Origin of the sequence: Kluyvera genomosp. 2, assembly GCF_036759865.1 — a bacterium.
GTDB lineage: Bacteria > Pseudomonadota > Gammaproteobacteria > Enterobacterales > Enterobacteriaceae > Kluyvera > Kluyvera ascorbata_B.
Window position 1 is genome coordinate 113,341 of record NZ_JAPKIA010000011.1, and the last position, 57,671, is coordinate 171,011.

Genomic DNA, 57,671 nt, shown 5'->3' on the forward strand with positions numbered 1-57,671 from the left:
GGGGGTTCTAATGACCTCTACCCCGTTAATAAACTCATGTAACATTAATTCCTTTGTATGCTGGGTAGCAATAACAGCAACTGTTTTCCCTCGTTTAACAAGTTCTTCAGCCAGATCCCGTGCAACATTAGTTAACCCGCTAACATAAGGATAATAATAAGTCAGGACAAAAGTTACATCATATTTTTTATTAACCATATGAACCTCAATTCTGCGCAACAAGTATCACACCAAAAACAATTACAAAAATACCGACCCACCTTAAAACAGAAACATGCTCATGAAGTAAAAATACAGCTAATAAAGCAGATATGACGTAGGTAAGTGATAATGCAGGTTGTAATAATGTTAATGGCATGGTTCTCAACAACCATATCCATATCGCCGCAGGAATAGCATAGAGAATAATGCCAAGCATCAGCAAGGGATTTATCAGTATATTATAAATTAAATTAAAAACATTCCCAGTTAAGTCCTGAGGCATTTTAATAGCACCCCATTTCATAAATAACGAACCGAGAGAGCCCATAATAACACCCACTGCAACTAAAGCCCAATTAAATAGAGGATACATTTATTTTCCCTTGAAATATTATTGACATTTGGATGCATGGATGGATTTAATTCCGTACGACAAATACCGATCGTCAGAAGACATGTTTAGGTCTTTCGGTGATTTAACTTCCCCATCAGCAGTAATATATACCTCAGGGAACTCAGATGAGATTGGAACCGTGATATTTAGGGTTTCGCCATCATGGTAATTATAAGTTTTTTCATGGCTACCTACCCTGATATGGATAATATGATTTGTTCCCATACCTTCGAATCTTCGTACGACATCAAAACTTGCTGTCCGAGAGCAACTAGTATCGAATTTGATACTGGCATTTTTGCCGATCCATGCCCCCCATCCTTCCTGATTAGAAAAGCCATTAAGTTGGAAATTTTCATAATAATCTGGTGATATCCGTTTTATCGCGTAAGTATTATTTTTAAAGATAACATCGTCATGAGTTCCTAATGATTCAGTCAGAACTAATTTCAGCTTTGCTTTCGATTTATATTTCTCGTAAACATCTTTTAAATTATAAATATACCCCCCAGCCTGTAACGAGGGTGCAAAGATGACAGGTCGACCATTTAAAAAATAACTAATCCAACGACTTTTCATAAAACCGAAATCGCCTAGATTGTCTTCCACCAAAAGAATATCATCTCTTGTGTTATTTAATGAGGAACCAAGTGAGACAATATCACGCGAAAGATGTTTTACGCTCGATATACGAATTGACTCAGTGAGCGTTTTACTAAATCCATAACCCATGCCGAATACTAAGATAATAACAGCTGATAGATCCACCCATCTGCATTTATCTTCATTCTTTCTTTTATGTTTACCTAACGAACAATATACAAAGCTTGAAAGAAGAACCATTAGAGGAAGTGAAATAAATTCAACAGCCTTAACTGCACCGTATGGGTAATTTTTTAAGTACATAGCACCATAAATTAATAGAGATGACAGAAGTACAGGTAATATTGTTTTCTTCTGATTACTATCAACTCTGAATATTCCATACAGAATAGAAAGAGAGAATAACACCAATAATATTTTTTGGTACCAATGATCATCACTAGAAATATATAGAGTTGAGATAAAAAACATCCCATTATATACATTCAGCAAATCAAAAAGACCGGGATATTGATTATTACCTTCATTAACGGCACTTGAGGTAGTGATGAATGTATTAATGGCATCATAAGTACCAAATGGAGCCAAACAAACAACCAGTAGTGCAATCAATAAATTAAATTTAATTATATAAATAAAATTCTTATGTATAAACAAATGAATACCCAAGAATATAATTATTGATGGGATTGCAACAGATAGTAATTCAGGGTACGTAGAAAGAAGAGTTGCGAATAACAACCCAGTAATAAAGCAATCGACCCCATAACGCCCTGAATTAATTGATTTAGTATAGAAATAATATCCTAAACCAAAAAATACCATTCCCCATAGGGTAGCATAGTTACCATTAGCCCAGACGTATAGCATCGATGGCGATATCGATACAACCGCGCCGACCAATAACAATAAATAATAATGCTTTTCTTTTGTATTAACAAATGCACATGCTGCACTTACTAAAAGTAATGCCGCAAGCGCGAAAACCAGAGGATAGCTCTGATATACCTCAAATCGAGTTAGTGTTGAAAAGAACACAAGCACGAGTTCACTACCAATTCTTGGAAGTGAATCAAAAGTCACTGCCGTGGTAGCTGCGAGATAATCGAATATGGAAGAAGAAACCCGAGCATTTACTGAATAATCTTGAAGCCTAAGGGCTCGAAAAATATACCATAAATCATCATGATTCCCTGTCCCCTCGAGTGGAACCAAATCCTTTATGATATAAAGACCATATACTCTAGGCAAAATAACGAAAAGAGATAACACGACGGCAAATATTAGAACTGGCTTTTTATTGTTATTAGCAAAATAGGAATTTATCGCTAAAAATAATAACACACAGCCAACAATGTAACTCGCAACGCTGCCGTTTAAAAATTGAACCAATACATGCATCGCACACACAGATAATGCCAGCATGACAGTAACTCGAACCGGAGTTTCAACGAATCCATTATCAATGGATATGTTACTAAAAACAAAACTTGAACGATAAAGAATGAAAATGACAATTAAAAAAAGAACAGAACTGATAATTTCCATTAACAAACCCATATGAAGAATAAAATATTAGCAACTTTCTAAAACCAATAATATTTGTTATATTTTGAGAAAAACAACACGTTAAGGCTATTTATTTTCACTATCTATAAGTAATGAACGATATAAATCATTATATCTTTCTGCCATTCGTTCCGCTGTAAATAAGGCTTCGAAACGAGCTCGAGCATTCTTACCATACTTTGTTGCTAACTGTTTATCCTCCCAAAGTGTCAACATTGCATCATGTAAAGCCGTACTATCTGAAGGCGGTATTACAATACCTGTTTGATTATTCTGATTAATATAACTTGTACCTGTGCCTATCTCACAGGAGATTAATGGTTTCCCGTACATTGCTCCTTCAAGTAAAGTTATACCGAAAGCTTCAGAGCGCAAATGTGATGGAAAAACCACACTAAAACAAAGTTGCAATAATGCCGCTTTATCTTTGTCTGGTAGTGCACCAACAAAGTGAACGTTCGGCAGTGATAATCCTTCCGCCTGGGCTTTCAATTCTTTTTCGATCACACCAGAACCCACTATCACGATCGGTAATGATGTATTATGCGCGGCATTAAGTAGTGTATGTAGTCCTTTATAATAACGGAACGCACCTATAAATAGGAAGAAATCTTTGCCAACCTTATTTTCCCAGAATTGAAGCCTATCATTATCTTCTCTAAGATAGGGGCGCTCATCTAAACCATATGGTATAACCTGAACCTTGTCTTTGTATTTCTGAAGCACATAGCTAGTTTCTGCATAATTTGGCGACGCTGCGACAATACAGTCCACTGAATCCAAAAAATGCTCCATAAGAGGAGTATACAAACGTAAAATAGACTTCTGTTTAACTATATCAGAATGATAACTCAAAATCGTAGGTTTTTTTACGCCACAAATAAAGTGAAGCATATCCATAAATGGAAAAGGAAAATGATAATGAATAATATCAGCCTTCTCAACCAAAGATTTAAATGTTTTGATACAGGAAAGTGAAAATGGCGTTGAGGCTATCTCAAAATCCGTTTTACTGTAAAAAACATGTTGATTGCCAATAGTATCGTCCTTACTATTACCGCGCCTACTAAGTGATAAAACCGTTGATTCTATATTGAATGATATACTCGACTCGCTCAGTTGATAAATAACTTGCTCAATACCACCAAATGTATCTGGGTAATATGTTTTATAAAAATGTAGTACTTTCAACATTACTTTTATCTAACCTGTTTGTATGCTGCAATCGTCTCCGCCGCGCATCTTTCCCATGAGAACTTACCTGCATGTATTTTCCCGAGTTCTACGGCATGCAACTGCCAGACATCGTCATCAAGACTTTTTATAATTAAACTTGTTAATATTTCAACATCCATAGCATCACACATTAATGCGCCCGGCCCTGCAACTTCCGGAAGTGAAGAACTATCTGAACAGACTACCGGTGTGCCAGAGGCCATTGCCTCTAAGACAGGTAGTCCAAAACCCTCATACAGCGATGGAAACAAGAAACTTACAGCTCCGGCATAAAGAGCAGGCAAATCTGAAGAAGCGGTAAAGCCAAGATACCTAAGCCAACCTTCTCGCTCGCCTTTTTCGAAACGAAAATGAAGATTTTCACTTCTCCAACCTTTGAAGCCACTGATCACTAACGGAGTCTGTTGCCTGCGCTTGAGTGGTATTCGCTCATACGCATCAAGCAAAGTAGAAATATTTTTTCTTGGTTCGATCGAACCCATAAATAAAGTATACTGCTTGAACTTCAGGTTAAATTTATTAAGTATGGGCTCAATAGTTTCTTTTTTATATGGCCTAAATTGATCGCTGCAAGCCAACTTTGCTGTAAAGACTTTTTTTTCAGATAAATTAAAAAAATTAATCAGCTCATTTCTTGTAAAATCAGAATCTGAAATTATTACTTCCGCACGTTTTATTGTTTGCAACAATTCTTTTTGCATATAGCGAACACGTTCAGGCGGGTGGCAATGAGGCAAAGTAAAAACAGATAAATCGTGAAAGGTAACCACACAATTATCTACCCTGGGAGGAAGGTAGAAATTCGGCCCATGATAAATAGCATCTTTATGCTTTCTTAAAACATTCGTCTTTAACCACGGTGCCGAAACCCGATATATTTCAGAAGCCAAGCGATTTTTTTTTAGATATTGCTTAATGCCATCTGTGCTGAGACTTGACTCACGCGCAACAGGGAGTTGCGTTGTTAATTTATGCGCACGTAAAAAGCAAAGTTCGGATATATCTTGGCTGCGGGAAAGGCATTTAGCCAACTCGAAAGCATAACGACCAATTCCGGTCAACGGATATTTAATTGCATCGGTTCCAAATATAACTTTCATTAATCACTTTCCAGCATCCAGCGCAAGGTATCTTCAAGCGGAGGGACATTCCAGTCAGGAATAAATGACTGAAGTTTTGTTGTGTCACCACACAGAGTTTTAACTTCATTATGACGAACAAAAGCTTGATTAACACGAATATCTATATGCTGACCAGTAATCTTCTCACATAGCTCGATCACTTTTCGTAAAGAGTAAGTGCGGCCAGAACAAATATTAATAATTTCACCATAAGGTCTAGCTGCTAATAGTCTCACATAGGCCTGGCTAAGAGCTCGAACATCAGTAAAATCTCGCCAAACGTCAATATTTCCCAACTCTATAGTTGGTGATTTATTTTTAAAATGCTTAACAATTTTTGGCAACAGAAAATTATCAGCCTGCCCTACTCCGGTATAATTAAATGGCCGAGTAATAAATATAGGTAAACGGTCCATCCATAAACGAGACATATACTCCATGCCGAGTTTACTTACTGCATAGTCATTTGCAGGGTTTGCCGGTGTGTTCTCATTCAACCGCCCCCCAAGGCTATTACCATAAATATTGGCACTACTAGAGAGGAGAATACCATCTAATTCAGAATGACTAGTACACAATGCTTGCAGCAGATTTCGCGTGCCTAATAAATTTATATTATAAAATCCATCTGCATCTCCATGCCCAACATAGGCTATTGCCGCCAGGTGAATAACTACATTTGGTTTTATTTGTTTAATAACATTTGTTAGCCCAGAAATATCAGTTAAATCAACCTGGAAATAATCTGGCTGGTTAGAAGGCGTAGAGCCAAGACCGAATACCCGATATCCGGCAGCGGATAATTCCGCTGCCACATAGCGGCCGGTAAATCCATTGAGTCCTGTGACCAGGGCATGTTTTCCGGCGGTAAACATCAGTACGTCGATCCTTGCTGGTTACGGCGTAAGTCAGCATCAACCATCATTTGACATAATTGTTCCAGTGAAGTTTGAGGTTCCCAACCAAGAATTTCTTTCGCTTTAGCGGGATTGCCAATCAACAAATCGACTTCAGCAGGTCGGAAAAATTTAGGATTTACGCGGACTAAGGTCTTTCCTGTAGCAACATCAATCCCAATCTCCTGTTCATCCTTACCTTCAAATCGTAAAGTGTAACCAGCAGCTTTAAAAGCCATACTAACGAAGTCACGGACCGTTTCCGTGCGATTAGTAGCCAGTACAAAAGTATCTGGTTTTTCAGCCTGAAGAATACGCCACATCCCTTCCACATATTCTTTTGCGTATCCCCAATCACGTTTGGCATCCATATTGCCCAGCTCAAGAACATCCAACATTCCAAGTTTAATTTTGGCTACCGAATCAGTGATCTTACGAGTAACAAATTCCTGGCCTCGTAATGGGGATTCATGATTAAAGAGAATACCGCTAGATGCAAAAATATCGTAACTTTCTCGATAGTTTACTGTCATCCAGTGCGCATATAATTTTGCCACCCCGTAAGGGCTTCGTGGATAAAACGGAGTATCTTCTTTCTGAGGCACTGCTTGGACTAAGCCAAACATCTCTGAAGTCGACGCCTGATAGTAGCGAGCCTTAGGATTAACAATACGAATAGCCTCCAGTAGATTAACTGGGCCAATTCCTGTGATTTCTGCAGTGGTGATCGGCTGATCAAAGGAAACACCTACGAAACTCTGTGCGGCTAGGTTATATACTTCAGAAGCGGCAGTAGTTTGAAGTAGACGAATGCTTGCTGAAAGATCAGTTAAGTCATATTCAACGAGGGATAAATTAGGGTCATTTTTGATACCTAACTCCTCAATTCGCCAAAAATTAACAGAACTCGTACGACGATAAGTTCCATATACTTTATAACCTTTGCTTAATAGTAACTCAGCCAGGTACGCCCCATCTTGTCCAGTGATACCAGTAATAATTGCAGACTTCATTATATTGACCTTTAATTAAAACAAATTAGACTTTAGCAAGCAGAGATTATATCAACCTTTATGTTGCTTTTCCAGATTAGCGACATAATACCATGAATGAATCATGTCGATACACGAGAGTGCTAGCATTGTTAGCTTAGCTTATTAATGGCAATTTACTCAGAAGTTGCTCGACACTCTGACGCCAAGTCAACCATTTAACATCAATTGATTTAGGATGCTTATCACATTGGTACAGTGAATACCATTCAATAATCGCCTGACTAATATCATTAGGATTTTCACCCTTGAAATAATATGCATGCGAACCGACTACTTCTCTAAAAACAGGAATGTCCCTGATGATAAGAGGTATATTCTTTTGAGCAGCTTCGATCAATGGAAGGCCAAAACCTTCACCTTTTGATGCAAAAATCAACGCGCATGATTTAGTATAAATTAATTCAAGATATTCATCACTTATATCTTGAAGCCAGAATAAATGTTTGTTGTACTCAGAACTGGTATTAATTTTTGATACTAGATCCTCAACATTCCACCCTTGTTTGCCGATGATACATAATTGGAATTGATGGCCATCAGCCCAAAGTTTATTGAATGCTGCAAGCGTCTGTTCATGCCCTTTTCTTGGCTCTAATGTACCTACCATTAGGAACGTAGGTAATTCTTCCATTTTTTTTATAAACATGGTTGCAGAATCTGGGAGACCACTTGATGGCATGCTACCATCAATGTCTGCACCTAAGTGGAAGCTAGAAACTTTAATAAATGGGTTAATATATTTTTGCTGGTTTTGGAGCCAATTTCGAGTTTCATTGGCAACACTTTCGGATATGCAGATAAGTTGATCACCATGAGCAGCAATACCTTCCAACCATGAGGGGAATGCAAGCCTTATACTTTCAGCACACCATTCAGGATGAAGAATAGGTAAAATATCGTAAACAATAAAATTGACATTCACACCTACTTTTCTTATTTCATCAATTTCAGGAAGAATAGCAGGGAACAAATGGGCAGTAAGATCGGCAACTAGCAGAATATCATCTTTCGTAAATAATACTGCTTTATCCTCAGTTTCATTAACACCGAAGCTTCTGGCTTTATATTTATTCGCATAGCGGTAACATTCACCTATAGTGTAGTACACAGGATGAATGTTGTAACCTTCAATTTGCATTGCCATTAGTTGACTAAGGATACTGCGTGAAACGCGTTGAATTCCTGTTTTAGCATCATGGTGAACCAATACAGATATATCAACCAACAATTTACGTTTGTGCATCCTATAGTTATTTCGCACAAGCGACCATGCAAATTTCAAATAATCCTGTTTGGATACACCAGATGATATTTCAAGTGAATTAATAAAATCATCAAAGATAAAACCTTTGCTTGACGAAGTTTTATTATTAACAAGTTTTGCCATCGTATCAATAGCACGCGTTGCCGATAAATCCCAAGAAAATTTAATAACTTGAGTTTCAGCATTTGCTTTAAGTTGTTCATAGAAATTGCTATCAGTCAGAGCCTTAGCAATCTTATTTGACATATCCTCAGGATTTGTAGGATCAAACATTGCCTGATCCCACCCCATTACCTCAGGCAAACTTGTTGTATTTGAGCTCAATGTTGCTGCACCACACTTCATTGCCTCTAATGGTGGCAAGCCGAATCCTTCATGAAGAGATGGGAAAACAAAAAGAGTACATAGATTATATATTGCAATAAGTTCATCATCACTTAGGTAACCGGTAAAAATTAATGATGATTCGACTACTCCGTTATCCTTTGCTAAATCGATGATCTGTTGCTTCTCAGCAGAATTTACGTTATAAGCCAAAACAAGTTGGTAATTATTTCGCAAAGTCTCCGGTAATTTACTGTAAGCAATTACCATCGTCTCGATATTCTTTCTAGGTTCCATCATAGCGAGAGCAAGAATAAATTTCTTCGGCAATTGAAGTTTGTTTATCAAACCTGAGAAATATTCATCTGTCGAAGCTATTTTTCTGAATGAATCGCTGGCAGCAGACGATATATTTGTTACTTTCTCAGCTGGAATTCCAGTATGAATAATTGCTTCTTGTCGAGACGACTCAGATATGGCAAGTAGCCCATCTGAACCCGCTAGCTCCGCTAATTTATTCATATAAAACTGTTCAAAAACTGGATCGCACAAATATCGTTCTTTGTTAAGAAGTGGAATTAGATCGTAACAAATTACAAATGTCTTCCAGTCAGTACTTTTAGATATATTTACTGTAAAATTATCTGTAAAACCTTCAAAGAAACTACTTACCAGAACAATATCTGGGGAAATATTCTCGATTGCCAGCTCACGACACTGCTGAGTTAATTTTGAACGATAGAGATTATTTTTATCACGATTTGCGGTCGGGCTAACTCCTGAAAAAATATAACACTCATGCTCAGGAAGAATGTCACATAGCTTAGACTTGACTTCGTTGATATTATTAATTGGATATAGTCCATTAATAAGAACACTGATGCGGTGCTCTCCTCTATTAAGGATTATCGCACGAGTAAGTTCTAATGTATAACGACCGATACCCCGGCTTTTACTTTCTGACTGTAATCCCTGGACATCAATTAGAATATGCAAAATAGTATCCTCAATTATTTTTTTTAATCATTTTATGAATTTTTGCAACTTCCTCAGGTACCAACTCAGAACTGTTTAATTGAGCATTAATTTTGCTATCTAACCAAACGTCTGAATCTTCGGTATTTATTAAAACTGGAAACATTCGACGATATATTTTGAAAGCTAAGTTGTACGTCCCAGTTTTATACAGTATTTTACGGGTGAAATTTTTTAAATTGTGGTTAGCCTGAAATACTTTAGCAACTTTAAGTAACAATCGCTTAACCAAATGTTTAATTCTTTTTTTTAACCCGTGCTGTCTTAATAATTTTAATTGTGTACTAATATAACGGAATGGTTTTATTATTTTCAGCTTAGAGATATTAATAAGTGCAGAATTTAGGCGTTGTAAAGATGAATATTGCTCTTTAACGTTTAGTAATTCTTGTCGCAATGCTGCAATTTGCCTAAAACTCTCCTCAGAAGTTGCTGATAAGTGGTCGACTCGTTCACTATTAATGAGACCTAAATTTTGCATATCGATGGCAAGTTGTTCCTGGGCTACAACCCATAATTCTGCACCCGTTATGCTTGCTGAAAAGTTTGGTAAAGTATGCCTTATTTCAAATAATTCAGCTACCAAAGCAAAATTCCAGTCTTCCACTGGTTTACGCCATAATTCCCCCAACCAATTTTGATATAACGGAGGAAGCGTGAATGGGTTTATATAGCCTTTACGCCAAATAACCTTTTTATCAGTGTGATTCTGAATGATTTCATTAATAAAAACAAAGAAAGAAAGAATGGGATCATATGCCCAGCCACAATCTTTTTTCTTTTCTGAAATAGAACCATAATCAATCAATCGATAACAATCATTACTACTATCATAAATAATATTCCAAGTACGGATATCATCATGATATAGGCCTTCATTTTCTAATATAACAAGCTCCGCTAATATATCTTTTAAAACTTTCTCAATATTAACATTATGTTTTTCAGCCAAAAGTTCACATAATAGTGAACCCTGAATACGCTCCATAGCCAACCAGCCATCATGCCTATTTATTTTACTTTCTATAAGCTGCGGAGCCTTAAACGCGGCAGGTGGTTTGCTAAGAAATTCCGCTTCATGCATAATCTCAGTTCGATTTCTTTTACTTTGGAAGGTTTCAACACCTCCTCTAGTTGGGAAAGTACATTTTTTACAGACAAATGAATCACCAAAATAGTAACGTCTGGTACCCTCATGTGGCACACTATCACTCATATTATGTGGTGCTTTGCGCCATGAATTAAATGTTCCTACAAAGTTATCCAGAACTACTCGCTTGTTACTGATGACGTACATTGGCCTGTTTATCATTGAAAGATGAGTTTCAAATTCGCCAATTAAACGATAAAAGGAACAGTAATCAATAAGGTCAGCCGGATTTTCAGGTAATGAGTTTCCCCAGTAAAGCGGCTCTTCACGTAAAGCCAGCTCCATAATAATAATTTCTGTGCAATCGCCCAAATGTTTGAGCCATTGCTTCACCTGTTCAAGTCCATGTTCATGAACAATATGATGGAAAACACTTAAACCTATTACGAGATCGTAGTCATTTACATTCGATGTTTTAATAATATCTTCAATGCGTCCAACTTCAAAAGTACATTTATACGTTGGATTTTCTGCAGCCAAAGCTTGGCAGACCTTAATATTAGCGGGCAAGAAATCCACACCACGGACGGTTGCCCCTAACGCGGCAAGACTTAAACTAAAAAAGCCTTGAGCACAGCCTAAGTCGAGAACTCGCAATGGTCTCCCGAGCACTTTTTCTAGTTTGCAGTATTGTTCAGTAATTAAACCTAAACGAACGTTGCAGTCTCGTGAAGATGCATCTGCCCATTTATTATGACCATAAATAGTCTGGTAAATTTCTGGCAGTTGTGAAACTAGATACTCTAAATCGGTATTCATAACCTAATTACATCTCCGGCTTAATTACAACAAGAAAAAGAAGATTTTAGGTCGACAACACCCCAGAACTCCATCTTCTTGTTGATATGCAAAATAATCGAATCATAACGACGGTCTAGAGGAACCATTTCCCCCCGGGGATCTCCGGCAGAAACCCCAAATGACAGCATATAATCTCCGCTGTTTAAATTGAGAGGGAAACTGAACTTAAATATTTTTACGTCACCGCGTTGTACTGAGCAGCTTTCACGACCTGATGATGCAAGAAATGAATTCGTTCCATATAGAAATAATCCATCAAGTGTCTTAATCAAAATACCCGGTACAACATTATCAAATGACTCATCAAAAATAACTTTTATAATGAAATCAGTATGCTGATTACTTTCAATACTAGTGGGGTAATATTTATTGTTTACTCGGATTATATAGTCGATAATTCTAGCCCCGCCCTGACCCCAGCGGTATTCCTCCGGGCGATATCCGATGCGCGTATGGTATAGATCCGCTACCCCAGCAGGATCAAATTCATTAAAATCTGATTCAGTCTTTTGTGATTCAGCCTTTTGCGATTCAGCCTTTTGTGATTCAATCCTCGGTGATTCAGATAAATCAAGATTTGAATCATCAGACTTTCCAAATAATTCATCCATATAGCGATTTGTCACGTCTCGAGATGAACCATCTAGTTCAATATGCCCGTTTTTCAGGAAGATACCCCTATCACAGTGTCGAACAATATCACTTGCACTGTGAGAAACAAGCAGAAGCGTGGTACCTGCCTTTTTGAACTCAGCTATCCTCGCAAAACATTTAGCCTGAAATCGAGAATCACCTACCGATAATGCTTCATCAACGATTAAAATATCAGGTCTGGATGCAGTAGCAACTGCAAACGCAAGACGCATTTGCATGCCGCTGGAATACACACGTACAGGCTGGTCGATGTAATGTCCAATATCAGCAAATGCCTCAATCTCGGGCATAAGTTGCGTAACTTGGTATCGAGTCAATCCCATCATAAGGCCAGACATATACACATTTTGACGGCCAGTAAAATCCGGGTGAAAACCCATGCCAAGTTCTAATAATGCCGCAACGCGCCCAACGGTAGTTATTGATCCTTCAGTCGGTTGCGTAGTCCCTGTCAACAGTTTTAAAAGCGTGCTTTTTCCCGCGCCATTGACCCCAACAATCCCCACTGACTCACCGGGATTAATCGTGAACGAAATATCTTTAAGAACCCACTTTTTTGAGTGTAGTACCCGATTCCCCGGGCCTAGCTTCTCAACTAATCGCTTCCATTTGGAATTATAGTATTTATATGCTTTCCCGACATTACTTACAATTATACTCATGTCAAATCTCGTCAACAATATCAGCCGAATGTTTTCTAAAAATCTTCCATGCAAATATAAAAATTAACGCAGAGACAACTCCAACAGGAAGTATTTTTAGCCAATCAGGTTGTTGCTGAAAAAGAAGAATTTGTTGATAGGCTTCGATTAGAACAGCCATTGGGTTCAGGATTAATAATTTCCTTGCCCAATCTGGTATGATATTACTTACATAAACAATAGGAGTAAACCAAAACCAGAATTGTGTTAGTATAATAATAAACTGCCCAATATCACGAACAAAGACATTCATCACCCCCAATAACATGCCTAAACCTACAGTGAAAATCATCTGTATAAATAGGACAGGGATGATTGATAGTATCACCCAGCCGGGAAAACTACCTGTAGCAACCAAGAAAATAAGAAATAAAGAGAATATAATTAGAAAATTTAGAAATGCAGATGCTGAAACAATAATAGGCAAACATATTTTTGGAAAATTTATTTTCTTTAAAATATTCGAATTATTGATGAATACATTAACTAAATTTGTTAAAGTTTCGGAAAAAAGTCCCCATGTCAAAACTCCTGAGCAAAGGTATATGCTATATGCATACTGCCCTCCTCCTCCTGAAAATTTTGCCCTCATCAATTCTGAAAATATAAGTGTATATACCGATATCATTGCAATTGGTTGTAAAACTAACCATGCAGCACCTAAAAAACTGGTTTGATAGCGAGATTGAAAATCCCTTTTTATGCTATCAATAATAAAGCCGCGATATCGATAGATTGCGGAAAACATTGATGTCACAGATCACTCGCTCAATAATGTTAGTATTTCATTAGTTTTGGTTTGCATCAATTGTGCATCCGCTTTCGATTCTACATTAAGCCTAACCACTGGCTCTGTGTTTGACGTTCGGACATTAAAACGCCAATCATTGTATTCAATGCTTACGCCATCAGTAGTATCAACAACGATGGAATTTGGTTCATATTTCTGTCGGATAAGATCAATAACACGATCTGCGTTTTCGAGTTTGCGATTGATCTCACCAGATGCAGGAAATGCCTGCATGCGTGAAGATACTAAATCTGACAAAGACTGATTCATGACACACAACATTTCAGCAACTAGTAACCATGGAATCATGCCACTGTCGCAATACGCAAAATCGCGGAAGTAATGATGAGCACTCATTTCACCTCCATAAATTGCATCCTCTTTGCGCATGCGTTCTTTAATAAATGCGTGACCAGTTTTCGACATTACAGGAATACCACCAGCCTTCTTAACAATATCAATTGTATTCCATGTTAGACGTGGGTCATGAATTATCTTAGCCCCGGGTTCTTTTTTTAAGAAAGCTTCTCCTAATAAACCAACAATATAGTAACCTTCAATAAATTGGCCTTCACCGTCAAACAGGAAGCAACGATCGAAATCACCATCAAATGCAATACCAAAATCAGCATTATTATCTTTCACTGCATCAGAGGTATCCTGTCGACATTCAGGTAAGAGAGGGTTAGGTATTCCATTAGGGAAAGTACCATCGGGCTGATGGTGGACCTTAATAAAGGTTACGGGAATCCTGGCATCATTGAAGCGTTTTTCAATTGCATCAATAACATGACCTGCTGCTCCGTTTCCGGAATTGACCACTAGTTTCATTGGGCGAGTGAAATTTGCAAAATCAATGTAACCCATTAAGTGATCAACATATGCATCCAGAATTGAGATGTGCTTATAGCTGCCACGCTGATGAGGTATCACTTCAGAGAAATTATTAGCCTCAGCGAGACGCTGTACATCGCGCAGGCCAGTATCTCCACTGATTGGTTTTGCGTTTTCACGAACAAGTTTCATTCCATTGTAATCCATTGGATTATGGCTTGCAGTGACCTCAATACCACCATCGATGCCCAGATGGAAGGTTGCAAAATATATCTCCTCAGTACCACTTAAGCCGATATCAATTACATCCGTACCCGCATCCATCAGGCCGTTCGCCAGTGCGGTTTTAAGACTTTCGCTGGTTAAACGCACATCGCCACCAACAACAATAGTTTTTGGCTTTAAAAATTCACCGTATGCACGACCAATACGATATGCAATATCTTCATTTAATTCTTCACCTAATTTTCCACGGATGTCATAGGCTTTAAAACAAGTTAATGTAGACATAAACCTCAATTACCTTAAAATATTAGCAACGACCATATTGGTCTTTAATACGAATAATGTCATCATCGCCCAAATAAGAACCAGACTGAATTTCGAGTAATTCTAATGGTATTTTGCCTGGATTCTCGAGACGATGGTGTGCCCCAATAGGAATAAAGGTGGACTGGTTTTCAGTTAACAAGAATTTTTGGTCTTTAATTGTAACTTCACCGGTCCCGGATAATACGACCCAGTGTTCGGTACGATGGTGGTGCATTTGCATCGAAAAAGCCGCACCGGGTTTGACCGTAATTCGGTTTACATTAAAACGCTCGGTCTGAACAACGACATCGCACCGTCCCCATGGGCGATAAATTTCACGGTGGCGTTTATATTCACTACGGCAATTCGCTTTTAAATACTCAACAACTTTTTTAACATCCTGAACCTGATTTTTATCTACAACTAACACTGCATCTTTTGTATTTATGATAACCAGATTATCTACACCTACAGCTGCAACGAGTTTTTCATCAGTATTGATGTAGCAGTTATTCGCATTATGAAGATATGTGTCACCTGTAAGTACATTTCCCTTACTATCCTTAGGACTCACTTCCCAAAGTGCGGACCAGGAACCAACATCACTCCATTCAGCATCCAAACCGACAACAACTGCATCGGTCGTTTTTTCCATTACGGCGTAATCGATCGAATCATCAGGGCACGCAATAAAAAGCTCTTTATCAATTTTGATAAACTCATCGCCATCCTTTCCTTTCTTAATTGCCGCTTTGCAAGCATTAAGAATGTCAGGGCGGAACTTCTCTAGTTCTTCGAGATAGCGTTTGGCGCGGAACATAAACATACCACTGTTCCAATAATATTCCCCTGAGGCAACGTATTCTTCAGCGGTTTCTTTATTGGGTTTTTCAACAAAACGACTAACCTGGTACGCTACATCATTATTAATGACTTCTTGCTGGCCACGCTGGATGTATCCATAACCGGTTTCAGCGCCAGTCGGTACAATACCAAACGTCACTAGTTGTCCACGATTAGCGAATGTTAATGCTGATTCAACCGCCTGATGAAACGCTGCTTTATTATTAATGATGTGATCGGCAGCTAAAACCAGGAGTATTGGATCCTCATTTGTCGTAATTGCATTCAACGCGGCTAATGCGATTGCCGGTGCTGTATTTCTACCCACAGGTTCTAAGATGATATTCTGCGATAACTTATTGAGTTGTCGTAACTGCTCTGCCACCAGAAAACGGTGTTCTTCGTTACAGATAACCACAGGTTCCAGGGCATCAACATCGTCCAGGCGGAGTACCGTTTCCTGAAGCATTGATTGTTTTCCGTACAAGCGCAGAAACTGCTTCGGGTACAGCTCTCGTGACATCGGCCACAAACGACTACCGGTACCACCGGCCATAATCACTGGAAGTAACATTTTAATTCCTTAATATTTCACAGCTATCTGAACTGCAGCTCACGAGAAATGGGCACGCTACCGCCCCTGGCTCAACAGCTACCAGAACACTAGAATTTTTGAAATGTATTGTAACTCTGACGATTTTATCACTAAGCTAAAATACGTCGTTGATTGTCATCTGATTTTGTATGAAATGTCGTCAACTTACGTCATTAAATGACAAACTAACATGATTTGCTTGTTACTAATTAAAAACGGCAGTTACATCCCTTGCTAATTAGAATCTGGCTACGAATGTCCACCACCGTTATTTTTATTCGCAGCTAATTTTACCTTCGAGGCATCTTATTTCACGAGTAAAGCCTCAATCGACTTCCTGAACTTCGCCCCTTCCTTCAAATTCCGCAGCCCATACTGCACAAACGCCTGCATATACCCCATCTTCTTGCCGCAGTCGTAGCTCTCGCCCGTCATCAGCATGGCATCAACAGACTGTTTCTTCGCCAGCTCGGCGATAGCGTCCGTCAGTTGAATACGGCCCCACGCCCCCGGAACGGTCTTCGCCAGCTCCGGCCAGATATCGGCAGACAGCACATAGCGGCCCACGGCCATCAGATCGGAGTCCAGCTCCTGCGGCTGATCGGGTTTTTCAATAAAATCAACGATACGGCTAACTTTACCCTCTGACTCCAGCGGATCTTTCGTTTTGATCACAGAATACTCAGAGAGATCGCCCGGCATGCGTTTTGCCAGCACCTGGCTACGCCCGGTCTCGTTAAAACGCGCGACCATCGCGGCGAGGTTATAGCGAAGCGGATCTGCGCTCGCGCTATCCAGCACGATATCCGGCAGCACAACCACAAACGGATTGTCCCCGACAATCGGGTGCGCACAAAGGATAGAGTGGCCCAGGCCCAGCGGCTGTGCCTGACGAACGTTCATAATAGTCACGCCAGGAGGACAGATAGACTGAACTTCAGCCAGCAGCTGGCGCTTAACGCGCTGCTCGAGCAGGGCTTCCAGTTCATACGAGGTGTCGAAGTGGTTTTCCACCGAGTTTTTCGATGCATGTGTGACCAGAACGATTTCTTTGATCCCTGCAGCAACCACTTCGTCGACGATGTACTGTATCATCGGTTTATCGACAATCGGCAGCATCTCTTTAGGGATGGCCTTCGTGGCGGGTAGCATATTCATACCCAATCCCGCTACCGGAATGACTGCTTTCAAATTAACCATTATCTTGTCCACCTATATTCGGTTGATGAATTATAGCGATTAAACATGTTTAATCCACTCTGTTTTGTCATAGTACTGATTTGGGTAGGGAAGATCCCTGGATGTAATCTGAGAATTCAGTGGATTAAGGCGTTCAACGGCGCGGCAGTGCGAAATTCAGCCGCTCGGTGTTGACAACATGCTGGTCGATAAGGTCTATATCCGCCGACGGCTGCCCCTTCTCGTTAACGGCATTGATGTGGGCCAGTGACAGCAGCGTATCCTGCTTCGCCATAAATTTCCCTCGCACATCCTGACGTAAGTCAAAGTTGAGCCTCAGCGCCGGCCCGCGCTTTGAGTCCTGCATCACATTGATATTACGCAGGAAAATATGCTGAGGTTTGTTGTGAATCTCCAGCGACGCGCGTTTCATGGTCAGATTGGTGAGAGAGACGAACGAGGGGTTATTGCCTGAAGAGATTTGTATGCCCCGCAGGTTGTTAGCCAGCAGACTGTTGTCCAGCTGTATATTATTCAAGCGGAAGTTTTGTGGTATCGACAAATAGTTACCTTTGATAACACCATAGCCAATTAGCATTCCCGCGCTATTAACCATATCAACACCATCAATAACGAAATTATCACATCCATAGATCGCCACCGTGGCGTTATCTATTCCCGCCTGCTTACTGAAGTCTGGCGTAATATTGCTGGCCTTCACGTTGCGAATAATAAAATGCTTACCGTTTTCGACGTGTATCAGCTGGCGACAGTGGCTGCCGGTGATGTTGGCGACGACAAAGTTCTTCACCGCCTGCTCTTCCGGATAGCCGTTGTCGTAGGTGCTGCCAGCAAGACCAATGCCAATACCCCAGTTCACCTTGCCGTTGGTACAGTCGATATGGTCAATCACGTGATCGGAAATGAGGATATTGCGGTCGTTGATCGCCACATTCCACTCAATGGCATCGCCCTGTAAGTAGCTAAAGCGGCAATGGGTGATGTTCACATCCAGCCACTGGTTATGGTAGCCCTGGCGCAGGATGCCGTAATTAGCCCGCGTGATGGTCAGGCGGGTGAGCGTCAGGTTGCGCAGCATGTTTTTCTCTTTGCCGCCAATAAAAATCTGCGCTACCGGCCCATAGCCGCTCATCGTAAGCCCGGCAACGGTGCAATCGCCGCCGCGGATATCCAGCGTGATGTTATAAAGACTCGCCTCGCCGCTGCCGATCACCTGGCAGCCTTTTTGCAGGATAAAGCGCCCTCGCCCATTGCCCTTCAGCGCGCCGGCAATGGCCAGCGTCTTCCCCGGCGGCAAAGTTATCGCCGTATTAATGTTATCGCAGACAACCTCTGAAGGAACGCTGACGATATCGGCGGCGCTGAAAGCCGCGTTAAACGCGCGGATCCAGTCACCGTCATGCACAAAGTCGCGAATATCCGCCGTAGTGCGCTTCTCAGCCGCCCGGGCGCTCTTCCCCGAGAGCACCGGCAGCGCTGCGGCAAGCGTTGCGCCTGCGGTCAAAAAATAACGTCGGGTTAAGGTATGCATCGCCCCTCCTCAACAAAGCGTATGCAGCAGGCTGGCAAGCTGCCGGTTGATAACCTGCTGGTTAAATTCAGTTTCCACTTTAGCCCGCGCGCGCGTCAGCACCGGCTGAAGGCTATGGGTATCCATATGCCCTAACGCCTGCAGTTTATCGGCCAGCGCCTGCGCATCATTCTCCGCCACCAGCCAGCCGGAATTGCCGGAATCAATCAGCTCCGGGATACCGCTGTGTTCAGTCGACAACACCGGGATGCCCACCGCCATTGCCTCCATCAGCGCCACCGGAATACCCTCCATGTCGCCGTCAGCACCGGTCACCGAAGGCAGCAGAAAGACATCCGCGGCATCCAGCATCGCTTTAACCTCATGGCTTGGCTTGAACCCGGGCATCTCAACCCGGTCTTCCAGCTGGTACTGCTCGATTAAAGTGCGCAGACGCCGCTCCCACGGCCCGATGCCCAGAATGCAGTAGCGAAAATTCACGCCGCGCGCTTTAAGCTGGCGGCAGGCTTCAATCGCCACGTGCAGCCCCTTTTTCTCGGTTAAGCGGGCGACAGAGATAATCTGCAGGCGCTCATCCGGTGCTTTCAGCGGCCTTAGCGAAAAGCGATCCATATTGACGCCCATCCGCGAAACGCTGATTTTCTCCTCCGGGCAGCCCATCGCCCGCAGGCGCTCCGCCCACAGCTGGCTGATGGGCAGCATCATGTCGCCGCGGCGAAACAGCTGCTGATACTCGCCGGCGTAATGGTTTAAAACCTCACGGCTCGAAATATCAATGCCGTGAAACACGGTAGCGATCTTGCCGCGAATGACGCCCAGTTCACGTAGCTTCGCCGCCGTGACGCCCGCAGGACCAAAATGTGCGATAAACACATCAGCGATATACGGCTGCGGCGTGCGGCTACATATAGAAGAAAGAATCAGATTGCGCGCTTCCTGCCCATACCGACGCACATTTAACGCCCGCCATACGGCAGGGCGATGCAGCCCTCGCAGAGTGCCGCACGCCCGGTAACACAGTTTCTCGCGCGCCGTCGGCGGCTCATCCTGTAGCCAGCGGACTTTGTCCGCCAGCCGATACTGGGTGTAGGCAGCATGCGTATTATTCAGGTCGCCTTTTTGCAAGGCGACGATCTCCACCTCATAGCCCATCTCAATAAAAGCCACGATCTGGTTTAAGACAAACGTCTCTGACGAGAGGGGGAATTTCAGCAGGAAGAAGCTGACTTTCATCGGCCCTCCCGGATACGGTTGAGCACGGACTCAATCATCGCAAAGCCTTTCTGCCGCTCGCCTTCCACCGCCGCAGTAACTTTCTCGCCCAGCGCCGGAAGCTGGTTCAGCATGTCAGCCACCACGCCCTGCATGGATCCATCCAGCAGATGACGAATATCAATAGCCATCTCCGGCATGCCTAGCTGCTGCATAATCCCGGCGGATTTGTGCTCGTAGTTAATCGCAATCGCCGGCGTGCCAAAGTTCATCGAAATAATCGCCGAATGCAGACGGGTACCGATGGTCAGTTCGCAGGAAGCCAGGATCTTGCCGATTTCCACATCGTTCAGTTCATCCATCGCAATATGGAAGTGCTCACGGTTGTTCACGTACTGCGCCATACGCAATGCAACCATGCGATCATCGCGGTTGTAGCGGTCGATACTGGTACAGGTCGAGAGCGCCAGCACCTGATAGCCATCGGCGATTATCCGGTTTACCACCTCGGCGAACGCTTTCTCATAGGCCTGTTGGGTGGTGCCCAGACGCTTATCAAATGGCTCAAGTTCGCGCAGGGTAATCGCCACGGTTTTACGCTGAGCGGTCAGGTTCAGCCAGTGCTGCACCGCATAGTCTGGCGTAAAGCTGTCATTGCGATGTTCCACCAGCCAGGCGGTGTCTACGCCCTGCTCCACTTTGCGGGTATCAATCTGTGCTTTAGCCATCAGCTCCCGGCTTACCGTCTCACGCAGGATCAGCGCATTGGTGCGGCCAAAAACATAGTTCGCCAGTTGGTTAAAGTCCGGATTCTGGAAAGGGCCGACGCTGTGGCCAATCATATAGATGGGTTTGTTTGCCATAAACGCGCACAGCGGGTACTCAAAGTGGGTCAGCCCGTAGAGGTCGACATAGTTCGACCCGCCCACCTGGATAATGGCGTCATAGTTGTCAAGGAAACGCACAAACTCATGGAACTCCGGGGCAATCTCAAAATTGCGCAGCTTACCTTCACCTGTCACCTTCGCCAGCAGGATCTTGTGCTGGAAACGACGGCGCAGCACCTTCTTCACCCGTCCGCTCATGCCCCCCACCGCCTGCTGCTTCTGGCTCAGCTGATACAGCGGGTCAGCGATAATCTCACGCCCTTGCAGCCAGGAGGAACTGATCGGGAAACGGCTCATCACGTCCATCTCCACGTCCGGTTGCTGGCGAAGTATGGCGTCAAGCAGGCCACGCATAATGGCGCTATCGCCACGGTTGCCGCAGGTGTGGTTTCCCAAAATAAGTAATTTCATCATGGCCTCATCAAAAGGGGTTCAAGCAAATCAATCAGGAACGCGTAATAACGTTTTCAGTTTTCCGCTCCGACAGAGCGGTCTTTTAAGTTCAAGCAACAAGCTGTCACGCGACAGCATGATGACCAGCACGAAGCTCGCCACGCCCGCCAGCACCTGTAAGGCCAGCAGCGCCGAAAGCGAAACGCTGCCCTCAAGCCCCCGGCCCACCGCATAGCTGGTTATCAGCGTTGGCAAAGAGAGGCGGAACGGTAGCCACAGGCTCAGCAGGTAATCCCGGTATCCCGGCCCCAGCACCGGTTTAATCATCACGAAGTAGCTGAGGATGGTATTGATGATTTGTACCAGCAGGAAGCCGAGCGTCACCCCCATGGCGCCGCCAAGCTGGCCGCCGATAATCACCGCGGGAATAAACAGGAAGGTTTTGAAGATGTTGAATTTAAAGCTGATGTCTACCCGCGCTTTTGCCATCAACAGCGAACCAATAGGATTCCCCACCGAGCGCAGCAGCCCCACTATGCACAGCAGTTGAAGGATGGGCACGATGTGCGCCCATTTCTCACCAAACACCAGCGGCACAAAGTTATTGCTGACCACCATCAGCCCCAGCAGCGCCGGGAAGTTGATAATCCCCACCACCGACAGCAGCTTGTAGAAGTTCACCCGCAGCTTATCGGTATCGTCCTGAATCTTGGCAAATGCCGGGAACAGCACGCGGGTGATGATCGGATTGAGCTTCATCGGCGGCACCACCGCCACGTTGTACGCCAGGTTATAGCCCCCCGCGACGCTGGCGCCGAGAATACGCGCCAGGGTCAACGTCGAAAGGTTAGTGTTGACGTAGTTGATGATGCTGTCAGCCGTCAGCCACGCGCCAAAACGCAGGTTCGGCATCACCGAGGCCAGCGAAAAATGCAGGCCCGGGCGGTAGATTTTGCGGCCAAAATAGCCAAACAGCAGTGTACGTACGGCGCTGTTCACCAGGTAACCCAGGATCGCCGTCATCGCCAGCGGCCAGAAACAGGCGCTAACGACCGTAAAGGTAAAGCCAGACAGCACCGCCGCCGTCTCAATGGAGCCAATTTTGTTGAACTCCAGCTCTTTTTGCATCAACGCGCGGAACTGCTGCCCGTGGGGGATCACCACAAACGCCAGCGACAGCGTCTTAATCAACGGTGCCAGGTCCGGGTTATGCAGCAGGCGGGCGATGGTATCGCTTAACAGAAATACCGCCACAAACACAACAATCCCCAGCCCCACGTTCAGCCAGTAGAGCGTCGTCAACTCAAGCTGACTGATTTCCTTGCGCTGAATAATCGAGTTGGCAATGCCAAAATCCGACAGCGTGTCCGCCAGTGCGATAATCACCAGCGACACGGTCAGCAGGCCAAACTGGTGGCCATCGAACAAGCGTGCCAGCACGGTCATCTGCGCCAGCCCCAGGCCAATAATCACCACCGTCGCCATCGCCGACCACTTCGCGCCGTTGAGGGTTTTCTGTCTCAGGCTCATGTCACGTCCTCAATAGGCAGCTTTGTTGACAAAGCCTTTAAACACCGTCAGGAAAACAATCCTGATATCGAGCCACAGGCTCCACTCGCGGATGTATTCAAGGTCGAACTCCACCCGTTTTTCCATTTTTTCCAGGGTATCGGTTTCCCCGCGCCAGCCGTTGATCTGCGCCCAACCGGTAATGCCGGGCTTCACTTTGTGGCGCAGCATGTAGCCTTCAATCAGCTGACGGTACTGCTCGTTATGCGCCACCGCGTGTGGGCGTGGGCCAACGATGGACATACCGCCGGTGAGTACGTTGATAAACTGCGGCAGTTCATCCAGCGAAGTACGGCGCAGGAAGTTGCCTACGCGGGTCACGCGCGGGTCGTTTTGCGTCGCCTGCTTAACCACCTTGTCGTTCTCCATCACCCGCATGGAGCGAAACTTCCACACTTTGATGGGCTTACCGTCCATGCCGTAGCGAGTCTGGCGGAAGATAATCGGCCCCGGCGAGCTCAGCTTCACCGCCAGCGCAATGCAGGCCAGCGCGGGCGAAATCAGCAGCAGAATGCACAGCGCCAGGACAATATCCTCCAGCCGCTTGATGAGGCGGTTCACGCCGGACAGCGGCGTGTCATACAGCGGTACCAGCGGAATACCGTTCACCACCTCAACCCGTGAATGCAGAATGTTGAAGGTAAAGACGTCGGGGATCAGCAGCACTGAGCAGGTGGTATCGGCCAGATCGCGCACCAGATGCTTAATCTGGCACTCTTCCTGCATCGCCATCGAGATATAAACGTTGTGGATTTTGCCGCTACGCGCGTCGTCGCGCAGCTGCGCCAGGTTGCCCATCCAGTCGGCATTTACGCCGCCCGGCTTCGCATCGTAATAGCTGCCAATCACCTCGTAGCCCAGCCACGGCTGATTGCGGAAGCTCTCCAGCAGCGCCTGCCCTTCCGGCAGATCGCCCGCCACCGCGACATAGCGGGTGTTATAGCCACGGTGGCGTAGCACCCCCGCGCCGTAGCGAATAAACACCCGGCTGGCCAGCATGCCAATAGTGCTCAGCAGGTACCACGCCAGCCACATGCCGAAGTTGGTATTAAAATCATCGTTAAAGGCCAGCAGCCCGGCGGCAAACACCAGACTCAGCGTCCAGTTTTGCAGCAGCAGCAGCAGTTCGGTCGTCATGCGCACGCCGCGCCACGAACGGTAGAAATCGGTAATGCCGCCAATCATCTGGAAAACGACCAGCGTCACCAGCGCCATCAGCAGATGCAGGTACAAAAACGGCAGCGCGACGGCTTTGCACACCAGCCACAGGCCACCCAGCATGATGGTGATGTCAGAAAAACGCTGCACCATGGAGATTAACGATGCATTCGTTTTAGCTCGTTCGCGCTTTTTTAGAGTCGTCATCGTTGGTCCTATTCGTCATTTTCCCCTCACCCTGCTCCTCTCCCCAAAAGGGAGAAGGAATAGTCGGCTTTCTCCTTCGCCCCATTGGGGAGAGGGTCGGAGTGAGGGGCAATAATTACTGATTAAGCAGCGCCAGAATGTCCTGCGTTCGCGCCTGCATCAGCGGCGTATTCCCGCGGGACTCCACGTTCAGGCGCACCACCGGCTCGGTGTTGGAGGAGCGCAGGTTGAAGCGCCAGTCGGCAAACGCCAGGCTGATACCGTCGGTGCGGTCAATTTCCAGCGCGCTGCCGGCAAAATGCGCTTCGACGCGGGCGATGGCTTCCGACGGTGCCACCAGTTGGCTGTTGATTTCACCGCTGGCCGGAAACGCCGCCATGCGATCGCGTACCAGCTCGCCGAGGGTTTTGCCCTTCAGGCACAGCAGCTCGCTCACCAGCAGCCATGGGATCATGCCGCTGTCGCAGTAGGCAAAGTCGCGGAAGTAGTGATGGGCGCTCATCTCACCGCCGTACACTGCGTCGTCCTGTCGCATGCGTTCTTTAATAAAGGCGTGGCCGGTCTTCGACATGACCGGCGTACCGCCCGCCGCCGTGACCACATCCACGGTGTTCCACGACAGTCGCGGGTCGTGAATGATCCGTGCGCCGGGGTGCTTCTCCAGAAACGCTTCCGCCAGCAGGCCAACAATGTAATAGCCCTCAATAAACTGCCCTTTTTCGTCAAACAGGAAGCAGCGGTCGAAATCACCGTCAAAAGCGATGCCCATATCGGCGCCGTACTTAATCACCGCCTCGCGGGTATCGGCGCGGCATTCCGGCAGCAGTGGATTAGGAATGCCGTGCGGGAAGGTGCCATCCGGCGTGTTGTGTACTTTTATCAGGCTTACCGGCACGTTGAGTGCAGCGAAGCGCGCCTCCAGCGCATCAATCACCGGGCCCGCCGCACCGTTGCCGGAATTCACCACCAGCTTGAGCGGGGTGAGATTCTTAACGTCGATATAGCCCAGCAGGTGATCAATGTAGGCATCCCGCAGATCGATTTTGCGATAGCTGCCACGCGCGGCAGGGTTCACTGGCGGAAAGTCGTTGGCCTCCGCCAGGCGCTGCACGTTGCGCAGGCCGGTATCTCCGCTGATCGGGCGCGCGCCCTCGCGCACCAGCTTCATCCCGTTGTAATCCATAGGGTTATGGCTGGCGGTGACTTCAATGCCGCCGTCAATGCCAAGGTGGAAGGTGGCAAAGTAAATCTCTTCGGTGCCGGACAGGCCAATATCCAGCACGTCGACGCCCGCATCACGCAGGCCGTTAGCCAGCGCCAGCTTCAGCGCTTCGCTGGTCAGGCGCACGTCACCGCCCAGCACGATCGTTTGCGGTTTCAGGTATTCACCGTAGGCGCGACCAATGCGCCAGGCGATGTCTTCATTCAGCTCTTCGCCAAGCTTGCCGCGGATGTCGTAGGCTTTAAAACAGGTTAATTTTTTCATGTTGTACCTTTTGTAGGTAATAGAGCACCTGTCCAACCGTATAAATGGACATAAACTTAATTAACTATTCTGGAGAAGATGAAAAACTATTTAATCAAATTTAATTACAGATAATCACTCGTGGAAAATCTTACAATATCATCTTCTTCAAGATATGTTCCTGAACGAACTTCAATCATTTCAAGGGGTACTTTACCCGGATTAAGAAGACAATGAGCCGTTCCCTGTGGGATATAAATAGATTGGTTCTCACATAATAAATGGGTACTACTATTAATAGTTACCTCTGCTGTACCCGCCACAATAATCCAATGCTCTGCACGATGATGATGCATCCGCATTTCAAAGCCACTTCCAGGTTTAACTGTGATTCGTTTAACCTGGTAGCGATTTCCATCATCTATCGAGTCATATTTGCCCCAAGGGCGATAAACCTCACGGTGAATATGATGCTCATTTCTGCCTTCAGCTTTGATTCTTTCAACGATCTTTTTTACATCCTGAACTTCGCTTTTGTTGGCAATCAATACGGCATCTTTCGTTTGTACAACAATGAGATCTTTCACCCCTACGGTCGTTACCAAACCAGACTCAGCATATACATAGCTATTTTCGGTGTTATGGCTGATCACATCGCCGTGCTGGACATTGCCCTCAGAGTCATGATGGCTAATTGCCCAAAGGGACGACCATGAGCCGACATCGCTCCATCCCACGTTCATAGGCAACACCACAGCATCACTCGTTTTTTCCATAACGGCATAATCGATTGATTCATCAGGGCACATCTCAAAAGCCATTTTATCCACGCGGATAAAGTCATTATCAATTTCGGCGTTAGCCACGGCCTCCTGGCATGCCTGTAAAATATCCGGTCGATATTTTTCCAACTCCTCCAGATAACGCCTGGCCTGGAATAAAAACATACCGCTATTCCAATAGTAATTTCCACTTGACAGGTATCTTTCTGCCGTTTTCTGATCGGGTTTTTCAACAAAAGCCGCAACATCAAACGCTACAGAATCCACGTTTATTTCTGTACTATTAACATCGCCACGAAGAATATATCCATATCCTGTTTCAGGGGCATCTGGAACTATGCCAAAGGTAACTAATTTACCATTTTCAGCCAATGGAATTGCAGAGTTCACTGCGTCCTGAAATGCTTTTCGTTCCTCCACAACATGGTCTGCTGCAAGAACAAGCAGCAATGGGTTATGGTCAGGTTCGTTTTTACACGCTATCAATGCGGCTAAAGCAATAGCTGGAGCAGTATTACGAGCTGCTGGCTCAAGAATCACATTTCCGGTTAATTGGCCTACATTCTGTAATTGCTCCGCAGCAATAAAACGGTGTTTTTCATTACAAATAACAAACGGTGGTACGCAGTCTAATCCATGCAGTCGACCGATCGTCGATTGAAGCATAGACCCCTCGCCATTAATGCTTAAAAATTGCTTGGGATATAGCGTTCTGGATAATGGCCATAATCGACTCCCGGAACCACCAGCAATGATAATTGGATAAAGTTTATTCTGATTCATAATCATTCCTGCATATCCGAAATAAATTTATTAAGAATGCTTTCCTTATCGAAGGCATTCTCTGCATAGGCTTGAGCGACAGTATTATTTACAGGGTATTTCAATGCCAATTCGATACCGTGGATCAACGCGTCAACGGATTCTGGTTCTACGCACACCGCAATACCGGGATGTTTTTGACAAAGGAGTCCAAGTTCAGTGTCTGATTCTGCAGTAATCACAGAATTACCGCCAACAGCTAAAATATTGGTCAATTTCGAAGGTAACACGGCATCAGCAGCACCTCGCCGCTGAATAATCAAATGGCAATCCGCCATTTTAAGTAATGCGGGTAAAAATTCATAAGGTTGTAGCGGATAGAATTTAACATTTGTCAATTCACGATCAGCAACCATTTTTTCAATTTTATTTTTACCGCCTCCTTCACCAACAATAACAAATACCCACGGTGTATCCAGCTTACGCGCAGCAGCCTCAACGATAATTTCCATACCCTGTTTTTCGCCGATATTTCCAGAATAAAGAATTATCTTTTTATTTTTTGGAAGATTAAGCTGTTGCCTCATTGATTCAATATCGGTTGAACAAACCTGACGGAAGCGCGAAACCTCAGTCCAATTAGGAAAGAAAATGATTTTGTCTTGCGGCACACCTTTATCTTGTGCCTTTCTCATCATGGCATGAGAGATAGTTGAAATATAATCGACGCCAAGTAAACCAGTACGTTCAAACGCGCTGGCAAGACGTGCCATATTTCCTGTCTTTCTCTTTCCTGAAAATCGCAGTCCGATCATCGCGTCAACCTCATAATCCTGAATATGTAATAAGGTTTTCGCGCCCGTTAGCTTAGCCAGAAGACGCATCCCCGGAGTACAAAACAACGTTGGTATGACGCCGATAATCAAGTCAGGTTTCCAGCCTCGTTGTGCCAGTAATGGGAAGATGCTGCTTACTGCAAAACTGCTGAGATGTAACATCCGCTTCAGCATTGTTAGCTTTTTCGGGACATAAATCGGGCATCTCCAGACAATAGAATCGCCTTCCTCGCGACGATACTGCCATGAAGAATACGCCTGATGTACACGCCACTCTGGATAATAAGGCGGGGCTGTAATAACACGTACATCATGCCCTTTATTTACCATCCATTCGACCATCTCCCCGGTATACTTGCCGATCCCAGTAAGTTCCGGTGAATAATTGATGCCATACACAAGAATCTTCATAGTCCAAATACCTGATGCTGAAGATTTTTATCAAAATAGGCCCGCGTATTCTCATGAACGTTCTCATCGGTAAGCAACTCTGCGGCAGTCATCCACCGCCATGAATCATGCTGACCCGACGGAAAGTACCTCTGTCCGGTATTAATTTTAAGACGAAAGCCAAGCACAATATAATGAGTAGTAAACTCAGAAGAAGAAAAATTATCATTATAAAAATGCTGCCATACCCCAAAAAAATTTCCATCTAAAATAGAAAATCTTTGATTTAATTCCTCTTCGGCAAGACGAGTGAAGGCAAAACTTAGATCTTCATCTTTTAACACTCTACCGCCAGGAACAAACCAATACCCTTGAGCAGGTCTATTTTTTCTTCGGCCAACAAGAAATTCTCCTTGTTCATTTTCAAGAATAAAATCAATTGAAATAAGAGGGGTTTTTCTGACAACCTGTGAAAACTCTTCTGGATTAAGAAACATTACTCCCCCCTGAATTGATGCTGATTATCAAGGAACCATCGGTAGGTTAAGATGAGCCCCTGTTCAAGAGCAATCTCATGATGCCAACCCAATTTTCTAAGACGGCTAACATCAAGTAGTTTACGTGGCGTGCCATCAGGCTTAGAAGGATCAAATTTAATTTCACCTTGAAATCCTACTACTTTCGCAATGGTGTCCGCGAGTTCGCGGATCGTACAATCTTCGCCAGTGCCAACATTTACATGTGACAACATCGGATTTGTTTGTTCCTGCCAAACTTCATCATCAAGTTCCATAACGTGAATACTTGCTGCCGCCATATCGTCAACATGCAAAAATTCACGCATTGGTTTTCCACTTCCCCAAACCACCACGGTCTTATCGTTACGGTACACCGCGTCATGAAAACGACGTAATAGTGCAGGAATCACATGAGAATTATGTAAGTGGAAGTTATCATTTTGCCCATACAGATTTGTTGGCATCACCGAGCGATAATCTCGACCATATTGGCGATTGTATGATTCACATAATTTTATCCCGGCAATTTTAGCAATTGCATAAGGCTCATTTGTGGGTTCTAACGTTCCTTGTAGAAGTTCGCTCTCCTTGATCGGCTGCTCCGCAAATTTAGGATAAATACATGAAGAACCAAGAAAAAGAAGTTTCTGAACATTAAAACTATGCGCCGCATGGATAATATTATTTTCCATCATCATATTTTCATAGATGAAATCTGACGGATAAGTATTATTAGCCATAATCCCACCCACCTTTGCCGCTGCAAGGTATATTTCATCCAACTGTTCGCTCGCGAAAAACTCATTCACAGCGCGGGTATCCAATAGATTAAGTTGCTCACGACTGCGTACAACAAGCTCTATATCTTCACGTTCAGAAAGTTGTCGATAAATAGCAGATCCCACCATGCCGCGATGACCAGCGATATAAACACGTTTCTTATTCATAATCAGCTCCCTACCGCAATCGCAACGTCATAACCATGTGACTTTAAGAGTGAGTATTTCTTCGCCGCCTCAAGATCCTTAGCCACCATTTCAGACACCATTTCCTGCACGGTCGTTTCCGGCTTCCAGCCCAGCTTCTCATGCGCTTTGGTTGGGTCGCCGAGCAGGGTTTCCACTTCCGCCGGACGGAAGTAGCGTGGATCGACCGCCACCATCACATCACCCGGCTTCACGCCCGGCGCATCATGGCCAGTCACGGAAACCACGATGCCTTTCTCTTCAACGCCCTTCCCTTCGAAGCGCAGTTTGATGCCCAGCTGAGCCGCCGCCATTTCGACAAACTGACGTACCGAATACTGCACGCCGGTGGCAATCACGAAATCTTCCGGATGGTCCTGCTGCAGCATCATCCACTGCATTTTGACGTAGTCTTTCGCGTGGCCCCAGTCACGCAGGGAATCCATGTTGCCGAGGTACAGACACTTCTCCAGACCCTGAGCAATGTTGGCAATCGCGCGGGTGATTTTGCGGGTGACGAAGGTTTCGCCGCGGCGCGAAGATTCATGGTTAAACAGAATGCCGTTACAGGCGTACATGCCGTAGGATTCACGGTAGTTGACGGTGATCCAGTAGGCATACAGTTTGGCCACGGCATACGGCGAGCGCGGATAAAACGGCGTGGTCTCTTTCTGCGGAATTTCCTGCACCAGGCCATACAGCTCAGAGGTTGACGCCTGATAGAAACGGGTTTTCTTCTCCAGCCCCAGGAAGCGAATCGCCTCCAGCAGGCGCAGCGTTCCCATGGCATCCACATCGGCAGTATATTCCGGAGACTCGAACGACACGGCGACGTGGCTCATCGCCCCGAGGTTATAGACTTCATCCGGCTGTACTTCTTGCAAAATACGCGTCAGGTTGGAGCTGTCGGTTAAATCGCCGTAGTGCAGATGGAACTTCGGATTACTGCTGTGCGGATCCTGATAGATGTGATCGACACGTTCGGTATTAAAGGAGGAAGCACGGCGCTTGATCCCGTGAACTTCATAGCCTTTCTCCAGCAGCAGTTCCGCCAGATAAGAACCGTCTTGCCCCGTTACGCCGGTAATAAGTGCAACTTTTGACATGCTATTTTCCTCAATTTGTCCCGTTTAGGGATTCACTTTCTCTACGCGCTCACGCGTAACCACTGCGGGATTGCCACGGCAAATCGTATTTGCCGGTAGCGATTTAAATACACTGCTGCGGGCACCGACGATCGTGCCATGGCCAATCGTTATACCGGGTGCGACAAAAACATCCGTTGCCAGCCAGCATTTTTCACCGACCACAATTGGCGCAGCGTTAATATCAAAATGCGCGCTTTGATAATCATGACTGCCGGTGCATAAATAACATTTTTGCGATACGACCGAATTCGCCCCAAGGGTAATGTTCCCAAGGGTATATAACACCGCGTCATCCCCCACCCAGGCGTAATCACCAATGGTTAATTTCCACGGATAGGTAATTTTCACCGACGGGCGAATCACTACGTTTTTTCCTATTTTCGCGCCAAACAGGCGTAATAAAAATGCACGCCAGCGATACAGAATCTGTGGCGACCACGCAAATAATGTTGCCTGCACCGCCCACCAGATTTGAACTTTAATGCCCCCGGCACCGCGAAAACCTTTCGGTACTGAAAATCCTGATAATTCCTGCATCCTGACCCCTTATGCTTTGTGATATAAGGCTTTGGTTTTACCGGTCGTGCGCAGGCGTAATAAATATGATAATTCCGTCAACAGCGTCGGCATTCGCAATATATCGCGCTGTACCTTTTTGGCATCCTGGCACAGTTGCATATTATTCGTGGTGGAAACACCGCCCATGGAAAATTCGGACACCAGCCCTTTAATACGCTTAAAGGTATAGCCTGATTTATACATCCGGGCAGCCAGCGCATAGTCAGAAGAAACGCGGTACTGCACATCGTACGGATAATGTTGTAAGCCACGCAGCGGGAAGAAAATCGCCTGATGGCTCGCCGGTAGGCTGTGATAAATGTACCAGCCGCGCTTTGCGCTGCGCCGGATACGATGACCGTCGCCGAAGTCCAGCATCGCGTCGCCGAGGTACATCGCATCATCGTTTTTAGCGCGCAGCTGGCGGACAAACTGCGAAACGTCAGGATGGAAACTGTCGCCGGAGTTCAGGAACAGAACAAACTTGCCCTGCGCCATGCGGATGCCTTTATTCATCGCATCGTACAGCCCTTTATCCGGCTCGCTGACGTAGCGTAATCGGTACTGGCCATTGCGTTTCTCAAGAAATTCCGCCGTCCCGTCCTGTGAGCCGCCGTCGACGACAATCCACTCAAAGGTGAGGCTCGGATCGTTCGCCAGATGCGCCAGCGAACGCCAGGTTTTGACCACTCCGTCTACGTTACGAAACGCCACGGTTACCACGCTCAACAACATGTTTCACCTCATCGACTGTCGGCAATATTCAGCGCTTTACGCAGAATAAAAGGACAAACAATTAAAAATGCATATTCCGGGCTAAATATCGAACCGGTAAAAAACAACGATATCGGCGTAAAAAGATACAGCTGCACAGAAAAATTACGATTATTCCCAAATGCGTTAATGAACATTTTAAAGACGTAATATAGATAACCGGCAGTTAATACCACAGCAAACCAGGAAAAATAAATCATTAACAGATACAAACCATTGTCTATGGTTTTACCGACATCCGCACCGTTAAATATTCCGAATGATGCCACATATTCGTAAAGTGAACCAAAACGCACAACCCCATCAACGCTGGTTAATGAATAGCCGACCATCACCAGCGGACCTATAATACGATAATATGACGATGAGCCTTCCGTACCCAAATCGCCAATACGTTCCGCAAGATACGGGAACGCAAATACCAGGCCGATAAAAAACGCCCCTAATGAGATAATCGCCAGCGGTAACTTTTTCTTAATCGCCTCTTTGTTCAGATACTGAAAAGCCCACTCAAGCAGGTAAAACAGAATAAATGTCATTACCCCTGAAAAGGACCCGGAAAGAATTATCCCTGCCAGAATCATAGCATCAGACTTTGGCGTTTTGATACCAAACTGTTTGATGCAGAGCCAAATTGAGATTAATGCCAGAGCGAAGAATGCGGGTTCAAAATATAGCGCAGTGGTTCGCTTTCCGCCGAATTTGATAAAATTCAGAACATAGCTATTGCTGTAAATAAGATATTTGGAAATTGTCGCAATCAGGCTGCTGCCGCCGGTTAAAATAATCTGCGCCATCTCCAGCGCCGCCAGCATCACCACCAGGGTAATCACCACGTAAAAGAAGCGCAGAATTTTGCGGTGGTTATGCGGTGAAATGGTTTTAAAGCGAATGCTCCAGACCATACCGATGATAATCACGATATAGACAAACAGCATCGTCGACGTGACGTACTTACCGGGATCCAGCGATTGGCCAAAGGCGTAGTTGAACAGCGTGAGCGCGACGCCGATACCAAGGGCAATCATCAGCTTTTTGAGATTGATGCGCTCAACAAACAGCAGCAGCAGCGCCGGCAGAAAGGTCACGATGGTAATCGGGAAACTTTCCCCGAGCTGCGCCAGCTTGACGTTGACCAGCAAGTAAATAAGCGGCAGCAGCAGATAGCTACAGACTCTGATAGAACGAGACATATTCCTCCAGCATCTGTTGTCCGCTATAGGCCTTGCGGCTGCGCGCGCTAAAGTTTTCCAGTGACGTGCCAAAGATGGATTCGGCGATCTCCGCTTTCGGCTGCTGCACCAGCGTCAGTACGTCGGTCTCATCCACCGTTCGGCCACCGGATTTCGCCAGCACCTCTTTTGCCGCCTCGCTGTGGGTGGCAATCACCGGCACGCCGATGGACAGTGCTTCGCACAGAATCAGCGGGTAGTTATCCACCCGCGAACTGAACAGCAGTGCGTCCAGTGGATTCAGTTCACTCATTAGCTGACGCTTATCGGTCAGAAAGCCGTGGTTCACCACGTTACTGCCGGAAAACGGCGAGAATTTGCCGAAGGTATGCACCTCGACCTTGTCGCCAAGGGCGATGATGTCACGCACCAGCTGCTGGTTCGTTTTACCGTCATAACGCAGATCGTGGGCCACCACGGCGATTTTAGGACGCGATGAATGGCGTTTTACCGGCGTCAGCTCGGCCAGAACGGCCTCAGTGGCAACATCGATACCGTTATTAATAATCTGGCAGCGCCCGATACCGTAGAGGCCGTTAAATGCATCGGCAACGTGCTGGCTGGGTGAAATAAAGCGGCAGCCGAGCGCCAGCATCTGGCGGAATAGCCGGCGTTTTTCCTCTACCTGCTGATGCGCACGGTCGACCTTCACCGGCGGATAGTTGCCGAGCGTCGGGCACTTCTGACAGCCGGTTTTCCAGCCATCACAACCATCGGTAAACGCGCAGCGCCCCGTAACGCTCCAGTGATCGTGCAACGTCCAGATAAGCGTGACATCGCGTTTATGCGCCCTCAACCGGGTGCAGAAGTTCACCACCTCCGCCAGATTCAGCCAGTAGCTGTGCATCACGTGAAAATGCAGCACCACCGGCCCTTCGATTTCGCTCACCTGGCGATACAGATTGTTCAGGTTGCCGAACAGATCGCGGTTAAACAAACGGAACAGCGCCAGGTTCGCCATCGACGTTAGTCGCCCGGTCTGCTTGACCACCTGCGGATAACAATCGTGGCTCACGCTCTTTTTGCCGCCCTTGCCGTAACCGTAGATAAATTTCGACGCCAGCCCCTGGCGCAGCGCGCGCTGATGCAAATCCAGCGCTACGCCCGCCGCACCGCCTTCGGCCAGGCGGACGTTAAATTGCATAATTTTCATTTGATGACCTTGACTCGCGCTTTTTCGCCGGTAACCAGCGCGTGGTCGGGAATGTCGTCCAGCACGACGCTCCCCGCGCCAATAGTGACGTGATTGCCAACGGTGATGCCACCAATGATGACCACGTTGGCCCCCAGCTCGACGCCGTTGCCGAGCGTCGGACAGGCCAGGCTTCCCGGACCTCGATTGCCGAGGGTGACGCCATGGCGGATGGTGAAATCGTCGCCGGCCACGACGTTTTTATTGATAACCACCGCGTAGCCATGGTGGATGGTGAAACGTCGGCCGATGGTCGCTGCCGCCTGAATTTCGTAACCAAACACACATTCGGTTATCAGCCGATACAGCACCAGCACCGGCGCGGCCCACAGGTTGTTGAGGATGTTTTTTTTGCGCCACACCGAGCAAAAGTGGGCGATGCGATAGGCGATAACCATGCCGCACGGGCGCAGGCTCCAGCCGTTTGCGCGTAAATCTTCCAGTAGCATTATTTACTCCGCAGTCCGTCAACCCAGCGCTTTCCGTTACGTACCGACAGCAGCGTCAAAAACGTTTTCCATGTCATGCGTTTATTACGAATCTGATACAGCGTAAACAGCTGATATTTCTTGCTGGCGCGGTCAAACCTGGCTTTGTGTTTGCGGTAGAAACGGAAGTAGCCCGAGAACTTCTTCGGCGATGAGGTAATCTGCATTTCGCCGTGATTAATGTGCAAAATCTGCGTTGCCGCTTCAATTTTCCACGGCTCGCCGTAGGCCATGACCATGCGCAGAAAGATGTCATAGTCCTGCGCCGCCTTGAGTTCGGTATCAAAAAGGCTCTCTTTAAAACGCCAGGCCCAGCTAAACACCTGATTACCGACGATGTTGCGCTTGTAGAACAGATGACGGGAGAACGGCGACTTGGGGTACAGCGGCAGGCTGGCAGGCTGCGAGTAAACTTCGCCTTCGCAGACGTAGTCATTGGCATATAAAAACGCGTGATTCATCAGCTGATGCTTATGCTCAAGGAACAGCGACAGTCGGTTCGGCGTCCACTCATCGTCGTCATCGATGCCGGTAATAAACTGCCCTTTGGCCTGCAAAATTGCCTGATTGCGCACCGCGCAGGCGCCGCTGTTAATAGCGTTACGCGTATACTGCACGCGGCTATCGTTTAGCCCGTCAACGTATTGCTGGAGCTGCTCATACTGGCTGGAACAATCATCGACGATAATCATTTCCCAATGGGGGTAGTCCTGGCGGAGAACAGATTTGATGGCGCGAATCGCCAGCTGCTGTCGGTTCCAGGTCGGCATATAGATAGAGATCAACGGGTTGTCTATTGTCATGGTATATCCCTGAATAGGCAGTTGAGCGGTTATTCCCCTCACCCTGGCCCTCCCTCCACAGGGGTAAGGGTCGGGATGAGAGGGAAAAGACTATTTCGAATCCGACTGATACTCATACTCGTAGTAGCCGTAATCCTGATAACCGGTGGCACGGCGGAAGATCGAGTTAAGAATCACCCCTTTGACGACAATGCCGTTTTGCTCAAAGCGGCTCAGGCTGGTCTCCACCTCTTTCAGCGTGTTTACCGCGTAGCGCGTCACCATCAGCGTGGTGCCCGCATGGCGGCCCACGATAGCGGCATCGGTTACGGCAAGAATCGGTGGGGTATCAATCAGCACCAGGTCGTAGTTCGCACTCGCCCATTTCAGCAGTTCGCTAAAACGCTCGGCCATCAGCAGTTCAGACGGATTCGGCGGGATCTGTCCACGCGGCACGAGGTCAAGATTTGTGACCGCGGTTTTCTTCACGCAGTGCTCAATCGCCGTTTTGCCCACCAGCACCTCTGAAAGGCCGTTATCATTAGCGGTGCCAAGCAGCTCGTGGGCGTACCCTTTACGCATATCGCAGTCGATCATCAGTACCCGTTTATGGGTCTGGCTAATGACCGCCGCCAGGTTGGCGCAGACGAAGGTTTTACCGATAGACGGGCTGACCCCGGTCATCATCAGCACGTTGTTAGACGCCTGCATCATGGCGAAATGCAGGCTGGTACGCAGGCTGCGGATGGCCTCAATCGCCAGATCGGTCGGGTTGCCCACCGCCAGCAGTTGGCTTTGTTTGTAGCGCTTCACGCCGTTCACGCTTTTGACGCTATCGCGCGATTTCTGCCATTCCGACAGCGGGATGCTCGCATAGACGTTGATACCGCGCTCTTCCAGCGCCTGCGGGCTTTCAATCCCTCGGTTAAACAACGAGCGCAGCAGTACGCCGACAATCGACAACATCAGGCCGAGAATAATACTGCCCAGAACGATCAGCGCTTTCTTCGGCTTCACAACCCCCGGCTGAGCGATCGCCGGATCGACGATGCGCACATCGCCGACGGTGCTGGCGCGGGTAATTTTCAACTCCTGCTGTTTATTCAGCAGCTGCATATAAACCTGTTGACCAGACTCGACGTCGCGGGTCAGGCGTACGATTTCCTGCTGGGTTTTCGGCATTGCCGTCACCCGTTTGCTCAGCTTCGCCTTTTCTTCTTCCAGCGCACGGCGCTTTTCCAGCAAAGTACGGTAGGCCGGGTGAATACGGGTATAAAGCTTGGAGATTTCCGCTTCGCGGAAGGTCAGTTCGTTCAGTTGGGCATCGATGTTAACCATCGAGTCCAGCACCGACTTCGCCTCCAGCGGCAGGTCAACGGAGTCTTTCTGCTGACGGTAGGCGTTGAGCTTGTTCTCCGCGACATCCAGCTGACTGCGCACCTGCGGCAGCTGGACTTCAAGGAACTCGAGACTTTTGGCCGCTTCTTCCGATTTACGTGCCACGTTTTGCGCGACATAGTTATGGGCGATGGTGTTGAGGATGTCGCGGATCCGATCCTTATCCTCCCCCACCATCGTCAGCGTCAACACGCCGGAATCTTTGCCATCTTCCGTCACGCTCAGGCTGTTTTGCAGCGTGTTAATCATCCCCAGCGTGGAGTACTTAGTGACGGTAAAACGCGCGCCCTCACGGGCGGTAATCCCGGCGACTACCAGCGATACGCCATCTTTATTTAACGCTTCCCCCACTTTGCCCTCTGCGCTAAAGCCGTCATCATTGCTCAAGCGGTAGGCGGTGGGGCTCAGGACTTCCAGCGTAAACGTGCTGTCGGCCATCGCGACCGGACGATTGAAGGTCGTGACTTTCACCGTCTCATTCTGGCGTCCCATCAACCGCTCCCACCCGGCCCCGATGACAGGCAAGGTGTTCTTGCTGACCGCGATGTCCAGATCCAGATCGTCAACGGTTTTGCCCAGCACCAGGCGGGAGGTAATCATCTGGATTTCCGCCTCAGAGGCCGGGGGTTTGCTGGTCAGCGCGTTGCTGATATCCTGCACCAGCGCGCTGCCCTGATTTTGTTCAATACGCACCAGCGCATCGGCGCTGTAAATCGGCGTCGCGAACAGGGTGTAGATAATCGCCGCCACGGCAAACGCCGCGGTAACGCCAATAACCCACCACTTTCCCTCAACAACGGTGCCCACCAGGCGGCCAATATCAATTTCATCACCGCCCGAAGCCGGCGGACTTATCTGTTTTACTTTATCTGTCATGGTTATCCCTGCTGAGCTTTCAGTGCCTGCGCCCACTGGCTGGCAGACCTGTCGAGTAACTGGTACACCGCTTCAAACGCCTCCAGGCTTTTGCGATACGGATCGGGAATTTCGCGTTCGTTATCCCAATGCCCAAACAGCATCACTTTGCCGCGCATCTCGGGCGCCATTTCATGCAGGGTGGCAACGTGACGTTTCTCCATCGCCAGAATCAGATCGTAATCCCGACACATGCGCCCGGAGAGCTGCCGCGCACGGTGCCCCTCAAGTGAAACCGCATGTCCGGCCGCAACGCTGGCGGCACGCTCATCCGCCGCTTTGCCCACCAGCGCCCCCAGCCCCGCCGACTCGATGGTCATCGTCGGCAGATGACGGCGCAACAAGCGTTCCGCCGTCGGGGAACGGCAGATGTTCCCCACGCACACCACAAGAATTTTGTTAAACATGATGGTTACCAGGTATGAATGTCTTTCGCCGTGTCGGTCATGTAGCGAACGCCACTGATGGTCGGCAACAGTTGGTTGATCAGACGGTTCCAGCGGGCAACCGGTGCGGTCGTGACGTAAACCACGTCGTAAGGCTGCAGCACAAAGTTGGTCGCCATCACCAGCGAGGTCGCATCGGACATATCAAGCTGATAAATATTGGCCATTTTGCCGCCGTTACCCGCTTTGGTTGGACGAATCACGAAGATGCCGCTGGCGTCGGAGGTGGTCAGGTCGATCCCCTCGGCCTGGCCAAGCGCTTCGGTGAGCGTCATGCCGCTGAAGTCCATTTTGAGCGTGCTCTGTTTTTTCACTTCGCCCATCACGAAGACTTTCAGATCATCGTTGCGCGGGACGAACAGAATATCGCCCGGGTAAAGCAGCCGGTTCTGGCTCAGATCGCCGTTTTGCATCAGCGCCTGTACCGAGATGCGCTGCTCTTTGCCGTCATGCGTCAACACCACGTTGCGCCAGTCCGCCAGCTCGCTCAGTCCGCCCGCGGCGTTAAGCGCATCCAGTACGGTCAGCGGTACGTTGGTGATCGCCTGCTGTCCGGACTTGTTCACCTGCCCGGAGACATACACCTTTTGCGAGCGGAAGGCGGCAACGTTCACATCCACCTGAGGATCGGTAATGTAGGCGGCGAGACGTTGGGTGATGGTCTGACGAATTTCCGCTAGCGTGCGGCCTTTAACCTGCACCTTGCCAATGTAGGGATAGAAAATAGTGCCATCCGGCTGTACCCAGTTGCCGGTGTCGCTGGAACTACGATACTGCCCCGCCGGCGTCGTCAGCTCGGGGTGATCCCAGACGGTGACGTTCAGCACGTCGCCGGAGCCTACGCGGTACTGGTAATTGCTTAACTCCTGATCCAGCGACATGTTCGGCTGCGCGACGTTGGGACGCGGGCGTAATTGTTCAATCAGGCGCGGGGTCAGCGGATAAACATTCACCATCCGGCCAATGTCATAATCAGCATCCTGCTGCTTAATCACATCTTTTCCGTAGGTAGACATATTGCTGCCGGGAAGGATGGTGCAGCCACTCATCAAGGTTACCGACACCAATAATGGCATCAATTTTAGTTTGGATTTCATCATTGATTATTTATCACTTTGGCAGAAAATTATCCTGTGCGAATTAAATTAATCCGTACTCTTTGATTACCTTTAAATCCACGACGCCGATATTCCCCATGAAATATAATTGGCATATATCCTAAAAAGACAGGGATTCATCCGCAGGCTATTGACAGAATAATTCAGGCTTTGCGTCACGCCTTCAGGCACGCTACCGCCCTTGGCTTCCAGCTACCAATTCACATAAAATTCATATTGTTATAGAAAACACGGTCATTGCGAAATGAACAGGAAATATTCCTGGATATATAATTACAGGAATTATCTCATCCGCATGACTATTTTATACCGTACGTAAATGGTTATTCCATTCAGCGTCGAAAGAATTGTTGCAGCTAAGTGAATAGCAGGCAAGGTTACCGCTGCTTAAAAAATATTTTTAAGAATAATATTAAGACCTAATAACGTTGAAGTTTTAGGATTTTCTTTATATTGACAATATAGGCTATTTATCTTTTTCGTTATTTATTTTAATTCAATTCAGCCGATTATTTTCGTCATATCCATAAGGTTTATCGTGATAAATCACCGGCAGACGTTGCATTTTGCCGCGGCTTTATCCATGATCAAATCGTCTTGTAACATAAGGTTTTAGCCAACGTATGGAATGGATTGCCGATCCCTCTATTTGGGCGGGACTCGTGACGCTGGTCGTCATTGAGCTGGTTCTCGGAATTGATAATCTGGTGTTTATCGCCATCCTGGCGGAAAAACTGCCGCCTGCCCAGCGCGACCGGGCGCGCGTCACCGGGCTGATGCTGGCGATGGTCATGCGCCTTCTGCTTCTGGCCTCTATTTCGTGGCTGGTCACCCTCACCAAGCCGCTGTTTAGCCTCCGCGACTTCACCTTCAGCGCTCGCGATCTGATTATGCTGGTCGGCGGCTTCTTCCTGCTGTTTAAGGCTACGGTGGAGCTCAACGAGCGTCTGGAAGGCAAAGACAGCGATAGTCCAACGCAGCGGCGCGGAGCACGTTTCTGGCCGGTCGTTTTGCAAATTGTGGTGCTGGATGCGGTCTTCTCGCTCGATTCGGTGATCACCGCCGTCGGGATGGTTGACCATCTGGCGGTCATGATGGCTGCGGTCATTATCGCCATCAGCCTGATGCTGCTGGCCAGCAAGGCGCTGACCCGCTTTGTGAACAGCCACCCCACTATCGTTATTTTGTGCCTGAGCTTCCTCCTGATGATCGGCTTTAGCCTGGTCGCGGAAGGCTTCGGCGTCATCATTCCGAAAGGCTACCTGTACGCTGCGATTGGTTTCTCGGTGATGATCGAGTTTCTCAACCAGTTGGCAATCTTCAACCGACGCCGCTTCCTGAGCGCCAATCAGTCGCTGCGTAGCCGCACCACCGATGCGGTGCTGCGTTTATTAAGCGGCAAAAAAGAGGATGCTGAACTGGATGCTGGCACCGCATCGCTGCTGGTCGATCAGGATGACCAGCAGGTCTTTGACCCGCAGGAACGACGGATGATTGAGCGCGTGCTCAATCTCAATCAGCGCACCGTCAGCAGTATTATGACCTCACGCCATGATATTGAGCATATCGACCTTAGCGCCCCGGAAAGCGACATTCGCGCCCTGCTGGAAAAAAACCAGCATACGCGTCTGGTGGTCACCGGCGGCGAAGATGAAGAAGACCTGCTCGGCGTGGTGCACGTTATCGATCTGCTGCAGCAGTCGCTGCGCGGCGAACCGCTGGATCTGCGCGTATTAATCCGCCAGCCGCTGGTCTTCCCGGAAGCGCTGCCGCTGCTGTCGGCGCTGGAGCAGTTCCGCAACGCGCGGACCCACTTCGCCTTTGTGGTGGATGAGTTCGGTTCCGTTGAAGGGGTGGTCACCTTAAGCGACGTGACGGAAACCATTGCTGGCAATCTGCCTAACGAGGCGGAGGAGATTGACGCCCGCCACGATATTCAGAAAAATGCCGACGGCAGCTGGACGGCCAACGGCCACATGCCGCTGGAAGACCTGGTGCAGTATGTGCCGTTGCCGCTGGATGAAAAGCGCGAGTATCACACCATTGCCGGGCTGCTCATGGAGCATCTGCAGCGCATTCCTAAAGCCGGCGAAGAGGTACAGATTGGCCGGTGGACGCTGAAAACCTTACAGGTTGAGAGCCACAGGGTGCAAAAAGTCCAGATTATCCCGCAGCCGCAGGAAGAGTGGGATTACGAAGAGTAAAGTGCGTTTCCGGCGTCGCGCGGTTGAACGCTGCGACGCCGGGTTAACGGCAGCGGGTTAAGGCTGATTTAACAGCTGTTTGACGTCCTTACCGGACTGCGTATTTTTATTACGCTCCGCCCAATCATTTAAGCGGCGTTTCGCTTCGTTTTGCAGCTGGCGACGCAGAATTTGATCAACCTGCAGGCTGTAATTTAGCGCCTCCCACTTACCGTAAACGCGCAGTGGGATGGCCGTCGATTTCAGAATATCGATGAGTCGGCCCTGACCCTGCCAGCCGTCAACAACCTGAATACCAAACTGCATGTCACCTTCTTCTTTCACCAGATTGAGCGTCCCTTTACCGGTTAACTGAATCAGCGACGATTTGCCCTGCAGGTTATTGAGCGTCAGCACGCCGTTATCGAGATCGATGTCGGTGCTCATTTCATCCAGACGCGTAGCGTTGTCATCGTTCTCCTGCGCGCGCACGTCGGTGCTGCGCTCAACGGCCTGCTGCACCAGCTGCTGGAAGTTCAGCCCCTCGGTGCGGGTATTTTTCATCTCAAGGTTCGCCTGCCCCTGCCAGTCGCGGCGGAAGTGGTTGGCATCAATCACCGAACCGGAGAAGTCCCCTGCCAGCGACATTTTACCGGTCATGTTAATGGCGTAATTAAAGGCCTTTAACAGGCTGCCGATTTCAATATTATCGAGCTTCGGCTGGAACGTCGCCTGCGGCGTACCGTCGCGGGCGTCCAGCGTGCCCGGCAGCGAAATCTGCCCGCCGGCCAGCGAACCTTCAAGCTGGGAAACACGCAGCAGACCGCGCTGGTTATCCGCCTGGATAGCCACATCGCTGAACGGCAGACCGCGCCAGATAACCTGTTTGGCCACCATGGACAGCGTACCGCTGAACCCGGTTAAACCGCTGTAAGGCGGTACATTGACGCCGTTGGCAATCACCGGACGCGGCAGCTTCGGCGCCGACTGCGCCTGCTGCGCGCCGCCGCCACTGCCGCTGAAGATATCGGCCCGCACCAGCAGATTATCGAGATTAAGCTTGTCAGACTGCAGTTTCAGCGACCAAACCGGCGCGTCGCCGAGCACCACGCTGCCCTCGCCTGCCAGCGAGCTGTCGTTGGCCGTCATATTCAGCGCGCTGAAGCTCAGCATCTTGCTGGCTTCCTGCCAGCTGGCATTAACGCTGCCGCTGCCGCTGATACCCTGCGACGGGAGATCGGCGCCCTGCAGCTGCCAGCTGATTTGCGACAGTTGGGCCTCAAGACTTTGCGGATAGTTGCCGGCCTGAACCTGAGCGGAGAAATTAAGGGATAAATCACGCTGGTCGCGATTAATGCGACCGGAGAAATCGACGCTCGCCTGGTGATGGGCATCTTGCTCCATTTGCAGGCGGATATCGCGCACGGTGATCTGCTCGTCATCCTCATGCTGGAACACCAGCACGCTATCAACAACCTGCAGCCCGGCAACATCAAACGACCAGCCGCGCTCGCCCGGCTCCTGCGGCAGCGTGGTGCCTTGCGGTGCCACCGGTGCGTTTTGGTCGCGAATAGCTTCGGTTTGCGGCGTTAGCTGCACCACCGCACCTTTCAACATCACCTGCTTCACCTGCAGCTGATGTGAAAGCAACGGCAGCAGCGCCACGTCAAGACGCATGTTATCAGCGCGCACCAGCGGCGCGCTGGCGCCGGGCGCGGTAAGGGCCATCCGGCCGGCCAGAATGCTCAGCCGCGGCCAGACGTGCCAGCGCAGGCCGCCCTCAAGCTGCAGCTGGTATCCGCTGCGCTCGGCCACCTGCTTCACCATATAGCTGCGGAAGTCGTTAGGATTGACCAGCAGCACCAGCGATGACAGGCCGGCAACCAGTACCACCAGCAGAATCATCAGCGTCGTTAATATTCTTCTCATGGCACCCTCACCCGCGTTGCGCTGGTTCAGTCTTTATCAATACGACTGGCAACCGCACCCTGCTGATCGCGATATTTAGCGTCTTCACGACGGTTATACGGGCGATCCGCCGGACCCGACAGCGGTTCGAAGCTCAGCGCGCCAATCAGCATTCCCGGACGCAGCGCCAGCGGCAGCTTGCCGGAGTTGTAGAATTCAAGCACGATGCAGCCCGACCAGCCGGGATCGATGCGGTGCGCGGTGACGTGCACCATCAGCCCCAGACGCGCCAGCGAGGAACGGCCGTCAAGCCAGCCCACCAGATCCGCCGGCAGCGTCACCGACTCCAGCGTGACCGCCAGCGCCAGTTCACCCGGATGCAGGTAGAAGGCATCGCCTTCGGCCAGCACAATCTCTTCGCTCATTACGCGATCCAGCGCCGCGCTAACTTCCGCCTTCGGCCCGCTTAAATCAATATAGGCGGCGGTATGGCCGCTGAAGGTGCGAAACTTGTTGCCTAACCGCACGTCAACGGTGGCACCATTGATACGCTCAATCGGCGGACGCGGGTTAATCGCCAGTCGGCCTTCATCCAGCCAGGCTTCTATATCTCGGTCACACAGACGCATATCACTCTCCTTTTGTACGACTGCCCTCTTCCATCACGGTTAAGGGCTCTTATTGCACGTTACACAATTCGTGTGAGTTATTCAAAAAACTGGCTAATTTTCGCTTTCAGAATGTCGATAGCAATACGGTTTTTGCCGCCGCGCGGAACGATGATATCGGCATACTGCTTCGACGGTTCGATAAACTGCAGGAACATCGGGCGTACCGTTTTCTGATATTGCGCCATCACCGAGTCCATCGAGCGACCACGCTCGTTAACATCGCGCTTGATGCGGCGCATCAGGCAGATATCCAGCGGCGTATCAACGAAAATGGAGAAGTTCATCTCTTCGCGCAGACGCGCGTCGGTCAGCAGCAGGATCCCCTCAAGGATGATCACTTTTTTCGGTTCGATGTGGATCGTTTCCTGCGTGCGGGTGTGGTCAACGTAGCTGTAAACCGGCAGTTCAATAGGGTTACCGCGTTTCAGCGTTTGCAGATGCTGAAACAGCAGACTGTGGTCCATCGCGTTCGGGTGGTCGTAGTTGGTTTTAACCCGCTCTTCCATGGACAGATGACTTTGGTCTTTGTAATAGCTGTCTTCAGGAATGACACCAATGTGCTCATCGCCCACCTGCTCGCGCAGTTCGCGATACAGCGTACTAGCAATAAGACTTTTACCTGAAGCCGATGCGCCGGCAATGCCTACAATGACGCACTGATGAGACTTATCAGTCATAAATTTTGCGACCCGATTAACCTGGATGATAGGAAGGACGGCACGAATAGACAATATTATTCAAGAGGAAACGATCTGAATAGACACGTGTATCAGCGCCAAACGCGGCAATTATAGGGATTTCGTCGCAACGATACCAGTCGAATGCATCGATCGGTGATGACAAAAGATGAAACGTCCGCGCGTCGGTTTCTGCTGCGCAAGACATTGATGAAATTAATATTACGGATGTAACTAATTGACGATTATTGTCAATTAGTGTCACAGATCTGATAAATAGCGCTAAAGTTGTTGCATAATCGGCACTCATCTCGGCATGGCCGGAGAGCGGTTGCCTCCGGAAAACAGTGGTAATGAAGAAAGAAACCAGCTTTATCCCTCTCCTCCCCGCCTCGCGGCAACGCACGTTGCAGATACTGTTTGGTCTGACTGTCGTGACGTTTTTATTCACCCTGTTTTCACTGTCGTTAATGCGCGTACCCAACGAGCTCTCGCCGGTCTGGTTCCCAACGGCCATCATGACGGCGGCGTTCTACCGTTTTAACAGCACGCTGTGGCCCTGTATTGGCATCGCTGGCGTACTGGGGATCATCGCCGCTACCGCCGTTGATGGCCCTGCACAGGTCGGGCTGTTTTATCCGCTGGCAAATCTGATGGAGGCGCTGGTGGGTGCGCTACTGCTGCGCCGCTGGCTGGTGGATGATAATCCGCTGAAAAATTTAGCCGACTGGACGCAAATGGCGATTGCCGCGGCGCTGATTCCCCCGTTCCTGGGCGGCATCCTGGTCGCCAGTTGGACGCCCGGCGACAACGCTTTCCAGACCCTGGTAGTGTGGATGCTGTCGGACGCCGCCGGTGCGCTGGCGCTGGTGCCGCTGGGGCTACTGATCCGCCCGGATTATTTCCAGCGCTATCGCAACCGCACGCTGCTGGCATCAACCCTACTGACCGCCATCCTCACGCTGGCACTAAGCGTGATTGCCATGCTGTACATGCCCTGGCCGTTCACCTTCATTATGGTGCTGATGATGTGGAGCGCAGTGCGGCTACCGCGCATTGAAGCCTTCCTGATTTTTCTGCTGACCATTATGACGGTATTGACGCTCTCTGCGCAGCACCCGCTGGTGCAGGAGATCATCGTAAACACCCTTAACAGCTACCGGTTAAGCAATATGCTGGGGCTGCCGTTCCTGATGGTGCTGCTGCCTACCGGCGTGATGAGTATCGCCATGTACGCGGTGTACAGCGAGCGACGCCGTATTACGGAAAGCGAAACCCGTTTTCGCAACGCGATGGAATACTCGGCGGTCGGTATGGCGGTGGTCGACGCCTATGGTCAGTGGCTACAGGTGAATAAAGCGCTGGGCGTCTTTCTGGGTTACACCCCGAACGAGCTGCATCACATGACCTTCCAGCAGGTCACCTGGCCGGAAGATTTACCGCAGGACCTGGTACAGTTAGACCGTCTGGTGCGCGGTGAAATTGAGAGCTATTCGCTGGAAAAACGCTACCGCACGCGTCAGGGTGAAGCGGTCTGGGCGCTGCTGGCGGTCTCGCTGGTACGCAACAACGACGGTACGCCGCTGTACTTTATCCAGCAGATTGAAGACATCAACGACTTGAAAAAAAGCCGCGAGGCCAACAAGCGCCTGATGGCAGAGATTACCCACACCAACGAAGCGCTGTTCCAGGAAAAAGAGCGACTGCACATTACGCTGGATTCCATTCGTGAAGCAGTGATCAGTACCGACAGCCAGCAGAACATCACCTTTATGAACCCGGTCGCCGAGAAAATCAGCGGCTGGTCGCAGGCGGAAGCCCAGGGAAAATCGCTGCGCGAGGTGCTGAATATTACCTTTGGCGATAAGGGGCCGTCGCTGGAAAATCTGTACAGCGACGAAAACCTCGATAGCGATATCGAACTGAATAAAGTGCTGCATAACCGCTACGGAGGCAGCTTCGATATTCACCACAGCATGACGCCGCTCAGCACCCAGGAAGGCGAGCATATTGGTTTTGTGCTGGTTATCCAGGACGTAACCGAGTCACGCCGCCTGCTGCGTCAGCTGAGCTATAACGCCAGTCACGATGCGCTGACCGGCCTGCCCAACCGTTCAAGCTTCGAAAGCCAGCTTAAAGCGCTGCTGACGGCGCTACCGGGCGGCCACCAATCGCACGCGTTGATCATGCTGGATCTCGACTTCTTCAAGGCGGTCAACGACAGCGCTGGCCACGCCGCCGGTGATGCCCTGCTGCATGAAATCGCCGGGCTGATGCGCTCACAGCTGCGGCCGAGCGATATTCTGGCACGCCTCGGCGGCGATGAGTTCGGCTTTATTTTGCGCCACTGCTCTACCGAGCAGGCGCTGAATGCAACCGAGCGCATTGTTGAAGCCATCAAACATTACGAGTTTACCTGGGCCGGCCGTCGGCACCGCATCGGCGCCAGTGCCGGACTGACGTTGATCCATGAGCACAACGCTCAGTTGGCCGACGTGCTTGTGCAGGCCGATTCCGCCTGCTATGCCTCGAAGCATAACGGCCGCGGCATCGTGACGGTGTACAGCCCGCCGCGTCAGGTCGGCGACCAGCCGTCTGCATACCAGATATGCAATAACGCGTAGGAGCGCCACGGCTGCCAGCGCTCGGCGTAGCGGCGAATCTGCGCGGGCGTCATACCGGGAAAGCGTTGTTTAATCAGATAATCGTCCGGCAGGAAAATATCCTGCGCCTGCCAACCGCGCAGCGCAAAGTAGTTTGCAGTCCAGCGGCCGATTCCCGGGTACTGCTGGAGCGCACGAAGCGCCTGCTCGACATCATCCGGCAGGGTCAGCGGCAGTTCGCCGCTGGCCGCCGCGCGGGCAAAATGGATTAGCGCTTCAGCGCGCTTGAGCGGCATTCCCAGCGCCTTCAGCGCCAGTGGGTCACCCGCCACCAGCCGCTCCGGTGTAGGAAATAAAGCAAAGCCGTCCGTCTGCGCCAGCGGTTCGCCGTACAGCGCCACCACTTTTGCCGCCAGCCGCGCGGCCATTTTCACGCTCACCAGTTGGCCAAGAATCGCCCTCACGCCCTGCTCGAAGGCATCAAATGCGCCGGGCAAGCGCAGCCCCGGCCTCCCTGCCGCCAGCGCCCCCAGCGCGCGCTGCACCTGCTGCGGATCGCAGTGCAAATCCAGCAGCCTCGTGACGCCTGCTAAGGCCTCGTCCGCCACCGGCAGCAGCCCGGCGGACAGCGTCACCCGAAGCCGTTGCTGCACGTCGTCCGGCGTCATGGTGATAAGCCCACAATGTGGCCCGCAGCGCCAGCTGCGGGTATAGCTGTGCGCATGAAAATGCTCGATTCCCGCAACGGCACGCGCCTGTAAAAAACCAAACATCCATCGCCAGTCGTACGGCGCTCGCCAGGGCAGTTCAAACATCGAGTCTCCTTATCTTAAGACAACGGGCGTAGCGTGACAGCATAGCCGCTAATCAACGCGAAAACCTTGCTTTCATATTCCAGTTGCCGCCAGCCCCACATTCCGCTAAAGTCGCCCCCCTTTCTTCACTGGCATGGGGATGATTGACGTGTTTATTGGTTTTGACTACGGGACGGCGAACTGCTCTATCGCCGTGATGCAGGACGGCGCGCCGCGCATGCTGATGATGGAGAACGGCAGCACCCTGCTGCCGTCGATGCTGTCAGCGCCGACCCGCGAAGCGGTCAGCGAATGGCTGTATCGCCATCATCAGGTACCGGCCACGGGCGATGAAACCCAGGCCCTGCTGCGCCGCGCGATGAACTACAACCGCGATGAAGATATCGACGTCCTGAGCAACAGCGTGCAGTTTGGCCTGGCATCGCTCAAACAGTATATCGATGACCCGGAAGAGGTGTACTTCGTGAAGTCACCGAAATCCTTCCTCGGCGCCAGCGGCCTGAAGCCGCAGCAGGTTGCCGTTTTCGAAGATTTAGTGTGTTCGATGATGCTGCATATTCGCCAGCAGGCGCAGTCGCAGCTGCAGGATACCATCGAGCAGGCGGTGATTGGCCGCCCGATTAACTTCCAGGGGCTGGGCGGCGATGAAGCCAACGCGCAGGCGGTAGGTATTCTGCAGCGTGCGGCGAAACGCGCCGGTTTCCGCGACGTGGTTTTCCAGTATGAGCCGGTAGCTGCCGGGCTGGATTTTGAAGCCAGCCTCAGCGAGGAAAAACGGGTGCTGGTGGTGGATATCGGCGGCGGGACAACCGACTGCTCGGTGCTGCTGATGGGGCCGCAGTGGCGCGCCCGTCACGACCGCGAGCAGAGCCTGCTCGGCCACAGCGGCTGCCGCGTTGGCGGTAACGATCTGGATATCGCGCTGGCGTTCAAAAGCCTGATGCCGCTGCTCGGCATGGGCGGCGAAACGGAAAAAGGCATCGCCCTGCCGATCCTGCCGTGGTGGAACGCGGTCGCGATTAACGACGTGCCGGCGCAAACCGACTTCTACAGCGCCGCCAACGGCCGCCTGCTGCGCGATCTGGCGCGTGACGCCCGCGACGCCGATAAAGTCGCGCTGCTCTATAAAGTGTGGCAGCAGCGGTTAAGCTACCGTCTGGTGCGTAGCGCGGAAGAGAGCAAAATTGCATTGTCCGAAAGCGAACACATCGCAACCTCACTGCCGTTTATCAGCGATGAACTGGCGACCGCCATCAGCCAGGACGGTCTTGAAACGGCGCTGAACCAGCCGCTGACCCGCATTCTTGAGCAGGTACAGCTGGCGCTGGAAAACAGCAGCGAAAAACCGGACGTCATCTACTTAACCGGCGGCAGCGCCCGCTCGCCGCTGATTAAGAAAGCGCTGGCCCAACAGCTGCCCGGTATTCCGATTGCCGGCGGCGACGATTTTGGCTCGGTAACCGCCGGTCTGGCGCGCTGGGCGCAGGTGGTATTCGCCTGATGGTTCGCCGTTGACTTCGCTGTTTTTTCGACCTATGGTAAAGGAATGAGGGTAAGGGAGGATTTCTCCTCCCCCTGGTGTCTTAGTATGCTGGCAAGCTAATCACTAAGAGTATCACCAGTATGATGAGGTGTTTCATCATAACCCTTTCCTTATAAAAGGCCCCTTCTTCAGGAGGGGCTTTCCTGTTTTAGCGCCCTGCTAAACGCCGCCGACGGTAGCACGTGCGGCGGCGGCGCGGTTTTTCATCGTTGGGGATTGCGAGGCGGCTCGTAAAGCTGACGCGATTCAGACGATTCCTTCCGTCTTTCATATTTCCTCCATTTTTTCTGAGCGTTCCGTTACTAAACTAGTATCATTTCGTGGAATGATTCAGGACGAGACACGTATAACAATGAAAGGCAGTCATAAGATTCGCTGGCGAGTAGCGCTGGCCGTGCTGGTAGTGGCCGCTGGGGCGATAGGCATCTGGCATTTCAGCAGCAATTCCGACACTTCAGGCGCAGCGAAACCGGCAGGGGCCGCCCCGGCCGGCGGCGGACGTCACGGCGGGCGTTTTGGCGGCGCACTCGCGCCGGTACAGGCCGCAACCGCCACCAGCGAAGCCGTTCCGCGCTACCTCAGCGGGCTGGGTACCATTACGGCCGCCAACACCGTGACCGTGCGTAGCCGCGTCGACGGGCAGCTCAAAGCCATTCACTTCCAGGAAGGCCAGCAGGTCAAAGCCGGCGATCTGCTGGCAGAAATCGATCCTAGTCAGTTTAAAGTCGCGCTCGCTCAGGCGCAGGGTCAGTTGGCTAAAGACAAAGCAACGCTGGCCAACGCGCGCCGCGATCTGGCCCGCTATCAGCAGCTGGCAAAAACCAACCTGGTTTCGCGCCAGGAGCTGGATACCCAGCAGTCGCTGGTCAGCGAAACCGAAGGTACGATTAAGGCCGACGAAGCCGCCGTCGCCAGCGCGCAGCTGCAGCTTGACTGGAGCCGTATCACCGCACCGATCGACGGCCGCGTAGGTCTGAAACAGGTCGATATCGGCAACCAGATCTCCAGCGGCGACACCACCGGCATCGTGGTGCTGACGCAAACGCACCCTATCGATCTGGTCTTCACCCTGCCGGAAAATGATATCGCAACCGTCGTGGCGGCACAAAAAGCCGGGCAAACGCTGGCGGTGGAAGCGTGGGATCGCACCAACAAACGCAAACTCAGCGACGGCACGCTGCTGAGCCTCGACAACCAGATTGACGCCACCACCGGCACCATCAAGCTGAAAGCGCGTTTTAACAACCAGGACGATGCCCTGTTCCCGAACCAGTTTGTTAACGCCCGTATGCTGGTCGATACCCAGCAAAATGCGGTGGTGATCCCTGCCGCTGCGCTGCAAATGGGCAACGATGGCCACTTTGTCTGGGTGCTGAACAGCGACAACAAGGTCAGCAAACACACCGTGACGCCGGGGATTCAGGATAGCCAGAAAGTGGTCATCGACGCCGGGCTCTCCGCGGGCGATCGCGTGGTGACCGACGGTATTGACCGCTTAACCGAAGGTGCGAAAGTGGAAGTCGTTACCGCCCACGATGCCGCTACCGCCAATGCGGAGAAACCGGCCGCCGCCGAGGGCCGCTCTGCGGGCCATAAAGGAGCGCGTGGCTGATGCAAGTATTACCGCCGAGCAATACTGGCGGCCCATCCCGCCTGTTTATTATGCGCCCGGTCGCCACCACCCTGCTGATGGTGGCGATCCTGCTGGCCGGGATCATCGGCTACCGTTTCCTGCCCGTTTCCGCGCTGCCGGAAGTGGACTATCCGACCATTCAGGTCGTCACCCTGTATCCGGGCGCCAGCCCGGATGTGGTGACGTCGGCGATTACCGCGCCGCTTGAGCGTCAGTTTGGCCAGATGTCCGGCCTCAAGCAGATGTCGTCGCAGAGCTCCGGCGGCGCATCGGTCGTCACCCTTCAGTTCCAGCTGACGCTCCCGCTGGACGTCGCCGAGCAGGAAGTGCAGGCGGCGATTAACGCCGCCACCAACCTGTTGCCGAGCGATCTGCCTAATCCACCGGTTTACAGCAAGGTCAACCCGGCGGATCCGCCGATAATGACCCTCGCCGTCACCTCGTCCGCCACGCCGATGACGGAAGTGGAAGATATGGTGGAAACCCGCGTAGCGCAGAAAATCTCCCAGGTCTCCGGCGTCGGGCTGGTCACGCTGGCGGGCGGCCAACGTCCGGCGGTGCGCGTGAAGCTCAACGCTCAGGCCATTGCCGCACTGGGGCTGACCAGCGAAGATATTCGCACCGCCATCACCAGCGCCAACGTCAACTCCGCAAAAGGCAGCCTCGACGGCCCGGCGCGCGCGGTAACGCTTTCGGCAAACGATCAGATGCAGTCCGCGCAGGAATACCGTCAGCTGATCGTCGCCTATAAAAACGGCGCGCCAATTCGCCTTGGCGACGTAGCGACCATTGAGCAAGGTGCAGAGAATACCTGGCTTGGCGCGTGGGCCAATAAAAAACAGGCCATCGTGATGAACGTGCAACGTCAGCCGGGCGCGAATATCATCTCGACCGCGGACAGCATTCGTCAGATGCTGCCGCAGCTGACCGAAAGTTTGCCGAAATCAGTCAACGTTGAGGTGCTCTCTGACCGCACCACCAACATTCGCGCTTCAGTGTCCGACACGCAGTTCGAACTGATGCTGGCGATTGCGCTGGTGGTCATGATTATTTATCTGTTCCTGCGTAACGTCCCGGCGACGATCATTCCCGGGGTCGCCGTACCGCTGTCGCTGGTCGGCACGTTTGCGGTCATGGTGTTTCTCGACTTCTCTATCAACAACCTGACGTTAATGGCGCTGACTATCGCCACCGGCTTCGTGGTCGATGATGCGATTGTGGTTATCGAGAACATCTCACGCTATATCGAAAAGGGCGAGAAACCGATGGCCGCGGCGCTGAAAGGCGCGGGCGAGATTGGCTTTACCATCATCTCACTGACCTTCTCCCTGATCGCAGTGCTGATCCCGCTGCTGTTTATGGGCGATATTGTCGGTCGTCTGTTCCGTGAATTTGCCGTCACTCTCGCGGTGGCGATACTGATATCCGCGGTGGTGTCGTTAACCCTGACGCCGATGATGTGCGCAAGGATGCTGAGCCACGAATCACTGCGCAAACAGAATCGGTTCTCACGCGCCAGCGAGCGATTCTTTGACCGGGTGATTGCCGTCTACGGCCATCTGCTGGCGCGCGTACTCAACCATCCATGGCTGACGCTGAGCGTAGCGCTGGGCACGCTGGCGCTGTCGGTTATCCTGTGGATAACGATTCCCAAAGGCTTTTTTCCGATTCAGGATAACGGCATTATCCAGGGGACCCTACAAGCGCCGCAGTCGGTTTCATTCGCCAGTATGGCGCAACGTCAGCAAACGGTGGCTGACGCCATTTTGAAAGACCCGGCGGTAGAAAGTCTGACCTCCTTTGTGGGCGTCGACGGCACCAACCCGGCGCTAAACAGCGCACGTCTGCAAATTAACCTCAAACCGCTCAGCGAACGCGATGACCGCGTTCAGACGGTCATCGGCCGCCTGCAGCAATCGGTTGACCGCATTCCCGGGGTTGAGCTGTATTTACAGCCGACGCAGGATTTAACCATCGACACCACCGTCAGCCGCACCCAGTACCAGTTTACGCTGCAGGCCAATTCGCTGGACGCGCTGAGCGAGTGGGTTCCGCAGCTGATGGCCGAGCTGCAGACGCTGCCGCAGCTTTCCGACGTCAGCAGCGACTGGCAGGACAAAGGGCTGGTCGCCTACGTTAACGTTGACCGCGACAGCGCCAGCCGTCTCGGTATTTCAATGGCCGACGTCGACAACGCGTTGTACAACGCCTTTGGCCAGCGGCTGATTTCAACCATTTACACCCAGGCCAACCAGTACCGCGTGGTGCTGGAGCATGACACCCGCGCAACGCCGGGGCTGGCGGCGCTGGATAACGTGCGCCTGACCAGCAGCGACGGCGGCATCGTACCGCTAACCGCCATTGCTAAGGTTGAGCAGCGCTTTGCGCCGCTGTCGATCAATCATCTCGATCAGTTCCCGGTGACCACCATCTCGTTCAACGTGCCGGATAACTATTCGCTGGGTGACGCGGTGCAGGCAATCATGGACTCGGAGAAAACGCTGAATTTCCCGGCCGATATCCGCACCGAGTTCCAGGGCAGCACCCTCGCCTTCCAGTCGGCGCTCAGCAGCACCGTCTGGCTGGTGGTTGCGGCGGTCGTCGCGATGTACATCGTGCTGGGCGTACTGTATGAAAGCTTTATTCACCCGATCACCATTCTCTCGACCCTGCCGACGGCGGGCGTCGGCGCCCTGCTGGCACTGATGATTGCGGGCAACGAGCTGGACGTGATCGCCATCATCGGGATAATTCTGTTGATCGGCATCGTGAAGAAAAACGCAATCATGATGATCGACTTTGCGCTCGCAGCCGAACGCGAACAAGGGATGGCGCCGCGAGAAGCTATCTATCAGGCCTGCCTGCTGCGTTTTCGCCCGATTCTGATGACCACGCTGGCCGCCCTGCTCGGCGCACTGCCGCTGATGCTGAGTACCGGCGTCGGCGCCGAACTGCGTCGCCCGTTGGGGATCGGTATGGTCGGCGGGCTGCTGGTTAGCCAGGTGCTGACGCTGTTCACCACGCCGGTTATCTACCTGCTGTTCGATCGTCTGTCGCTGTACCTGAAAAGCCGATTCCCGCACCGTGAAGAGGAAGCGTAAGTGAAATTTTTTGCGCTCTTCATTTACCGCCCGGTAGCGACGATTTTGATTTCCGTCGCCATCACGCTGTGCGGCGTGCTGGGCTTTCGTCTACTGCCGGTCGCGCCGCTGCCGCAAGTCGATTTCCCGGTGATAATGGTCAGCGCCTCGCTGCCGGGGGCCTCGCCGGAAACCATGGCCTCGTCCGTCGCCACGCCGCTGGAGCGGTCGTTGGGGCGTATTGCGGGCGTGAACGAAATGACCTCCAGCAGTTCGCTGGGCAGCACGCGAATCATTCTGGAATTTAATTTCGACCGCGACATCAACGGCGCTGCGCGTGACGTGCAGGCGGCGATCAACGCCGCGCAAAACCTGCTGCCGAGCGGCATGCCGAGCCGTCCGACCTACCGCAAGGCCAATCCGTCAGATTCGCCGATTATGATCCTGACGCTGACCTCGGACACCTACTCGCAGGGCGAACTGTACGATTTCGCTTCCACCCAATTGGCGCAAAGCATCGCGCAGATTGACGGCGTCGGCGATGTAGACGTTGGCGGTAGCTCGTTGCCCGCCGTTCGCGTCGACCTCAATCCGCAGGCGCTGTTTAACCAGGGCGTGTCGCTGGATGCGGTACGCACCGCCATCAGCAACGCTAACGTGCGCAAGCCGCAGGGGGCCATTGACGACAGTACCCAGCGTTGGCAGGTGCAAACCAACGATGAGCTGAAAAAAGCGGCCGAATATCAGCCGCTGATTGTGCACTATAACAACGGCGCAGCGGTGCGTCTGGGCGACGTGGCAACGGTCAGCGACTCGGTACAGGATGTGCGCAACGCCGGGATGACCAACGCCAAACCGGCCATTCTGCTGATGATCCGCAAGCTGCCGGAAGCCAATATTATCGACACCGTTGACCGGATCCGCGCCGAGCTGCCGGAACTTCAGCAGACCATTCCGGCGGCCATTGACCTGCAAATCGCTCAGGACCGTTCCCCGACCATTCGCGCCTCACTCGAAGAAGTGGAACAGACGCTGGTGATTTCGGTGGCGCTGGTGATTCTGGTGGTGTTCCTGTTCCTGCGATCCGGCCGCGCGACGCTGATTCCGGCGGTCGCGGTACCGGTGTCGCTTATCGGCACCTTCGCCGCCATGTACCTTTGCGGCTTTAGCCTCAACAACCTGTCCCTGATGGCGCTGACCATCGCCACCGGCTTTGTGGTGGATGATGCCATCGTGGTGCTGGAGAACATTTCCCGCCACCTGGAAGCGGGCATGAAACCGCTACAGGCAGCGCTGCAGGGTAGCCGTGAAGTCGGCTTTACCGTGCTGTCGATGAGCGTGTCGCTGGTGGCGGTGTTCCTGCCGCTGCTGCTGATGGGCGGCCTGCCCGGCAGGCTGCTGCGTGAGTTTGCCGTGACGCTGTCGGTCGCGATCGGGATTTCGCTCGCCGTCTCGCTGACCCTCACGCCGATGATGTGCGGCTGGATGCTGAAATCCAGCCGAGCGCATACCCCTAACCGTAACAAAGGCATCGGCCGCCTGCTGATTGCCATGCAGCGCGGCTATGCCAAATCGCTGCACTGGGTGCTGGCGCACGCCCGGCTGGTGGGCGTCGTGTTCCTTGCCACCATCGCGCTGAACGTCTGGCTGTACATCTCAATCCCCAAAACCTTTTTCCCGGAGCAGGATACCGGCGTACTGATGGGCGGCATTCAGGCCGACCAGAGCATCTCTTTCCAGGCGATGCGCGGTAAGCTTCAGGATTTTATGAAAATTATCCGTGAGGATCCGGCGGTAGATAACGTCACCGGCTTTACCGGCGGCTCGCGCGTGAACAGCGGCATGATGTTTATCACCCTCAAACCGCGCGACGTACGTCAGGCATCGGCGCAGCAGATTATCGATCGGCTGCGTAAAAAGCTCGCCAAAGAGCCGGGCGCGAACCTGTTCTTAATGGCGGTACAGGATATCCGCGTCGGCGGCCGTCAGGCCAACGCCAGCTACCAGTACACGCTGCTGTCGGACGATCTTAGCG

General features: G+C 50.1%; 45 protein-coding genes (2 of these 45 only partly in view). 6 read left to right on the forward strand and 39 right to left on the reverse strand.

Annotated features, from left to right (window positions below; translation table 11 throughout):
* From V6942_RS13740 to V6942_RS13905, 34 genes are all read right to left on the reverse strand, one after another.
* Positions 1 to 198, reverse strand: the start of a protein-coding gene (locus tag V6942_RS13740) for a glycosyltransferase family 4 protein (RefSeq protein WP_106929577.1). The gene continues 924 nt to the left of window position 1, outside the view; 198 of the gene's 1,122 nt are visible here — the first part of the coding sequence; it begins with the start codon at positions 196 to 198; the stop codon falls past the left edge of the window.
* 7 nt (positions 199 to 205) lie between these two features.
* Positions 206 to 574: an EamA family transporter gene (locus V6942_RS13745; protein ID WP_106929575.1), complete on the reverse strand. Its 369-nt coding sequence runs from the start codon at positions 572 to 574 to the stop codon at positions 206 to 208.
* Between the two features lie 18 nt (positions 575 to 592).
* Positions 593 to 2,746 carry a hypothetical protein gene (locus V6942_RS13750; protein WP_333501364.1) on the reverse strand — a complete coding sequence of 718 codons (2,154 nt, stop codon included), beginning with the start codon at positions 2,744 to 2,746 and terminating at the stop codon, positions 593 to 595.
* A gap of 87 nt (positions 2,747 to 2,833) precedes the next feature.
* Complete coding sequence (locus V6942_RS13755; RefSeq protein WP_106929570.1) at positions 2,834 to 3,961, reverse strand: glycosyltransferase family 4 protein; 1,128 nt, start codon at positions 3,959 to 3,961, stop codon at positions 2,834 to 2,836.
* Positions 3,962 to 3,966: 5 nt separating this feature from the next.
* Entirely contained in the window at positions 3,967 to 5,103 is a 1,137-nt protein-coding gene (locus V6942_RS13760; RefSeq protein WP_333501365.1) for a glycosyltransferase family 1 protein, read from the reverse strand.
* Positions 5,103 to 5,999, reverse strand: coding sequence for a GDP-mannose 4,6-dehydratase (locus tag V6942_RS13765; protein WP_333501366.1), 897 nt, complete (start codon positions 5,997 to 5,999; stop codon positions 5,103 to 5,105). The genes V6942_RS13760 and V6942_RS13765 overlap by 1 nt, the downstream gene beginning before the upstream one ends.
* The gene (gene gmd / locus V6942_RS13770; protein ID WP_106929564.1) at positions 5,999 to 7,033 is read right to left on the reverse strand and encodes a GDP-mannose 4,6-dehydratase; all 1,035 of its coding nucleotides are present in this window, start codon (positions 7,031 to 7,033) and stop codon (positions 5,999 to 6,001) included. The genes V6942_RS13765 and gmd (V6942_RS13770) overlap by 1 nt, the downstream gene beginning before the upstream one ends.
* Positions 7,034 to 7,169: 136 nt before the next feature.
* Positions 7,170 to 9,659 (reverse strand): glycosyltransferase family 1 protein, encoded by a 2,490-nt coding sequence (locus V6942_RS13775; protein WP_333501367.1) that lies wholly within the window; start codon positions 9,657 to 9,659, stop codon positions 7,170 to 7,172.
* 10 nt (positions 9,660 to 9,669) lie between these two features.
* Positions 9,670 to 11,607, reverse strand: a complete 1,938-nt coding sequence (locus V6942_RS13780; protein WP_333501368.1) for a methyltransferase domain-containing protein — start codon at positions 11,605 to 11,607, stop codon at positions 9,670 to 9,672.
* A gap of 20 nt (positions 11,608 to 11,627) precedes the next feature.
* Entirely contained in the window at positions 11,628 to 12,965 is a 1,338-nt protein-coding gene (locus tag V6942_RS13785) for an ABC transporter ATP-binding protein (protein ID WP_333501369.1), read from the reverse strand.
* 1 nt (position 12,966) lies between these two features.
* On the reverse strand, positions 12,967 to 13,752 hold the full coding sequence (locus V6942_RS13790) for an ABC transporter permease (RefSeq protein WP_106929556.1): 786 nt from the start codon (positions 13,750 to 13,752) through the stop codon (positions 12,967 to 12,969).
* Between the two features lie 12 nt (positions 13,753 to 13,764).
* Positions 13,765 to 15,138: a phosphomannomutase CpsG gene (gene cpsG, locus V6942_RS13795; protein ID WP_106929554.1), complete on the reverse strand. Its 1,374-nt coding sequence runs from the start codon at positions 15,136 to 15,138 to the stop codon at positions 13,765 to 13,767.
* 22 nt (positions 15,139 to 15,160) lie between these two features.
* Positions 15,161 to 16,576, reverse strand: coding sequence for a mannose-1-phosphate guanylyltransferase/mannose-6-phosphate isomerase (locus V6942_RS13800; RefSeq protein ID WP_106929552.1), 1,416 nt, complete (start codon positions 16,574 to 16,576; stop codon positions 15,161 to 15,163).
* A gap of 327 nt (positions 16,577 to 16,903) precedes the next feature.
* Entirely contained in the window at positions 16,904 to 17,797 is an 894-nt protein-coding gene (gene galF, locus V6942_RS13805; protein WP_106929550.1) for a UTP--glucose-1-phosphate uridylyltransferase GalF, read from the reverse strand.
* Positions 17,798 to 17,930: 133 nt separating this feature from the next.
* Entirely contained in the window at positions 17,931 to 19,328 is a 1,398-nt protein-coding gene (wcaM, locus tag V6942_RS13810; RefSeq protein WP_333501370.1) for a colanic acid biosynthesis protein WcaM, read from the reverse strand.
* Positions 19,329 to 19,337: 9 nt separating this feature from the next.
* Positions 19,338 to 20,561 (reverse strand): colanic acid biosynthesis glycosyltransferase WcaL, encoded by a 1,224-nt coding sequence (wcaL, locus tag V6942_RS13815; protein ID WP_333501371.1) that lies wholly within the window; start codon positions 20,559 to 20,561, stop codon positions 19,338 to 19,340.
* Positions 20,558 to 21,838, reverse strand: coding sequence for a colanic acid biosynthesis pyruvyl transferase WcaK (wcaK, locus tag V6942_RS13820; RefSeq protein WP_106929544.1), 1,281 nt, complete (start codon positions 21,836 to 21,838; stop codon positions 20,558 to 20,560). Before wcaK ends, wcaL begins: the two co-directional genes overlap by 4 nt.
* A 30-nt stretch (positions 21,839 to 21,868) precedes the next feature.
* Entirely contained in the window at positions 21,869 to 23,350 is a 1,482-nt protein-coding gene (locus tag V6942_RS13825; protein ID WP_333501372.1) for an MOP flippase family protein, read from the reverse strand.
* Positions 23,351 to 23,359: 9 nt separating this feature from the next.
* Positions 23,360 to 24,754, reverse strand: coding sequence for an undecaprenyl-phosphate glucose phosphotransferase (gene wcaJ, locus V6942_RS13830; RefSeq protein ID WP_106929540.1), 1,395 nt, complete (start codon positions 24,752 to 24,754; stop codon positions 23,360 to 23,362).
* 115 nt (positions 24,755 to 24,869) lie between these two features.
* Positions 24,870 to 26,240 carry a colanic acid biosynthesis phosphomannomutase CpsG gene (gene cpsG, locus V6942_RS13835; RefSeq protein ID WP_106929538.1) on the reverse strand — a complete coding sequence of 457 codons (1,371 nt, stop codon included), beginning with the start codon at positions 26,238 to 26,240 and terminating at the stop codon, positions 24,870 to 24,872.
* A 104-nt stretch (positions 26,241 to 26,344) separates the two neighbouring features.
* The gene (locus V6942_RS13840) at positions 26,345 to 27,784 is read right to left on the reverse strand and encodes a mannose-1-phosphate guanylyltransferase/mannose-6-phosphate isomerase (RefSeq protein ID WP_106929536.1); all 1,440 of its coding nucleotides are present in this window, start codon (positions 27,782 to 27,784) and stop codon (positions 26,345 to 26,347) included.
* Between the two features lie 2 nt (positions 27,785 to 27,786).
* The gene (locus V6942_RS13845; protein ID WP_106929534.1) at positions 27,787 to 29,010 is read right to left on the reverse strand and encodes a WcaI family glycosyltransferase; all 1,224 of its coding nucleotides are present in this window, start codon (positions 29,008 to 29,010) and stop codon (positions 27,787 to 27,789) included.
* The gene (locus tag V6942_RS13850; protein ID WP_182930345.1) at positions 29,007 to 29,486 is read right to left on the reverse strand and encodes a GDP-mannose mannosyl hydrolase; all 480 of its coding nucleotides are present in this window, start codon (positions 29,484 to 29,486) and stop codon (positions 29,007 to 29,009) included. Before V6942_RS13850 ends, V6942_RS13845 begins: the two co-directional genes overlap by 4 nt.
* The gene (gene fcl, locus V6942_RS13855) at positions 29,486 to 30,454 is read right to left on the reverse strand and encodes a GDP-L-fucose synthase (protein WP_106929530.1); all 969 of its coding nucleotides are present in this window, start codon (positions 30,452 to 30,454) and stop codon (positions 29,486 to 29,488) included. The genes V6942_RS13850 and fcl overlap by 1 nt, the downstream gene beginning before the upstream one ends.
* Before the next feature lie 2 nt (positions 30,455 to 30,456).
* Positions 30,457 to 31,578, reverse strand: a complete 1,122-nt coding sequence (gmd, locus tag V6942_RS13860; protein WP_106929528.1) for a GDP-mannose 4,6-dehydratase — start codon at positions 31,576 to 31,578, stop codon at positions 30,457 to 30,459.
* Between the two features lie 24 nt (positions 31,579 to 31,602).
* Entirely contained in the window at positions 31,603 to 32,157 is a 555-nt protein-coding gene (wcaF, locus tag V6942_RS13865) for a colanic acid biosynthesis acetyltransferase WcaF (protein ID WP_106929527.1), read from the reverse strand.
* A gap of 9 nt (positions 32,158 to 32,166) precedes the next feature.
* A complete protein-coding gene (wcaE, locus tag V6942_RS13870) occupies positions 32,167 to 32,913 on the reverse strand; it encodes a colanic acid biosynthesis glycosyltransferase WcaE (protein WP_182930342.1) in 747 nt (248 codons plus the stop codon).
* Between the two features lie 8 nt (positions 32,914 to 32,921).
* Positions 32,922 to 34,145: a colanic acid polymerase WcaD gene (gene wcaD, locus V6942_RS13875; protein ID WP_333501373.1), complete on the reverse strand. Its 1,224-nt coding sequence runs from the start codon at positions 34,143 to 34,145 to the stop codon at positions 32,922 to 32,924.
* Entirely contained in the window at positions 34,120 to 35,337 is a 1,218-nt protein-coding gene (wcaC, locus tag V6942_RS13880; RefSeq protein ID WP_333501374.1) for a colanic acid biosynthesis glycosyltransferase WcaC, read from the reverse strand. The genes wcaD and wcaC overlap by 26 nt, the downstream gene beginning before the upstream one ends.
* A complete protein-coding gene (wcaB, locus tag V6942_RS13885) occupies positions 35,334 to 35,825 on the reverse strand; it encodes a colanic acid biosynthesis acetyltransferase WcaB (RefSeq protein ID WP_106929519.1) in 492 nt (163 codons plus the stop codon). The genes wcaC and wcaB overlap by 4 nt, the downstream gene beginning before the upstream one ends.
* Positions 35,825 to 36,667 carry a colanic acid biosynthesis glycosyltransferase WcaA gene (gene wcaA, locus V6942_RS13890; protein ID WP_333501375.1) on the reverse strand — a complete coding sequence of 281 codons (843 nt, stop codon included), beginning with the start codon at positions 36,665 to 36,667 and terminating at the stop codon, positions 35,825 to 35,827. Before wcaA ends, wcaB begins: the two co-directional genes overlap by 1 nt.
* A 90-nt stretch (positions 36,668 to 36,757) precedes the next feature.
* Positions 36,758 to 38,920 (reverse strand): tyrosine-protein kinase Wzc, encoded by a 2,163-nt coding sequence (gene wzc, locus V6942_RS13895; protein WP_182930339.1) that lies wholly within the window; start codon positions 38,918 to 38,920, stop codon positions 36,758 to 36,760.
* Positions 38,921 to 38,922: 2 nt separating this feature from the next.
* The gene (gene wzb / locus V6942_RS13900; protein ID WP_106929513.1) at positions 38,923 to 39,366 is read right to left on the reverse strand and encodes a low molecular weight protein-tyrosine-phosphatase Wzb; all 444 of its coding nucleotides are present in this window, start codon (positions 39,364 to 39,366) and stop codon (positions 38,923 to 38,925) included.
* Positions 39,367 to 39,371: 5 nt separating this feature from the next.
* Positions 39,372 to 40,505 carry a polysaccharide export protein gene (locus V6942_RS13905; RefSeq protein ID WP_106929511.1) on the reverse strand — a complete coding sequence of 378 codons (1,134 nt, stop codon included), beginning with the start codon at positions 40,503 to 40,505 and terminating at the stop codon, positions 39,372 to 39,374.
* A 641-nt stretch (positions 40,506 to 41,146) separates the two neighbouring features.
* Between V6942_RS13905 and V6942_RS13910 the strand changes: the two genes are divergently transcribed.
* Positions 41,147 to 42,727, forward strand: a complete 1,581-nt coding sequence (locus tag V6942_RS13910) for a TerC family protein (protein WP_333501376.1) — start codon at positions 41,147 to 41,149, stop codon at positions 42,725 to 42,727.
* Positions 42,728 to 42,784: 57 nt separating this feature from the next.
* Here V6942_RS13910 and asmA read toward each other — a convergent pair whose 3' ends face one another.
* From asmA to udk, 3 genes are all read right to left on the reverse strand, one after another.
* Positions 42,785 to 44,635, reverse strand: coding sequence for an outer membrane assembly protein AsmA (asmA, locus tag V6942_RS13915; RefSeq protein WP_106929507.1), 1,851 nt, complete (start codon positions 44,633 to 44,635; stop codon positions 42,785 to 42,787).
* Between the two features lie 26 nt (positions 44,636 to 44,661).
* A complete protein-coding gene (gene dcd, locus V6942_RS13920) occupies positions 44,662 to 45,243 on the reverse strand; it encodes a dCTP deaminase (RefSeq protein WP_106929505.1) in 582 nt (193 codons plus the stop codon).
* A 77-nt stretch (positions 45,244 to 45,320) separates the two neighbouring features.
* Complete coding sequence (gene udk / locus V6942_RS13925) at positions 45,321 to 45,962, reverse strand: uridine kinase (RefSeq protein ID WP_106929504.1); 642 nt, start codon at positions 45,960 to 45,962, stop codon at positions 45,321 to 45,323.
* Between the two features lie 353 nt (positions 45,963 to 46,315).
* Here udk and V6942_RS13930 point away from each other — a divergent pair, with 353 nt between their 5' ends.
* Positions 46,316 to 48,586 carry a PAS domain S-box protein gene (locus V6942_RS13930; protein WP_182967523.1) on the forward strand — a complete coding sequence of 757 codons (2,271 nt, stop codon included), beginning with the start codon at positions 46,316 to 46,318 and terminating at the stop codon, positions 48,584 to 48,586.
* Here the strand turns inward: V6942_RS13930 and alkA are convergent.
* Positions 48,538 to 49,380 (reverse strand): DNA-3-methyladenine glycosylase 2, encoded by an 843-nt coding sequence (alkA, locus tag V6942_RS13935; protein WP_333501377.1) that lies wholly within the window; start codon positions 49,378 to 49,380, stop codon positions 48,538 to 48,540. The genes V6942_RS13930 and alkA overlap by 49 nt on opposite strands.
* A gap of 148 nt (positions 49,381 to 49,528) precedes the next feature.
* On the opposite strand from alkA, the gene yegD reads away from it, so the two are divergent.
* Entirely contained in the window at positions 49,529 to 50,881 is a 1,353-nt protein-coding gene (gene yegD / locus V6942_RS13940; RefSeq protein ID WP_182930612.1) for a molecular chaperone, read from the forward strand.
* A gap of 82 nt (positions 50,882 to 50,963) precedes the next feature.
* Here the strand turns inward: yegD and V6942_RS13945 are convergent, their stop codons facing one another.
* Complete coding sequence (locus V6942_RS13945; protein WP_182930611.1) at positions 50,964 to 51,023, reverse strand: type I toxin-antitoxin system Ibs family toxin; 60 nt, start codon at positions 51,021 to 51,023, stop codon at positions 50,964 to 50,966.
* A 252-nt stretch (positions 51,024 to 51,275) separates the two neighbouring features.
* Between V6942_RS13945 and V6942_RS13950 the strand changes: the two genes are divergently transcribed.
* The 3 genes in view from V6942_RS13950 to mdtC are tightly spaced (each overlapping or abutting the next) and all read left to right on the forward strand, a layout consistent with a single transcriptional unit that may run on beyond the window.
* Positions 51,276 to 52,535, forward strand: a complete 1,260-nt coding sequence (locus V6942_RS13950) for an MdtA/MuxA family multidrug efflux RND transporter periplasmic adaptor subunit (RefSeq protein ID WP_106929499.1) — start codon at positions 51,276 to 51,278, stop codon at positions 52,533 to 52,535.
* Complete coding sequence (locus tag V6942_RS13955) at positions 52,535 to 55,657, forward strand: MdtB/MuxB family multidrug efflux RND transporter permease subunit (protein ID WP_106929497.1); 3,123 nt, start codon at positions 52,535 to 52,537, stop codon at positions 55,655 to 55,657. The genes V6942_RS13950 and V6942_RS13955 overlap by 1 nt, the downstream gene beginning before the upstream one ends.
* Positions 55,658 to 57,671, forward strand: the 5' portion of a protein-coding gene (gene mdtC / locus V6942_RS13960; protein WP_182967521.1) for a multidrug efflux RND transporter permease subunit MdtC. It continues 1,064 nt past the right edge of the window; 2,014 of the gene's 3,078 nt are visible here — the first part of the coding sequence; the start codon lies at positions 55,658 to 55,660; its stop codon lies off the right edge, out of view.

Excerpts from the sequence above, each read along its gene's own strand:
- gmd (WP_106929564.1), bottom strand. The coding sequence starts at position 7,033 with ATGAAGTCTGCAATTATTACTGGTATCACTGGACAAGATGGGGCGTAC.
- V6942_RS13785 (WP_333501369.1), bottom strand. The coding sequence starts at position 12,965 with ATGAGTATAATTGTAAGTAATGTCGGGAAAGCATATAAATACTATAAT.
- wcaJ (WP_106929540.1), bottom strand. The coding sequence starts at position 24,754 with ATGACGACTCTAAAAAAGCGCGAACGAGCTAAAACGAATGCATCGTTA.
- wcaE (WP_182930342.1), bottom strand. The coding sequence starts at position 32,913 with ATGTTGTTGAGCGTGGTAACCGTGGCGTTTCGTAACGTAGACGGAGTG.
- wzb (WP_106929513.1), bottom strand. The coding sequence starts at position 39,366 with ATGTTTAACAAAATTCTTGTGGTGTGCGTGGGGAACATCTGCCGTTCC.
- asmA (WP_106929507.1), bottom strand. The coding sequence starts at position 44,635 with ATGAGAAGAATATTAACGACGCTGATGATTCTGCTGGTGGTACTGGTT.
- V6942_RS13910 (WP_333501376.1), top strand. The coding sequence starts at position 41,147 with ATGGAATGGATTGCCGATCCCTCTATTTGGGCGGGACTCGTGACGCTG.
- V6942_RS13850 (WP_182930345.1), bottom strand. The coding sequence starts at position 29,486 with ATGTTTCTTAATCCAGAAGAGTTTTCACAGGTTGTCAGAAAAACCCCT.
- wcaK (WP_106929544.1), bottom strand. The coding sequence starts at position 21,838 with ATGAAATTACTTATTTTGGGAAACCACACCTGCGGCAACCGTGGCGAT.
- udk (WP_106929504.1), bottom strand. The coding sequence starts at position 45,962 with ATGACTGATAAGTCTCATCAGTGCGTCATTGTAGGCATTGCCGGCGCA.
- wcaD (WP_333501373.1), bottom strand. The coding sequence starts at position 34,145 with ATGTCTCGTTCTATCAGAGTCTGTAGCTATCTGCTGCTGCCGCTTATT.
- galF (WP_106929550.1), bottom strand. The coding sequence starts at position 17,797 with ATGGTTAATTTGAAAGCAGTCATTCCGGTAGCGGGATTGGGTATGAAT.
- wcaA (WP_333501375.1), bottom strand. The coding sequence starts at position 36,667 with ATGACAATAGACAACCCGTTGATCTCTATCTATATGCCGACCTGGAAC.
- V6942_RS13840 (WP_106929536.1), bottom strand. The coding sequence starts at position 27,784 with ATGAATCAGAATAAACTTTATCCAATTATCATTGCTGGTGGTTCCGGG.
- V6942_RS13950 (WP_106929499.1), top strand. The coding sequence starts at position 51,276 with ATGAAAGGCAGTCATAAGATTCGCTGGCGAGTAGCGCTGGCCGTGCTG.
- V6942_RS13905 (WP_106929511.1), bottom strand. The coding sequence starts at position 40,505 with ATGATGAAATCCAAACTAAAATTGATGCCATTATTGGTGTCGGTAACC.
- V6942_RS13750 (WP_333501364.1), bottom strand. The coding sequence starts at position 2,746 with ATGGAAATTATCAGTTCTGTTCTTTTTTTAATTGTCATTTTCATTCTT.
- wcaC (WP_333501374.1), bottom strand. The coding sequence starts at position 35,337 with ATGAAAATTATGCAATTTAACGTCCGCCTGGCCGAAGGCGGTGCGGCG.
- V6942_RS13755 (WP_106929570.1), bottom strand. The coding sequence starts at position 3,961 with ATGTTGAAAGTACTACATTTTTATAAAACATATTACCCAGATACATTT.
- alkA (WP_333501377.1), bottom strand. The coding sequence starts at position 49,380 with ATGTTTGAACTGCCCTGGCGAGCGCCGTACGACTGGCGATGGATGTTT.
- V6942_RS13800 (WP_106929552.1), bottom strand. The coding sequence starts at position 16,576 with ATGTTACTTCCAGTGATTATGGCCGGTGGTACCGGTAGTCGTTTGTGG.
- V6942_RS13845 (WP_106929534.1), bottom strand. The coding sequence starts at position 29,010 with ATGAAGATTCTTGTGTATGGCATCAATTATTCACCGGAACTTACTGGG.
- wcaM (WP_333501370.1), bottom strand. The coding sequence starts at position 19,328 with ATGCATACCTTAACCCGACGTTATTTTTTGACCGCAGGCGCAACGCTT.
- cpsG (WP_106929554.1), bottom strand. The coding sequence starts at position 15,138 with ATGTCTACATTAACTTGTTTTAAAGCCTATGACATCCGTGGAAAATTA.
- cpsG (WP_106929538.1), bottom strand. The coding sequence starts at position 26,240 with ATGAAAAAATTAACCTGTTTTAAAGCCTACGACATCCGCGGCAAGCTT.
- wcaL (WP_333501371.1), bottom strand. The coding sequence starts at position 20,561 with ATGAAAGTCAGCTTCTTCCTGCTGAAATTCCCCCTCTCGTCAGAGACG.
- V6942_RS13955 (WP_106929497.1), top strand. The coding sequence starts at position 52,535 with ATGCAAGTATTACCGCCGAGCAATACTGGCGGCCCATCCCGCCTGTTT.
- V6942_RS13780 (WP_333501368.1), bottom strand. The coding sequence starts at position 11,607 with ATGAATACCGATTTAGAGTATCTAGTTTCACAACTGCCAGAAATTTAC.
- dcd (WP_106929505.1), bottom strand. The coding sequence starts at position 45,243 with ATGCGTCTGTGTGACCGAGATATAGAAGCCTGGCTGGATGAAGGCCGA.
- V6942_RS13760 (WP_333501365.1), bottom strand. The coding sequence starts at position 5,103 with ATGAAAGTTATATTTGGAACCGATGCAATTAAATATCCGTTGACCGGA.
- wzc (WP_182930339.1), bottom strand. The coding sequence starts at position 38,920 with ATGACAGATAAAGTAAAACAGATAAGTCCGCCGGCTTCGGGCGGTGAT.
- V6942_RS13825 (WP_333501372.1), bottom strand. The coding sequence starts at position 23,350 with ATGAGCCTGAGACAGAAAACCCTCAACGGCGCGAAGTGGTCGGCGATG.
- wcaF (WP_106929527.1), bottom strand. The coding sequence starts at position 32,157 with ATGCAGGAATTATCAGGATTTTCAGTACCGAAAGGTTTTCGCGGTGCC.
- V6942_RS13765 (WP_333501366.1), bottom strand. The coding sequence starts at position 5,999 with ATGTTTACCGCCGGAAAACATGCCCTGGTCACAGGACTCAATGGATTT.
- gmd (WP_106929528.1), bottom strand. The coding sequence starts at position 31,578 with ATGTCAAAAGTTGCACTTATTACCGGCGTAACGGGGCAAGACGGTTCT.
- V6942_RS13790 (WP_106929556.1), bottom strand. The coding sequence starts at position 13,752 with ATGTTTTCCGCAATCTATCGATATCGCGGCTTTATTATTGATAGCATA.
- fcl (WP_106929530.1), bottom strand. The coding sequence starts at position 30,454 with ATGAATAAGAAACGTGTTTATATCGCTGGTCATCGCGGCATGGTGGGA.
- wcaB (WP_106929519.1), bottom strand. The coding sequence starts at position 35,825 with ATGCTACTGGAAGATTTACGCGCAAACGGCTGGAGCCTGCGCCCGTGC.
- V6942_RS13930 (WP_182967523.1), top strand. The coding sequence starts at position 46,316 with ATGAAGAAAGAAACCAGCTTTATCCCTCTCCTCCCCGCCTCGCGGCAA.
- V6942_RS13745 (WP_106929575.1), bottom strand. The coding sequence starts at position 574 with ATGTATCCTCTATTTAATTGGGCTTTAGTTGCAGTGGGTGTTATTATG.